Source organism: Fodinicurvata sp. EGI_FJ10296 (assembly GCF_040712075.1).
Classification (GTDB): Bacteria; Pseudomonadota; Alphaproteobacteria; order DSM-16000; family Inquilinaceae; genus JBFCVL01.
Genome location: NZ_JBFCVL010000007.1, coordinates 1 through 56,528, shown reverse-complemented (window position 1 = coordinate 56,528; position 56,528 = coordinate 1). Strand labels below are relative to the sequence as shown.

The following is a 56,528-nucleotide window of genomic DNA, read 5'->3' as shown; positions in this document are numbered from 1 at the left end:
CGATCTGGCCACGCAATCAGGGCCGATGCTGGTCATCGACGGAGAAATTCACCCTCGGTTCATTCCCGGCGGCACATCGCGCAAACGCCGCAACGGCGTCGGCGTCACGGACGATGGCGAAGTCGTATTCGCCATATCCGACGGCTTTGTGAATTTCTGGGATTTCGGGCGGCTATTCCGGGATCGGCTGGGGACCGACAATGCCCTGTTTCTGGACGGTTCGATGTCCAGTCTTTACGCTCCGGCCATGGGCCGCGAGGATCGGCGCCGGCCCATGGGCCCGATCATCGCTGCGTATGAGGGCGGCTGACCCCCGGCAGGTCTGTCAGTGCTTGCGCAACACCAACTGCTGCTGATCCCGGAACGCCCAGCACCCCGCCAGGATGATGGGAATGGAAGCCAGATCTGACCACAGTCCGGGATACATCAACAAGATGGCGCCGGCGCCCGTGACAAGGCGGCGCCACCAGCTAATGGGCCCTTTCCACCAGCCGGTCGTGGTGATGCCGAGCGCATAAACGCCGAGCCCGCCGGTAATGACGGCCAGGCCGATGTCGAGCGGTTCACCGATCAGCAGCAATTCCGGCCCATAAACGAAAAGGAATGGGACGATCACCTTCGCCAAACCGATCATGAACGATTCGACCGATGTCTCCAGCGGCTTCGATCCGGCGATCGCCGCTGCTGCGTAAGAAGCCAGCGCCACCGGCGGCGTGATCGCGGACACCAGCCCGTAATAGAAGATGAACAGATGCGCGGCGATCATCGGAACGCCCATCTGAACCAGGGCGGGGGCAACGAGAACGGCCAGCAAAAGATAGACACCGACTGTCGGCAAGCCCATGCCCAGAACGATCGAAGTAAGCGCCGTCAGGACCAACGCGACAAACAGGTATCCGCCGCTGGCGTCGACGATGAGCCCCGAAAGTTTGAGCCCCAGGCCGGTCAGGGTCAGGATTCCGATCACAATTCCCGCACAGGCGCAGGCAACCGCGACCGGCAGGATATTCACCGCCGCATCATGGCAGGTTTCGACCAGTTTCGACGGCGTAAGGCGGGTGTCTTTCGAGAACAGCGAGAGCGCAAACGCGATGGCGATCGCATAGAACCCCGCCCGATAAGGCGTATATCCGTCGATCAGGAAGTAAATCAGAATTGGAATGGGCAAGAGCATGTAGCCCTTGCTCGTCAGCAATTTCCAGAAATCCGGGATCTCGTCTGCGGAAACCGGCTGCACATTGTACTTGGCAGCGTCGAAGTGCACAGCCGCGAAGATCGCACCGAAGAACAGGAGTGCCGGTACGAGGGCGTGGGCGGTGATTTCGATATAGGGAATGCCGGTAAAACTGACCATCAGGAACGCGGCGGCGCCCATGATCGGCGGCATGATCTGACCGCCGGACGAAGCGGCGGCTTCAATGGCGGCGGCCGTCTGTGGCTTGTAGCCGGCCCTTTTCATCAAGGGGATGGTAAAGGTGCCGGTGCTGGCGACATTGGCCACGGCGCTGCCGTTGATGGAGCCGAACATGGCACTCGACAACACGGCAACATAGGCGGGGCCGCCCGCGTATTTGCCGGTCAGGGCATGGCCCAGACCGATGAAGATGTCGCCCATGCCCGTCTTCTGCAACAGGGCGCCGAACAGGACAAAGACGAAAATATAGGTGGCCGATGACCCGACGGGCGTGCCCAGCACGCCTTCGGTGGTCAGGAACAGGTGAGAAACGACCCGGGACACGGAGTAGCCGGTATGCCCGATGGATTCCGGCAGAAGATGACCGAGAAAGGCATAGGACAGCGCCGTCAGAGCAATGATGACCAAGGGCCATCCGATGACCATCCTGGTTGCAATCAGCACGGCGACGATCGTGATCGTGCCGAGAATGACCTGCCGGTCCGTGACCAGACCGGCGGTCATGATGATTTCATTGAAGTTCAGACCGATATAGAAACTCGGCAGCGTAATCGCGACGCCCAGGGCGAGAAACAATATAGACTTGAAAAGGCCCGCGCGGGAGGCGGCGAGCAGAAACAGAAATCCGCAGATTGCACTCAGATGGACGATTCGCTGCTGAAGGGCCGTGTAAGGACCGTAGTAGGCCGTATACAGGTGGAACAGCGCCATTCCGACGACCAGCACGCCCAGCGCGAACTTGAATGCAAGACCAATAGCGCCGGCCTTTTGGTCTGGCGCGTTGAGACCGTACATAGTCGTCATTGTGGCATTCCGCTATGAACAATGGAGTCAGGGCGCTCCCGACCGCCGCTGCCCGATCGTTCACGGGTCAGCGGCGGCGTGGATCGTCAGGTTTCGCCGGTCAGTCGAGGACGCCGACTTCCTGGTAGTATTGTTCGGCACCCGGCGCCAGGGCGATCGGAACATCGATCGCCGTTTCGGGGTTGATCATGTTCGCGGCAGGGTGAATGGCGCGCAGATCTTCGACATTCTCGAAGAGGGCCTTCGTCATGCCATAGATCATGTCCTGATCGGCGTTCTCGTTCGCAAACAGCACGTTCCAGATGTTCAGGGTGACCACTTCCGTGTCCTGCCCCTCATAAGTATTGGCTGGAATTGTGCCACGCGGATAGTAGGGATGGTCTTCGCCCACGGCCTCGATGGCCGCTTCATCAAGGTCAAGGATCACGATATCTGCCGTCGTCGACAAATCGATGATGGTGGGTGTTGGAAAGCCGGCCAGAACGACACTTGCGTCGAGATTTCTGTCCTTCATCGATTCGGTCGCTTCGGTGAAGTCCAGGTATTCGTACTGGATGTCGTCGGCGATGCCGTGTGCGTCGAAGACGATATCGGCCATTACCCGCGTCGCGCCACCCGGAGGTCCAACGGCGACACGCTTGCCGGCGAGATCGCTGACGGAGTCGATGCCTGAATCTTCACGAACGACGAGGTGAAAAGTGCTGGGATAGAGGGAGGCCAGAGCCTGCAGCGGATAGCTTTCGTTGAAGCCTTCCGTGCCCATCGTGGCAAAATAGACCGTGTTGGCATTGCCGATGCCCAGGGTCATCTCGCCATTACCAACGCGGCGGGAGTTTTCAATCGAAGCCCCCGTGACTTCGGCCGTGGCGCTCAGGCCCTCGATCTCGTCCGAGAAAATTTCCGCCATGCCGCCGCCGAGCGGATAGTAGACGCCCCCGGTGCTGCCGGTGCCAATGGTAATCCGATCCTGGGCTGATGCGACACTGCCGGTCAACGCGAATGCCGCGCCGATGCCTGCGATGACGATCGACTTTGAGATATCTGCGGTTCTCATAATGCGATGATCCCCCCTCGGGATATTTTTTGGAAATTGGAAACGGCTGGATTAGCCGAGAAATCGTTGTATACAGGCGCATCCGCAGAATGTAAAATATTAATAGCCAGTTGCCATTAACTGAAATTGAAAATTGACGATATGCCATCCACAACGAAACCAATGTGCGAACCGCCTCTGGTGAGCGATCGCAAGCCAGCCGCATCGATCCCGCAGGGCGGATGGGACTGCCATTGCCATCTCTTCGGACCGCTGACGGAATATCCTGCTGCGGAGAGCGCCACGCATACCGCCCCGACCGCAACCGTCGCCGATTATCGATCGCTGCTGGACCGGCTGGGCCTCGCGAAAGGCGTCGTGGTCACATCCACCGTCTATGGCACGGACAACCGTCTTCTGATCGAATCTCTACAGGCCGCCGGTGACTGGCTTCGCGGAGTGGCGGTTATCGACAACTCGGTTACCGACGCCGAGTTGGACATCATGCACCGGGCTGGCGTGCGCGCCTTTCGCATCAATCTGATCTATCGTTCACGCGGGGAACAGTTTCGTGGCGGCGTCGGGCACGAGGCGCTGCGGCCACTTGCCGAACGGACGGCGGCGCTGGGCTGGCATGCCCAGCTTTGGTGCGATTCCAGTGATCTTCCGGAATTGCGGGCAGAGCTGGGTGCATTGCCGCTTCCCTGCGTGATCGATCACTTTGGCCGGACGCCGACGAAACGCGGTATCGACGATCCGGGCTTCGAGACCTTGCGCGCGATGCTGGCCGAGGGGGAGGCCTACGCAAAAATTTCCGGCGCGTATCGGATTTCCGATGAATACCCCCGATATGGCGATGTGAAGCCTTTTGCGCAGGCCCTGATCTCAGCCGCTCCGGACAGATTGGTTTGGGGCACCGATTGGCCGCATCCGAATTGCAAATCGTCGATGCCCGACGACGCCGACCTTCTGGAAATACTGGCCGAGTGGTGCGACGGGGATCAGGCCCTGCTGCGCAAGATACTCGTTGAGACACCCCAGAAACTCTATGGGTGACGCAATCCGGTTGTCACCAGCCTGAGGTTATCCCGGCGCTCCTTTTTCGAGCCGTATCGACAGGAACAGTCATGACCGATGCCGTCCAATCCTTTGCGTTGACCGATTACACGCCGCGCCAACGCTATAAATTGTTGTCCAGTCTGGTGGTGCCCCGGCCGATCGCGCTTGTCGGGACGATCGGCCCGGACGGCACGAACAATGCCGCACCGTATTCCTTCTTCAATGTCGTGTCGGAAGATCCGCCGCTGGTCGTCCTGGGGCTACAGATCAGCCCCGCGGGTCAGCGCAAGGATACGGCTGTCAACATCGCCCGAACCGGCGAGTTCGTGATCAATCTGGTCGATGACGCCCTCGCGCAGGCCATGAATATCTGTGCGATCGATATGCCGCCGGACGAAAGCGAGATCGACGCTGCCGGTCTGACCCTGGCCCAAAGCGTGTCGATCGCCCCGAAGCGGATCGTGGAATCACCCGCGGCGCTTGAGTGTCGCGAGGTCAAGACTCTGAAATTCAGTGAGCGCCGGGACATCGTCATCGGTGAGGTGTCGCATATTCACGTCAGGGACAAGCTGATCGATCCGGAGACGCTGGGACTCGACCTCGATCACTACGATCCCCTGGGCCGCCTTTTCGCCGGCTTCTACTCGCGACAATCCGATCGTTTCGAGATGCCACGAATCAGTGTTGAAGAATGGAAATCGCGGACGTAGGGCGGCTGACCTATAGCCGTCCCAGCGCGGCTTCGACAGTCGGCTTCAGCATCAGGCCGTCGACCGTCTCGAACGCGATGTCCGATGTGCCGAGATAGGCCTGCTGGTTCTGCGCTGTCCAGTCGTTGGTTGCGATGCGATAGCTGGCCGAGGGATCGATGTCGATCTCGCGCGCATGAACGAAATCGCCGGTACGCTGATCAAGGTTTGACGCCCGGTGCTGGTTGGCCATCGTCATGATCGCCGCCAGTCGTTCGCCGGTGACCGTCGCGGTCCTGATCTCGCCGTCGAACCGAACGAAGGCGTCGAAGTCGTAACGGGTGACGTCACCGGCCGGAAGTCCCGTTCCGAAGGTCGTATGACCTAGGAATGCCACATCCGCTTCGACCGCCGAGCGGACGGCGTCAGTCGCGAACAGGATGCTTTCGGCCAGATCGCGCGGCCGTGAAAGCTCAGCGATCACCGCGCGGTCCTCGTCGGTCAGATGTTCGGCCAGTATCGCGCGGATCGTGGCGTCCAGATCTTCGTCCCGTGGGCGATCAGCCGTCATCGGCACTGTGTCGACGCTGAACTCCGGGCCGGACGACCTCCGCCGGATGCCCACCACCGTGACCGTATTGCCCCACGAGCCGCCGTGGAAATAGCGGGTGCCGTCACCCTCGTGATCCAGCATCAGATGGTCGTGCCCGCCGATGATCAGTGTTCCCGCGCTCAGATCCTGCAGGGTCGCGCGGTCGGCAACGACGCCGGCATGACTCAGGATCACGGGAACATCGACGCCGGCCATGGCGTCGCCAAGCGCGGCGCGGGCGAAATCGACCGGATCAAGCAGTCCGAGCGTGTCGCGAACGGCCTCGCGATAAACAAATGGGTTGGTGGCGGCGAGGCCAATGAACCCGAGACGCTGTCCGCCGATATCGAGTTGGGCCGTCGACGGGGCGAACAGGCGGCCCGTGCGGCGGTCGAGAATGTTGGAAACAACGACGGCCCCGGTGGCCTCGGCCCTTGCCACGAATGATGCCATGTCATCGATGATCGCCGTTTCGTGGTTGCCGAGATTGATGATCAAGGGCGCAATTCCGGTAAGTGCCTCGACGAATTGCCAGTCGGCGGCCGCTTCGGAGCGCAGGGCCGCCACATTGCCGCGTTCGAAAATGTCGCCATTGATCGTGATCGCCATCGGCGTGTCGGGGCTCTCCGCGCGAAGGTCGCGGATTGTCTGCAGAACCGCCGGCAGATTGCGATAGGGCGAATGCAGATCGGCCAGCGAGACAAGCAGAAAATCGGCCTGCGCCGTCGACGCCAGCAGCGGTGCGCCGATGCCGAAGGCAAGCGGCGAAACGGCGAGTCCCTGCAGCAGATGGCGGCGGGAGACTGAAAAAGTCACGGGGCAACGGCGCATGGCGATCGGGCCTTCCGGTGAGTAATCGAGACACCCGACGTCGGACGTGTCGGCATCTGGAATACTACCGGCATTTCCGGCGTCGTGAAGGGGCAACCTGCATCTGCCGCGGTGCTTTCGTCCTCCGATAGCCAACCGGTGGGTTCATTTCTGGCCGCCAAGGCAGTATCCTGATGACAGACTATCCTGAAAGCGCCGCGCAAGACGGCGGGGGAGTGGGGCGGTGCGGCATTTGCATTCAACGGGACTTTCGCTACTGAGCGGCTTTGCATTGCTGACGAGCCTGCCGGCCTATGCCGACGAAATCGGCGCGTCGGATATCGTGACCTTCCTGAGCGGCATGGGAAGCGACCCGTTCGCGCCGCCGCAAAACATGATGGTCTGGCGCGCCAACATCGCCGGTATCGAGCATACCGGCCACGCCGCTTACCTCGATTTGCCAGCCATGGCACCTGGTCTGCAAGGCGATGAGGCGCTGCCCCGGATAATACTGTCCATGGATCCGATGGGATGGGACAACCCGATGGGTGGATTCCTGGGCGGATTGGCGGGCGCGCTGACGCCTGGCGACCTGGCCGGTTTGCCCGATATCCTGTCGCTGTCGGAGTCGGCCATCGTGATCGCCGTGAACATGCCCGGCGAACTGACCCAAACTCGTCTGCCGGTCGTCATGGCCGAACCGCCGCCGCCGAACTCGGCGTTCGTGGCGTTCTACTCGCCGCTGAACACGCAGGAGCACTATGCCGGGCACGCCACCCAGGGCGAGGTGGTGATCACGAATGTCGACGGCGGCTTGCGCGGGCAGTTCGCCGCGCCGATGCGCTATGGCCTGTACGACGAGAACGACCGCGACATGTCCGGGCTCATTGCCGGCGAATTCTGCCAGGTCGGCATGGACGCCATGCAACGCGCCATCGAGGAGGGTCGTGATGTTGCATGGGGCTCGGTGCCCTGTCTGTATCAGGACGACACGCCGCTGCAGGTGATTGATAACCAGCCACGGCACGGCCGCGAGAACGTCCTTCCGGACCGGGCGACGCTTCACGTGGCTTTCTCGACGCCGGTCGCCCGTGCCGAAGTCGAGGAGCATCTGGAAGTCTTTACCCGCGATCCGGCTGGCGATCGCATGGTTGCCGATGGGACGATCGAGCGAACCGGGCGGCGGTCGTTCGAATTCATTCCGGATCCGGCGCTCGAAGTCGGAGCCATCTACGAGGCCCGGATCACCGGCGGCGATGAGGGTATCGAGAATCGGGCGGGGAACACGTTGGCAGCCGACTTCTGGTGGCGGTTCTCCACGCTGATCGACCTTGAAACCGCCGAGATGGAGGTGTCGTTCTATCAGACGATGCGTGATGCGCCGCTCGTGCGGACAAAACCGACGCTGAGCCGTGTCTTCCTGGATTGGCAGGAACGCCCCGATATCCACCCGGATTGGCAGCCTCTGAGCTTCCCGGCCACCATCCGTCCGTGGAATCAACGTGACGGCTGGATGTATCCGGCCGATTTCGACCGCGTATTTCGCATCGAACGCCCCGACCAGCACACGCCGATCGACCGGCGTATGGCGTTCAACACCAGCAATCTTTTCGACTGGCGGCCAACCCAGGCGCGTGGGGAGGTCGAGGTCGAAGTCGAACTTGAACCACACGATCCGTATCCCGATGATGATGCGCCGCCCATCATGGAGGACGACTTCCGCATTGCCATGTGGCCCTACGAGCCGCGGACCGTGTCAATGGCCTGGTATCTGTTGCCGGTCGGACCCTGGGCGGGGGGCGTACCGGCGGACGAACGCGTCGCCGCAGGGCAGACCGTCTGGCGGGCAAGCGAGTTCGCGACACAGACAATGCCGATCCTGGGGATGAATACCGTTGGCGGCAGCGTGCTGGAGACCAGCCGGGTCAGCGATGAGGGCGAGCCGATCGATACCATCGTGGACACACTCATGGCGCTGCAATGGGAGGTCATCGATCGGGGCGTTGCGGAGATACTGCTATTGCTCACGCCGCTGGACTGGCACCCGTACGGATCGTCGATTTCCGCTGCGGGGGCCGATGCGCAATGGTTTGAAGTCGAGGATCCCGGCGCCGAGGGCCTGCGGTGGCTGGGGTCTGTCATTCAGGCACCGATCAGTCCTGCTTTGAGCGACTCCTCGGCCCTGACGCACGAGATCGGCCACGGTTTCGGACTGGGCCACACGCCGGACACGGAATGCGGTGTGTCCGCCTGGCTGACACCGGGGGCCGAACCATCGGACATCGAAGGCTTTCGGATCTCGCTTGGCGGCAGGTTCGGATGGAACAAGTCATACCGGGATGGCAATGCCGAGCGTCCGGGCCGCCTGCATTCGCTGATGCATCCCTGTGCCCGCCCGACCGCAGAGACATTCATGCGCTATCACGACTATCATACGCTTCAATCGGTCCCGTACCTGCGCCGGTTCGCGTCCCTGGGCGGGACCCGCCAGGGCGGCTTCGGCGATGACCGAATCGACTATGCGACGCCGTCGCCGGATATGATCGTGGCCCGGATGCCGGAAACCGATGTCGGGACCTGGCTGCGTGTTATCGGCAGGCTTGATCCCGACGGCGGGGCGCGGATCGACACCGTCCGGCCCGTGCCGCGGGGGTATACGACGCCCGAGGGTGCGCTGACGGCGCTGCTGCGCGACGCCGAGGGTACGGTGGTAGAACGCGTATCCTTCGGCCCCATCGGCGATGTCGAGGGTGCCGAGCCCGCTGACCCGGCGACCTGGCCGCTGTTCACGGCAGTTCTTCCCGGTAACGCCGACGCCCGGCGCCTTGAAATCCGGCGCGGCGACGAACTTCTTGCTGCGCGCGACCGACGCGCTGCGCCACCTGAACTGACCGTCGAGGGTCTGCAACCGCAGGAGACGCTGGACGGACCGGCGCTCTTGACCTGGTCTGTGGCCAGCGACGCCGAGGCCACCTATACGGTGCTGTTCAGTCCCGACGGTCGGGCGCCATGGCGGTTCCTGGCCGTGGGTCGCGACCGGACGGAGCTGTCTCTCGATCCCGCCGATCTGACACCCGGACCGGCGCCGACACTGCGTATCATCGCTAATGACGGCTTTAACGAGACCCGCACCGATATCGAAATCGTCGTGGTTCGGGAACCGGAACCGTCATTGACGCGCCCTGTCTCGGGTACAACGGCAAGTGACATGGTGGAAGTGCAGGCGGTGTTCGACGTGGCGATGGATTCTGACAGTTTCATCGGCCGGTTTGATCTGCATGACGCCGATGGACAAGCCGTCGATGCAGGCGTCCGGTATGAACCGACCTTGCGGGCCGTCCTGCTGACACCCGAAGAACGTCTCGAACCGGATGCCGACTATACCGCGACGTTGCGCGCCGGGGTGGCCGACGCCTTCGGCAACCGCCTTGAGACCGACATATCGTGGGAATTCCGGACCGGGGCGGCGTTGCCTGTGCGGGAACATCATGACGTGTTCGAGACACTGCCCGGGGGTCCGCCGCCGACGCCGGGTCGTGGGCGATCCAGCGTCGAACCGCCGGACCCGGACCGCCGCCACGCGGATGCCACGTCCCGCCCCGCCGAAGTGCCTGAGCAGGGCGAGGGACCGTCGCCGCACGACGGCGTGCTCGTATTGGAAGGTCGGACACTTGCCTTTGTCGTCGACCAATGCCTGTTGGAGGCGGCAACGCTGGGGCTGACCGAAATCCGGGGTACGGGGACCGATCCGGACACCGGTGAAACGTTTCAGGTCACGGCGCAGCGGGTGGATATGAGCGGCGGTCTGATGGATTCAGTGACAGTGCGGCTAGGCGGCGATCAGCTCCAGGCGCTGCGAACCCGGTCCAACGGGCAGTGGCGAGACCGGGCAGGCGGCGAGGCGGGGCCGCTACTGGTGGCCGAAGACGGGCGCTTCGCGGCGGCCGGGCTGATGGCCGAACAAGGGCAGGTCGCGCAGGGGCAGGCCGGGACGCGGCCGTTTTCTCTGACGGCGCATTGTCAATAGCACTTGCGGCGCCATTCTATTCGGAAGTCGACGCTGTCTTGCGGTACGATTGTGCCGTTTCTCCATCGCGCACACTGTCTGGCGGAAAGGTCAGTGTCACTGTGGTGCCGGAGCCCGGTTCGCTGTCGATCGACAGGTCGACTCCCTGGGCCGTGGCGAAGGCGCGGGTTATCGGGATGCCGAGACCGGTGCCGGACTGGGGCTTCGAACGGCTGCTGGCGCGTCGGCTGAATGGTCGGGATGTGTCGGCAATCTCGTCCAGGGTCATGCCGACGCCTGTGTCGGAGATCGAAAGCGCAAGGCCGCCGTCGGCCGATCGCCGTGCCGAGACGTTGACCCGGCCATCGGCGCGGGTGAACTTAAGGGCATTGCCGACGAGGTTGAGCAGCATCTGGCGCAGCCGTCCTGCGTCAACATAGACCTCGAGATCCGGCGGGTGAGGGTCGGATGTCAGCGCTACGCCCGGCTCGCGCGGCAGCGGGTCGGCCATGCGCAGCCCTTCGTCGACGACGGATGCCAGCGGGACCCACTGCATGTCCAGGCTGATCTCGTTCGCCTCGATCCGGGACAGGTCCAGAATGTCGTTGATGACCGTCAGCAGGTGATAGCCGCTGCGATGAATGTCGGAAGCGTATTCCTGATAACGAACCGGTTGAAGCGGGCCGAAGACCTGCCGGCACATCACGTCCGAGAACCCGACGATGGCGTTGAGGGGCGTGCGGATTTCGTGGCTGATATTGGCGAGGAATCGCGTCTTCAGCATGTTGGCGCGTTCTGCCTCGCGAAGGGCATTGGATAGCGCGGTCTCGCGCTCGATCCGCTCCGTCAGATTGCGGATATGGGCCAGAATGACCGGTTCTCCACCGATTTCAAAAGGAGTGGCGCTGATCTCGACTGGCAGTTCGATCGCGTCGTCGCGCACGATCCGTGACCGGAAAATCCCGCCATCATCGACGGATCGTCCCTGCTGTCCGTCGGTAACGGGGCGAAGGAATCGTTCGCTGCCGATCATGGGGGCGGCCCGGCGGCCGCACAGCCGATCGAGCGGGCGATTGAACAGGCGGCCCGCACTTTCGTTGGCATCGCGGATGGTCCCGTCATGGGCGCCGATGATCAGAATACCGTCATAGGCATTGTCGAAAACCGAACGGAACCGGGCCTCGGAGTCCGCAAGCAACCGATGGCTGCCTGAGCGCTGCGCGTCGAGACGCAGGCGCTGGGCGGCGACGACGGCGATGAACACGGCCAGGAGCAGGGCCACTGTCCAGATGATCGGCGACACGACCGACGACGTGGGCCACCCTCCGACCGGCAGCGCCGCCGCCTGCCATGAGCCGGTCGGCAAATCGATTTCGGCGACGACGGGGTCGGCATCATGAATACCGGTAGGGCCGAAGAAGGGTTCTCCTTCGGCGCCAAGGGCGTTCGCGCCCCGCAATCCGACCTGAATCGGCATATCGCCGCCCAGGAGTTCGGCCTGCTCCAGGACGGCTTCGTAGTCGACCACGGCTGCGACGATCCCCCACAGGCGATCGATGGGCGGTTCGCCGACCTGGAGGAGGACCGGCGATCGGATGATCAGGCGTTCGCCGCCTTGAACGAGGTCGACCGGGCCCGCGACAACGGTGCTGAGGGTTTCCATGGCGCGCCGAACGGCGGCTTCCTGGTCGGGGATCGTTCGATAATCCAGGCCGAGCGCGTCCTCGTTGCCGGCAAGGGGGTGGACATGGGTGATCACCATGTCCTGGGCTGCCGCGATGTGGACGATCGCCGTCCGCTCGGACAGCAGGCCGTCAACGAAGTCGGCAAACGCCTCGCGCGAAATGTCCGGCGCTGTCCCGATTTCGACGACGAGGCCCCGAACCAGCGCAACATCGCGCCAGACAGCCCCCTCCAGTGCCGCCCGAACCCGGCCGAGCTGATCGAGCGTCGTCAGCGCGGCCTGATCGCGGGCGCGGTCGACGGCGGCACGATCGAGCAGGAAGCCGGTCAAAATCACAAAACCGATCGCGGCGATCGCGACCAGTAGCGTCGGCCTCCAATGCTTGTCGGCCGCACCGCGACGCTCGGTCATCGTGTCCCATCGTCCCCCGTCTGACCAATCACCGAAGCCTATGGTGCGCGCATTGTGTTAATATTGCCTAACGACCATACGATAGGTTCTCTTGTGACTTATGAGGGCGGCGGTGTCCGGCACACTGTGAAACTCTACGAATTGAATATCGGAAATGGGTAGATTGGGGTTCAGTCAAGGGCTGGCAAGCGGCCAGTCAAGTACGAGTGCGCTGAGTTGGTCGCGACGGGAAATCTCGGTTTTCTGAAGGACAGCTTCGCAGTGGCGACGGGCCGTATTGTGACTAATCCCCAATTCGGCGGCGATCGCGGCCGAAGATGCGCCCTGAAGAATCAGCTTGGCGACATCCCGCTGCCGGGCGGTCAGTCCGAATTTTCCGGCGAGAATCCCGGCCATCCGTGCTGTATCCATCTGCCTGAGCGCAAGGCGCAGTTCCGGCCCCCCTATTGGGCTGAGTTCGGGCAGTGGCAGTTGGAGGAAATCCCCGTCGTCCGGTTCATCCGCGGCGCTGACGATGCGGGCGGGGAGGAGCGACGCCGCAATCGCCTGGTCAAGTCGCTCCCGATGGCGGTTGCGCCGGTCGATGGCCTGAAATCCGCTTTCGAAACTCGGCAGTAGCAAACCGAGAACAATTTCGGTTTCACCGCTGACGAAGCCTGGCGCGTCGGGTTCCTGAAAGCCGAAGGCGAACATCGCCTCGCCAACCGACAGACGTGCCGTCATTCCGATAACCTGCGGCATGCCGGCGGGTTCGAAGGCATCGTTGAAATAGGCCGTCTTGACGATTTCCTGCCGCGCGGCGAGCTCGGTTTCGTGATAGACTCCAGTGCCGAAACTGCGGCGCCTTCGATTCATGGTATCGAGGTCGCGGTCATGACAGCGGATATTGCCGTCCCGGTCAACGCCGGCGAAGGTATGCGCCATATAGGCTTCGATTTGCGGCCCGGCGCGCCAGGGAACCATCCACGGCCGGCCGTCATCAAGCCATCCCGCGAAGGCGGCGTCGGCCCCGACGAGCTTTCCAATTTCAGCCAGCATATCGCGGATCGTGGCGGAGTCGAGTTGGACCGACAGAAAGCCGCGTTGGAGCGCCGTCAGACGGCGTAATAGATCCGAACCGATATCCATGAACGGATTATGCCAGAAGCATTATCTAGTGCAACTGCACCATGCGGGGCAATGGCTATCCGTTTAAAAGGACAGTATTGATCGTTCACGATGTTTCGGCTCCCTGTCTTCGAGCACGGTCGAACACATCCAGATTGAGGGCAAAATAAGGAGGAGTGCCGCCGATGCAGTTCGTCAGGATCGGATTGACGATCACCGCCGCCACGCTTGTCGCCACCGTGGCCGGCGCGCAAGAAGAACCTGCACGCCGGACGATGCTGGTCCTCGACGGATCGGGCAGTATGTGGGGCCAGATCGATGGTACGCCCAAGATATCCGTCGCGCGCGATGCGATCGGGCGCCTGTTGAACGACTGGTCACCCGGGAACGAGATCGGCTTGATGGCCTATGGCCACCGCAGCGAGGGGGACTGTTCGGACATCGAAACGCTGATCGAACCTGGTGACCTCGACGTGGACGCATTCGAGCAAGCGATGCAGTCGGTCAACCCGCGCGGCAAAACACCGATCGGCGCATCGGTCGAGGCCGCGGCCGACCGGTTGGCGGGGGTGGATGTCCCTTCCTCCGTTGTCGTGGTGACCGACGGACTGGAAAACTGTGGCGCCGATCTGTGCGCTCTGGGCGACCGGCTGGCTGAGAGCGGTACGGGCCTGACCGCCCATGTGATCGGGTTCGACATTGAGGATTCCGAAGGCCAGCTCGCCTGCCTGGCCGAAGCGACCGGGGGCCGTTACCTTAGCGCCGCGGATGCGGAAAGCCTGACCGGCGCCTTGCGGGATGTGAGCGCCCAACCGACGGCACCGTCGGAACCGCTTTTCGTCGACGAATTCGAACGCACCGAGCTGGGCGAAGACTGGACGGTAGATTTCCCGGAACCGTCGGGCTTTATCGTCGATACCGGCGCCCTTGTGACCATGACGGTCGAGCCGGGCGCGATGGGTGACGACCCGGAGAAAGCCAACATCTTTCGCTGGACCGGCGCCGAATTGCCCGAGGGCGACTGGGAGATCGCGGCCGATTTTACCGCGAGCATGGGCGAAGTGCAGACCCTGGGCGGTCGACGGGCGATTATCCAGGTTGGCCGCTATGAAGACGAGGCGAACCATATCTCGGTTCATGTCATTCGCCAGGGGAACTCGAACGACGATATGTGGCTTCGGCTGCGTTCCGTTGGCGGCGGCAACGCAACCGTCGAGGATGTCGAGATCGCCGGCGATGTGCGGGGCTATGATTTGGCCCGGATACTGCGGGACTTCGAGGAGAAGGGCGCCCGGCTCGTGCTGTCGAAACGCGGCCGTGACTATACCGGTCGGTTGGAAATGAATGGCTGGCGCATGCAGCCCGACGGACCGGAGGTGATCGAGACCCAGCCATTGCAGGTCTTGCGCACCATGGGCGATCCGGCGCTGTTCGCCGGGACCTTGGGTAGCGAACAGACGGTGGCCGAGTTCGATCGTGTCGAAATCCGCTCGCTGCCGTGAGGGGCATCGGTGCTCTGACCATGATGCCGGCATCCTAGATCACCGGCCGCCGTCGGTATGACGGTGGCGGCCGGCGTTACGCCCTGGGGCCTCTTCATTATCGTCGATTCGTCGGGATATTGAGCGCTTCGCCCATGACAGGCTCGCCCGCTCGGGCCACAGCGGCGTCTATCGAATCATCCGCGCGTTCGGCTCTATCTTTGGCCCGCCGGACCCGGTCTTATGTGAAAGCATCCGCCGGTCCTGAGGCTTTGCGCCGGGCGGGCGCTGGATCACAGGCCGATGGTGCGCCTCCACGCGATGACGAGCAGGGCAACGCCGAGCCCGATCGGAATTATCCAGAAAAAGCTTCCCTCTGTCCTGAGAAACGCCGTTTCCGGTACGTCCGGCAGGTAGTGGACGCGGACTTGCGTACCCGGCGGATAAGCCTTCACGATGCGTCGTGCCGTGAAACACGACCTGATCGTTTCCTCGCCCGGCGGCGGTGTCACTCGGGTGCCGACGTGGTGTTGACCGTTCACCGCGTAGTTGTACGTCACGACCGGCTGGCATCCGCCCTGCATCTCGCGAACGTGCCCGTCGATCACCGTGCCGGTGGTTTGGCGGGCGCGACGCAGAATTTTATGCCGACGTCGCTGCATGAAAACGCCAAACGCGATCAGCGCAGGCCCAACGATCAGCATGAAGGCCAGTGCGAAAGCGCTCGGCGGGTTCGTCATTGGCAATAGCTATAAACGAGGTCGCAGGTGCCGCCATGGCCGCGTTCGCAAAAGCCGCGCGCCTTGCCTTCGGCCTCGGGCAAACGCTCGTCGGCGCCGACGCCCCACCAATAGCCGCCCTCAGTCCGCTGCGCCAGCGCGTGGCATCGGTTCCGCGTCGGCTCCGAAACGATGCGGCAGTTCGTGGCGTCGCAAAAATCGAGCGCGGTGCGCCTGGCGTCGGCCTCTGAGGCGGCGCGCCCATGACCGAAGCGCCCCGCCATATCGAGTGCAAAGACCATCGCATCCAGTCTTGTCGATTCATCGCCGTGCCGACGCGTTCGCATATCGCTGCTTTCAGTCGTGACCGGAATGACAGCGATAGGCCCCAACTCGGCGCGCATGTGATCGATCCCGCCATAGAGATCGACGGTACGATCGACAAACTGCGCCTGAACCACGTAATTGGTTCCAGGTTTTAATTTGTCGGCCGGGGCGCGACGTTCGACCAATGGATGTCCGGTCTGCATGAATTCGCAACAGTCGGACTTGCGGAAAAAAACAGTGCGGTTCTGCCCATCCGAGGCAGTTTCGATGATCGCGTAGCGGATCTCGTCGATGCGGCAGTTTGAAAAGTCGCCGGGCAGGATCCGAATGCGGAAATCCTGCGGCACCGTACTGTCGCTGGCCGGCGCATCAATCACAGGGCTACACGGGTTCGGTCCGATCTGCGCTGACGCGGATGCCGCCATCAACGCCGCCAAAGCCAAAAGCGATGCACAAAAATGCCGAAAAACAGTGAAAGTCACGGTGCGCGCCTCCCCAGCGTCTGTTCCAGCGGCAAAAGGCTAACAATCACCCGGGCCGCCGGTCAACGGGGCCCGCACGGTCAACGTTCCGTGCGGCAACATTCTCCGGGGAAATGTTCTCGCGGCGTGTGTGGGGGCCGGACAGCGCTTCCTGCTTCCTGTTGTTTCGAAATACAGTTGCCGGGGATGAGGGAAAAATCGCGGGGATTGAAATGGGCGATCACGAGGGATTCCTGGCCGTACAAATGATCTGCGAATGTCGGCCCCCTTGGCCGGATCCGGGGCGGCCAAGGGGGGCGACGTCGGGTACTACATCACGGCACCAACCTGCCACGGGACGAATTCATGGTCGCCGAAGCCGAGCTGCTCGCTCTTGCTGGGTATGCCGGACGCCGTCTCGATGAACATTTTCAGGATCCGCCCGGCAACATCGTCGATGCTCTCGGTGCCGTCGACGATGGTGCCGCAATTGATGTCCATGTCCTCGGACATCCGGTCGTACATGGCCGTGTTCGTGGCGAGTTTCACCGACGGAACCGGTTTGTAGCCGGCGACCGACCCGCGCCCCGTCGTGAAGCAGACCAGATTGCATCCCCCGGCGATCTGGCCGGTGACCGATACCGGGTCATAGCCGGGTGTGTCCATCAGGACGAAGCCCGGCGTCGTGACCTGTTCGGCATAGCGATAGAAGCCGGTCAGGTTGGTGGTGCCGCCCTTGGCGGCCGCGCCGAGCGATTTTTCCAGAATGGTCGTCAATCCGCCGGCCTTGTTGCCGGGCGACGGATTGTTGTTCATCTGTCCGCCATGCTTTGCGCAGTAGTCCTCCCACCATTTTATGCGGGCGATCAGCCTTTCCGCAATCTCCGGGGATTCGGCGCGGCGGGTCAGCAGATGCTCCGCGCCGTAGATCTCCGGCGTTTCGCCGAGAACGCCGGTGCCGCCCTGGGCCACCAGCATGTCCACGGCGCGTCCCAGGGCCGGGTTGGCCGTGATCCCGGAATAGGCGTCGGAACCGCCACATTGCAGCGCCACGGTCAGTTTGCTGACCGGCACGGTCGTGCGGCTGACGTCATTGACCGCCGGCGCCATCGCCGCGACCTCTCGCACGCCGGCTTCCACGGTCAGGCGCGTGCCGCCCATGTCCTGGATGTTCATGGTCTTGAACAACGGGCCGCGTTCAATGCCATAGGCTTCGAGCAGGAAGTCGATGCGGTTGACCTCGCAGCCGAGGCCGACCATCAGAATGCCGCCGAAATTCGGATGCCGGGCATATCCCCACAACGTGCGCTGCAGATTGTCGTAACCTTCGCCGGTGTCGGCCATGCCACAACCGGTCCCGTGGGTCAGGGCCACGACGCCGTCGATGTTCGGGAAGTCGTTGAGAACGCCGGACCGCTCGACCTCCTGGGCAATGTAATTGGCAACCGTTGCCGAACAGTTCACCGAAGTCAGCAGGCCGATGTAGTTGCGGGTGCCAACTCGGCCATCCTTGCGGACATAGCCTTCGAAGGTCGCGCGTTCGGCCTCGGGCACCATCCGCGTCGGCCTCGCCTCCTGCCCGATGGCATAGTCCCGGTCGAACGCCGTCACTTCGACGTTATGAACATGCACATGGTCGCCGGGTTCGATGGATTCTGTGGCGAAGCCGATGATCTGCCCGAATTTGCGGATGGGATCACCCACGGCGATCGCGGTGGTCGCGATCTTGTGACCGGCGGGAACGACGGCCCGAGTCGTCACCTTGTCGTCCGCGACGGTGACGCCGGGCAGCATCTCGGTCCTTGCGACAATAACGTTGTCGTCGGGGTGGAGACGAATTGTCAGTCTGGCTTCAGTGTTCATGGCCTGGTGCTCTTCCTCGGGAATAGATGAATTCATTTTCTGGGCTCACGGGGTCTGGTTCGGCAGAGGCCGTGTCATGCTGATCTGATGGCTCTTCCGCTCGTCGTAGCCGCGTATGCCGATATCGTCCCACAATTCTGACCAATCATCCATGATGCGCTGCCATCCATCCGCGCCATAGGCTTCGTGAAGCTATGAGTGGCGGATTTTCCGAAAGAGCACGATGCCGATGGCAGCGGTTGCCAGAACGGCAACGACGAGGGCAATGGAGTTTGCGGCGATATCGGCGACCTGGGCGATGCGATCGGAAAACAGATATCCAAGGCCAACATAGAAAGTCACCCATATGGCCTCGCCGGCCATATCCCAGAAGGTGTAACGCCGCCAGCCGAGTTTGGCGGCGCCGGCGATCACGTTTACATAGGGGCCCAGGGGGCTGAACAGCCAGGTACTGAAGAAGACGCTGGCGCCGCCCCACCGGTCTATCGCCGATTTCGCCTTGGTCAGCATGGCTTGCCGGCGTGGTTCGCCGGAGAGACGGTCGACCAGGGCGCCGCCGCCGGTTCGACCGATCAGATATCCGGTCTGGTCGCCAATGACGGCACCACCATAGGCCGCCAGCAAAACCGAAGATGCGCCGAGATCGCCCGAGGCGATGAAGGCGCCGCCGGCCAGCATGATGAGCGAGCTGGGCATGGGAACGGCCAGGCACGAAAGAAAGGTCGCGGCCAGTATGATGATGATGCCATAGGTCGACACCTGATCGAGCAGGAGATCAGTCATCGCCGTCACTTCGGTAGGTCGCAATGGCTGTGTCGAGAGTATTGATGATCTCCTGAACGGTGGCTTCCCGTTCTTCCGCAATCTGCGCGATGGTTCGCCGACGCCCGACCGGGCGCTCCAGATCAAGGGCATCACCGAGAATCTCGGGCGGTACTTCCCAGGAATGCGCCACGTATCGAAGGGGCATCCAGCCTTCGATCGTTTGTTCCTGGTGTGCCGGGTCAGACCAATACAGCGTCACGACCGTCAGCCGGGCGGCCAGAAATACGACGACCGCAGTCGAGACCAGAAACGATACCAACAGCAGTTTGTGCCGGGACCAGAGTTTGCTGAATTGGGCTCTCATCGGATGGGCATCCTCCGGAGGGCATTGAGCGACGAACCGCTGTGCATGGAAGCAACTCTATCCGATTAATCCGTTTCGTTCCCAAGGATATGCAGGAATGAGCCAAAGGCGTGGCCGCGCTGCAGCCCCATGGCCGGCAGCGGGCGGCCGTCGGCGGTTTCGGCGTCGATCCAGGCGGAATCCGGGTCGTTCTCGGACCCTCGGATGGCGACATAGTGGAATTCATGCCCCAGCAGTCGTGTGTCGGCCGGCCCCAGCGCGCAGCCGGCACGCAGCGTCGTGCGGCGATACCCGAGATGCAGCTTGCGCGCGGCGAAGCTGGTCCTGAGCGGCAGCAGGCCGGTCATCGGCACGGTCCGGCCGTCTTCGGTTTCCAGGATTTCACCCATGACGATGTATCCACCGCATTCGCCGTAGACCGGATGCGCCAGCGCAAATCGCGCCAACCCGGACTTGAACCGGCTGGCAGCGGCCAGGGTATCGGCGTGGAGTTCGGGGTATCCGCCGGGCAGATAGACCGCGTCGGCTGTTTCCGGCGGCGGTTCATCGGCCAGCGGCGAGAAGAACGCGATTTCGGCCCCGGCCACCCGCCAGCCCATAAGCACATGGTCATAGCAAAAGGTAAACGCCGCATCGCGGGCGACGGCGATGCGCTGGCCGAGCGGTTTCAGCGCGCCCGTTACGGAGTGAGTTTGGGGGGCGGTGGTGCCGGCAACAGCGGGACGCGCGATTGCCTGAAGGCGATCGAGGTCGATCGACTTGCGTGTCAGCGCGCTCAGGGCCGCCAGTCGGTCGTCCAGGCTGTCGTCATCGCCGGCCTGAACAAGACCCAGATGCCGGCTGGGCAGGGCAACGGCCTGATCGCGGGGAATGGCACCCAGAACCGGAACGCCGGTCTCCTCGATCGGTCCGGCGACGAGGGCGCGATGGCGGTCGCTCGCGACATTGTTCACGATCACGCCCGCGATCTCGACATCGCCGCGATAGGCGGCAAACCCCTTCACCAGCGCTGCCGCCGAACGGGTCTGGCCCTTGGGGTCGATCACCAGCACCACCGGCCAGCCGGTCAGCGCGGCGATATCGGCGGTTGAGCCATGGCCGAGCTTGCCGGGCGCCGCGGCGCCGTCGAACAGCCCCATGACCCCCTCGCACAGGATCAGGTCGGTCTCGTTGCCGGCCGCTGCGATCTGTTCCGAAATCTGCGCCGCGTCCATCGCCCAGCCATCCAGGTTCAGCGCCGGGCGGCCGGTCACGGCCCGATGCAGCGACGGGTCGATGTAGTCGGGCCCCACCTTGGCCGACCCGACCCGAAGCCCGGCATCGCGCAACGCCGCCAGCAGGCCCAGTGTAACCGTGGTCTTGCCGGTACCCGATGACGGGGCGGCGATTATGAGTCCTCTGGCTGCCGTACCCGTCATGCCGGGTCGGCCATTTGCAGCGCGGCGACCCGCTGCATGTCGAGCCAATCCAGGCTCGGCCGCAGACGGACGATCGACCCGATGACGATGACGGCGGGCGGGCGCTGGCCGCAGGCGGCCAGCTGTTCCTCGGCCTCGGCCAGCGTGGTCACCAGTACCTTCTGGCGGTCGGTGGTGGCGTCGCTGATCACCGCGACGGGCATCGTGCCGGGCATGCCCCCGGCACTCAGTTCGCGGGCGATAACCGGAAACGTCCGCCAGGCCATGTAAAGCACAATGGGTGCATTGGCTGCCGCCAGCGCCCGCCAGTTCGGACCGCCGGAATCCGATTTGCCGGTGGCGAAAATGACCGCCTGGTTGTCGTCGCGATGGGTGGCCGGAATGCCGGCATAGGCCGGCGCGGCGATGCCGGCGGTAATGCCGGGCACGATCCGGAACCCGATGCCGGCTTCGGCCAGGGCCAGCGCTTCCTCGCCGCCGCGTCCGAAGACGAACGGATCGCCGCCTTTCAGACGCAGCACACGCATCCCGCGGCGGGCCAGATCGATCAGCCGCGCGGTGATTTCCGGTTGCCGGGGGGATGGTTTGCCGCCGCGCTTGCCCATATCGTAGATCTCGGCATGAGGGCGGGCGAGCGTCAATATGCGGCGGTCGACGAGGGCGTCATGGACGATGGCATCGGCATGGCGTAAACCCTCTACCGCGAGCAGCGTGAGCAATCCGGGATCGCCGGGACCCGCACCGGCAAGCCATACCGTGCCCGGATGGAACGGGGCACCAAGGTCGAGACCGGTGGCGCCGCCGGATACGCCGACACGACTGGGATCAGACGGGGGCATAGGCTGGGGCATGGGACAAGACTCGCAATTCGAAAAAGGACACGCGGCACCGCCGGTTTCTGAACCGGATGAGGACGCGGGGCAAGAGGCGGACGGCCGGACGTTGCGGCGCGGCTGGACGACCGGCGCCTGCGCCACGGCGGCAACCGCCGCGGCCTGTTCGGCATTGTTCGGTATGGGTTTCCCCGATCCGGTCACCATTCGACTGCCGGGCGGGAACGATGTCGATTTCGCGCTGTCCCAGACCGGTCAGGGAGCACACGGTGCATCTGCCGGCCAGGAGTGGGCGGAAGCCGCCGTGGTCAAGGATGCCGGCGACGATCCCGACGTCACCCATGGCGCCATGATCCGCTCGCGGGTGTTCAGGGGCGCACCGGGCACCGGCATCGTTTTTGCCGCCGGACCGGGCGTGGGCACGGTCACGCGCGAGGGGCTGCCCGTGCCTGTCGGTGAACCCGCGATCAACCCCGTGCCACGGCGCATGATGACCGAAGCCGCGACCGCAATGGCCGAGCGGGCGGGTGTCGCCGCCGATCTCGTGATCCGGATCGGCATCGATCACGGCGAGGAACTCGCCCGCAAGACCATGAACGGCCGGCTGGGCATTCTTGGCGGCCTGTCGGTGCTCGGGACGACCGGCATCGTCATTCCCTATTCCTGCGCGGCCTGGATCGCCTCGATCCATCGGGGGATCGACGTCGCCCGGGCGGCGGGGCTGGACCATGTGGCCGCCTCGACCGGCGATGTCTCGGAACGCGCCGTCGCCCGCCATTATGATCTGCCCGAGATCGCGCTGTTGGACATGGGCGATTTCGCCGGCGGTACGCTGAAATATCTGCGCCGCCACCCGGTCGCGCGCCTGACCATCGCCGGCGGCGTCGCCAAGCTCAGCAAGCTGGCCCAGGGCCGGCTGGATCTTCATTCCAAACGCCATGCCGTCGATTATGACTGGCTTTCGGCGCGGATGGCCGATCTTGGCGCCGACGACGACTTGATTGCGGCGATACGCACGGCGAATACCGCCAATCAGGCCGTCGCGATCGCGGCGGCGGCGGGAATGCCGCTTGGCGATACCATTGCCGATGGCGCAAGGCGAACGGCGCTCGACACGCTCGGCCCCGAATGCGGTATCGCGGTCGATGTACTGGTCGTCGACCGGGCGGGCACGATCGTGGGCAGGGCCGGGCGGTAGCAACGCTCTCGCGGAACCTGTGGACCCCGGACGGCGCTTCGCGCCTCCGGGGATGGGGCAGGGGGGCGCTGCGGTTCGGGTCGCGGTCATGGCAGGTCGAGCCCCCGGAACCGGCGGGCATGGCGGCCGTCGTAAAGCGCGCTGTTGCGGAAATCGGCGGCGGCGAGGGCGGGGCCGATCAGGATCAGAGCCGTCCGCCGGGTCGGCAGATCGTTGACCCTGGCCTCGATATCATCCAGCCGGCCCCGGATGACCATCTCGTCGGGCCACGACGCCCGGAACACCACCGCGACCGGACAATCGCCGCCGTAATGCGGAACCAGCCTTTCGACCACCTGATCAATCACATGGACCGACAGATGCACGGCCATGGTGGCGCCGGTGGCGGCAAAGGCCTCCAGCGTTTCGGCTTCGGGCATTTTCGAGGCGCGGCCCGATGTCCGGGTCAGAACGACGCTCTGCGCGACTTCCGGCACCGTCAGTTCGCGCCCCAACGCAGCGGCGGCGGCGGACACGGCCGGCACGCCGGGGGTGACGGTATAGGGGATGCCGCGTTCCTCCAACGCCCGGATCTGTTCGGCGACCGCGCTGTAGAATGCCAGGTCGCCGGAATGCAGGCGCGCGATGTCATGGCCTGCCGCGTGGGCGGCCTCGAATTCGGCGATGATCTCATCCAGCGTTAGCGGCGCGGTGTCGACCACGCGTGCGTCCTTTGGCGCGTGGGCGACCACCTCGGCCGGGATCAGCGATCCGGCATAGAGGCAGATCGGACAGCGGGCGATGATGTCACGGCCGCGCAGGGTCAGGAGGTCGGGCGCGCCCGGTCCGGCGCCGACGAAGTGAACGGTCATGCGGCTTTCCCCCGTTGTATTGCTGTAGCGCAGGTGGCCTTGTCGAATATCCGTCGCGGCATCAGCAGCCGGCTGCCCGGTCCGGCGCCCAGCAGGGCGGCGGCTTCGGCGACCGAGCCGACGCCGTAATGCTCGATACTGCGCGCGGATCGGGTGACCACGCGGTCGGCCATGACGATCAGTTGCTCCGGTGCAATCAGTGTCACCGGCAGGGCCAGCGCCTGCTCGACCGCCGCGCGGAGGTCGCGATGCTGCGCTCGGTCGACAGTGAACAGGCCCGAGAACCGGGCTTTGTCATTTGTCCGGGTGGCCTCGTCCCGGCACCCGCACAGAAGGTGGATCAGGCTGTCGATCGGACAGCCGCCGCCGGTGCCGAATCCGATCGCGATCATGACGGTTTCCTCGTGCACCAGAGCGTCACCGGGCGCAGCGCGGTCCAGCCGGTAAATCCGCCCAGCCGGTCGTCGCGCGCGACCTGCAGGCGGGTCAGCGTGCCGCCGAGGCGCGCGTGCGCGGCCAGAATCACGGCTTCGGATTCCACCGTCACGGCCGAGGCCACGAGGCGGCCGCCCGGTTTCACGGCCGCGAAATATCTGTCGACCATGCCGGCGCCGGTAATCCCGCCGCCCAGAAAAACGGCGTCGGGTGACGTCATGGAGAAGGCCGGAAAGTCGGCGGCATCGCAGCCTTCGATCGCCAGATCGGGCACGCCCATGGCCAGCGCATTGCGGCGGATGCGCTCGGCCCGCTCGGCGCGGCGTTCCACCGCGACAGTAAGGTTGGCCGCGTCCGCCAGCATCCACTCGATCCCGACAGCGCCGGATCCCGCGCCGATGTCCCACAGCGTCTCGCCCCGGCCGGGGGCGAGCAGTGCCAGGATGACGGCGCGGATCTCGCGTTTGCTGATCTGACCGTCATGCTCGAACATGGCATCGGGCCGCCCGGCGGCCGCTGCTATCGAATTTGCGGTTTCGTCGGCCCGGCAGTCGAGCGTGATCGTGTTCAGCGCGTCGACGGGACGGTTCAGGGCGGTATCGGCGGCCCAATCGGCCGCCGGCGCCGTGGTGCGGCGTTCGGTTGGTCCGCCCATGCATTCCAGCACGGTCAGCGGCGATGCGCCGAATCCCCGGTCGGCGAGCAGACGGCCCAGAGCCCCCGGCGTCGAGCCGTCCCAGCTGAGGATCACCAGCCGGGCGCGGTCGTGAAGGGCGGGGATCACCCGTTCCAGCGAGCGGCCGTGAACCGACAGGCAGCGGACCGATTGCAGCGGCCAGCCCATTCGGGCGGCGGCCAGGGCAAAGGACGAGGCGCCGGGAATGACGGTCATTTCATCCGGCGGCACATGGCGGGCGAGCGTGGCGCCGACGCCGTACCAGAATGGGTCGCCGCTGGCCAATACCGTGACCGGCGATGGCCGGGCGGCCAGAACGCGGCGGATGCCGTCGCTGAACGGCGATGGCCAGGCGATCCGCTCGCCGCCGATGCCGTCGGGGATCAGTGCCAGTTGCCGATCGCCGCCGAATATCGGTGCCGACGGGTCGGCGATCACGGCGCGGGCGCGGGGTGACAGGCCGTCCCAGCCATCTTCGCCGATACCGACGATTGTCAGCCATGGTGCCTGAACGCTGTCCTTTGCCTTGCCGTTCGGTGGCAGACCGGCCATATCGGGTGAGTTCATGATGAAACCCCCGGATCCGACGGTGCAAGGCGATGACGATTTTGATACTTGGCGGCACGACCGAGGCGACGGCGCTCGCCCAGCGGCTGGCGGGGCTTGGCGGCGTCAATGCGGTGCTGTCTCTCGCCGGGCGCACGGTCCGGCCGATCCAGTCGGGCCTGCCGACCCGGATCGGCGGGTTCGGCGGTGTCGAGGGACTGGCGGATTATCTGCGCACGGTCGGCGTCAAGGCGGTCATCGACGCCACCCATCCGTTCGCGGCCCAGATGTCGACCAACGCGGTCGAGGCCTGCGCCGCCGTCGAAGTGCCGCTGGCCCGGCTGTCGCGCCCGGCCTGGGTGCCCGTTCCCGGCGACCGCTGGGTCGTCGTACCGGATATCGATGCCGCCGCCCGGGCCCTCGGCCCCATGGGCGATCGAGTCTTCCTGACCACCGGGCGCCAGACGCTGCATGCCTTTGCCGCCATGCCGGACAAGACCTATCTTGCGCGCACCGTCGACCCGATTGCCGAACCGCCGAACCTGCCCCGGTTCGAGCATCTTCAGGCGCGCGGACCCTTTGCGGCCGAGGCCGAGCGCGATCTGATGACCCGCTATCGCATCGACGTGCTGGTAACCAAGAACAGCGGCGGCAAGGCTACGGCGGGCAAACTGTCCGCCGCCCGCGATCTCGGCCTGCCGGTGGTCATGGTCGACCGGCCGGTCTTGCCCCCGGCTCACGCGCTGGCCTCCGTCGATGAAGCCATAAGATGGTTGCATCCTTAGGGTCATGACGCGACGTCCGTGACGGTGCCGTCGTGCCATCGCGGCGTATAGGCGACCGCCGGGCCGGACGGCCGGTTCAGCACCCGCGTTGTCGAGGCGCCGATGATGATCACGGTGCGCATGTCGGCGTCCTCGGCGACGGCATGGGCGAGGTCGGTGATGCGGATGGTTTCGCCGTCGCGGCCGACGTCGCGGCCCAGAATGACCGGCGTGGTTCCGGCCTTGACCGCGCGCAGGCAGTCCAGCGCCGCGCCCAATTGCCAGGGCCGTGCCTTCGAGATCGGGTTATAGAGGGCGAGCGCGAAATCCCCCTCCGCCGCCAGCCGCAGGCGCCGGGTGATCAGGTCCCAGGGCTTCAGATTGTCCGACAGCGACATGACGCAGAAATCGTTGCCCAGCGGCGCGCCCGCGCGGGCCGCAAGCGCCTGGGCGGCAGTGATGCCCGGATGGACGCTGACCGGCACCTCGGACCAGCGGCCGGTGGTGTCGCCCTCGATGGCTTCGAAAATCGCGGCGGCCATGGCGAAGATGCCGGGATCGCCGCCGGAAACCACCGCCACCGCGCCGCCGTCAAGGGCGAGGTCGAGCGCGAACCGCGCCCGGTCGAGTTCCACGCGATTGTCCGAGGCGTGGCGGCGTTGCCCCTCGCGCTGCCCGGCCCGATCCAGATAGGGGATATAGCCGACCAGATCGGTCGCCCGGTCGAGGATCGCGCGGGTTTCCGGCGTCATCCAGTCATCGCGCCCCGGTCCCAGCCCGATTATGGCGACGGACCCGGTTTGTCCGGCCCCAGGTTGTTCAGCGTCGTCTGTCATCGCCGGTCCCCACGGCCATGGATCAGCACCATCGAGAAATAGGGCGCGCGGTCGACCGGCGCGTCGGCCAGCGGCATGGCGGTTTCCGTCTCCATGCTGGCGCGCTCGACATACCAGGCCCGGTCCAGACGGCCGAGTTTGCGCAGGACATCGACGATTTTCGGCAGGTTCTTGCCCACCTTCATGATCGCCAGCGCGTCGGCCTGTTCCACCGCGCGGGTCAGGTGTTCGGCCGGCAGCGTGCCGGGAATGATGCTCAGAATGTCGTCGCGCATGGTCAGCGGCCGGGACAGCAGGCTCGACGCCGCCGTGACCGAAGTGACGCCCGGCACGATGCTGGTGCGAAACCGGTCCTTCAGGCGCAGATAGACATGCATGAACGAGCCGTAGAAGAACGCATCGCCTTCGTTCAGCACCGTCACCGACCGTCCGGCCTGTAAATGAGCCTCGATATCGGCGGCGCACTGGTCGAAAAAGGTTTCGATCGCGTCGACGTATTCCTGCTCACCATGCGGACGCTCGTTCGTCACCGGATAGACCATCGGCAGGGTCTGGTGGTCGCCCGTGATGTGATCGGCCGCCGTGGCATAGGCATTGCCCGGCTTGCCCTTTTTGCAGAACCAGGCGACCACCGGGCTGGCCGTGATCGCGCGGACGGCCTTGACCGTCAGCAGTTCCGGATCGCCCGGCCCGGTGCCGACGCCGTACAGAATCCCCGTCTCGCCGGGCGCTGCGATCGGCAGATGGCGGCTGGAGATCGGGCGCCCCACCGTGCCGGTGCCGGACAGCGAGGGATTGGAAAGGGAAGGGGCAGTCAGGGTCGGGGTCATTCAGCGTCACTCGCCAGGGCATTAAGGGCCGAGGCCGTCATGGCGCTGCCGCCCTGCCGACCGGTTACTGTCAGATATTCCACGCCGAGGTCGCGATGATGCGCGATCAGGGCGTCCTTGCTCTCCGCCGCGCCGACGAAGCCGACGGGCAGTCCCAGGATCGCGGCGGGCTTTGGCGCGCCGGCGGCGATCATCTCCATCAGCCGGAACAGCGCCGTCGGCGCGTTGCCGATCGCCACGACCGCGCCGCCCAGACGCTCGCCCCACAGATCCATCGCCGCCGCTGTCCGGGTCGTGCCCAGTTGCTGCGCCAGTTCCGGCACGCCCGGATCATGCAGGGTGCAGATCACGTCGTTCCTTGCCGGAAGGCGGGAATGGGTGACGCCGTGGGCGACCATCTGGCTGTCGCACAGGATCGGCGCACCACCGCGCAGCGCCGCGCGGGCCGCCGCGCCAAGCCGGGCAGAGTGGCGGATGTGCCGGGCGACCTCCACCATGCCGCAGCCATGAATGATGCGCACGGCGACCGGCTTGATGTCGTCGGGCAGGGCGGAAAGATCGGCTTCGGCGCGGATCGTGGCAAAGGATTGCCGATAGATCGCCGCGCCGTCCTTCTCGTAATCGAAGGTCAGGGTCGGTTGCATGGGTTGGCGTCAGGCCCCGTTGATGTTGGTTTTGCTGGGCAGGGTTCGGTGTTCAAGACGGTGGGCGTCGGGTCCGGAGACGTGATAGGCGCCGTCGGCGGCGGTCAGCGTGATGCCGGCGGTTGCTGCCGGTCTGGCGCAGGCCTTGTCGCAGCCGGAAACATGGACCCGGCCTCCAGCGCTCAGATAGCCGGACAGCGGCCCGGCCAGCGCCAGGGCATCGGCGCGGGTATCGGTCGTGCCTTTGGGGCAGCCATTGCGGCCCCGACAGGCGTACAGGCCAAGGCGTGGGTCGTCCGGGGCCGTGATGGCGCCAGCGTCGGCCAATGCCCGCAAGGCCCGGTGATGCTCAAACGCCGCTGGCGCTCCGGGCAGCACGACCGTTCGATTGGCCAGAAGGGCCAGCGTGCCGTCGCCGCAGTCTCGCGCCAGGGTGGCGAGCGCGCGCAGCATGTCGCTGTCCAACGCACCGAAGGCAAAGCCGACGCCCAGGCCGATGTCGGCCAAGGGGCCGATGGTTGGAACGATGGTTGGGCCTCCGGTTGAGCCGCTACGAGATTCACGGACCTTTCGCGCATCCACGCCCCCACCCTGATCGTCCCCGACACCGATCGGGGACCCCGATCCGGATGTACCCGGTTCGTGTGTCAAGCCCGAGAGTTGCTGCGCGAGGTCCCGGGTCTGCAGCGCGTCACTTCGTGGCCGCGCTCCGCCCGGGACGATCAGGGTGTGGAGATCATTTTTCCTGCAATCGATACCAATTTGTGAACACGGTAAGGTTGAGCCGGGGGGTAGTGCGGAAGCGGGCATGTCGTCGGCCAGCGCCGCGAGGGCGGCGCGCAGTCCGGCCCGTCCGCTATCGGCGGGCATGGCGGTCAGGGCGCGGCTCAGAACGTCCAGCGCCGCCCGGGCTGCGATGTGGTCATCGGCTGGAAGCATGGCGACCGGCGTCGCGGTCGAGCGGGTTCCGTTGACCGACAAGCGCCATTGCCGCTGACAGCCGGTGCCGGCGGGGTCCAGACGCAGATCGGCGGAATGCTCGCAAAAGGCGAATCGGCCACCGCCATTGACGACGATCAGGGCTTTCTCCGGCAGTGTCTTGAAGTCGGGGGCCGGGGTGTCGGGCAGGGCGCGCAGCCCGTCATCCAGCGCGGTGGCGAGGGCGCGGACCGCCGCTTCGGCCGCAGGGTCGCGATCGCTGGGTGCGGCGGCCAGAACGACGCGCCGGGCTTCGGCCGCCGGTGACGACGCGGCCAGACCCATGGCGACCAGACTGTCGGCGAAATCAGCGGCGGCCGCCGGATCCAGACCGCGGATTTGCAAATTGGCGCGGCGCGTCAGATCCATCGCGCCACTGCCGGCGTTTGCGGCCTGATCGGCCAGCCAAAATGCCTGATCGGCGCTGAGGATACCGGCGGTCGGACGCACGCGGGTCAGCCAGCCATCGGCCGACTCCATCGGCCGATGAGCAGACGGACACCATCCCCGTCGCGAGGCCGGAGCGCCGCGAAAAGCCTGATCGGAATTGACACCGGAACGAAACGCCGGAGACGCCATCATTGTCACATCCTTCCACCGCCACACCCGACGGTCGGACAAAATGGGGGTGGATGGCAGGTCTCCTGGCTCTCGGATCATCGCCTTTCCCCCGACCTTCCCGGCCAATGGCCAGTGGTTCCGCGGGGTGAGGCTTCCCGACCACAGTTGCGGGGGCAGCCGCGGCATTGGAGCCATCATGCTCCGCACCGCATTCCCTATTCTCCCGGCCCGTCGGTCGCTCGGGCCAGGCACCATCCTGATGCCCGATCCTTGCAGGGACGGCCGTCATTTGCAAGGGAAAGCCCGGTGGTGCAGGGCTGGCTTGAGGTGATTCAGTCGGAATTGAACGACGCCCGCTTTGGCTATCGCCCCCTGCTTTCGAGAAGCTGCCGAAGATCGGGCAGGGTGGGGTCGTCGAAGATCAGTTCCTCATGCTCCGGGTCGGGGACCGGGTTGGGGGCGGCGAGAAATTCGGCCGATGGGGCTGGCGGGCTGGCGGTCGGCATGACCATGCGTTCCAGCGTCACATCGAACAATCCGGCCAGACAGAACAATTCGGCGGCGGACGCGGTCTCGTGCCCCAGTTCGAGGGCGGCGACGCGCTCCGGCGTTGAATTCAGCCAGATGGAGATCTTGCGCATCGACCAGCCACGCTTCTGGCGACAGCGGATCATGTTATAGGCGACGGCGCGGCGGATTTCGCGTTCGACCGGCGTGCCGCGCCATGGGCTCTCGGGCGCAAGAAGGAAATCGGCCGGTGTCGTCGTCAGGTGTGGTGCTGGCATTCGTGCCCCCGTTCTCGATGACTGCCCGCCGTTCCGACGCCATGGGGCGAGGGGACGGCAGGCAGCAATAATGGTCGGGGGGTTGAAAGGCCGACTCCAAGGCGGCTCCGCCTGCCTTTAGCGCCCGTTACCGGGGCGCCTGGACATACGCAGACGGCCCCCCGACCGGAGACATGACAAAGCACAAGCAAGATCAGTGTGGGTACACGATCCCCATTGCCTGTCAACCGTTCCACGGCCAGGGTTCAGGGCGCCAGACAGGCGGCGCCAACCTATGGAGTAGGGGCTTTCAAACCCCGGAACCGCATGCTGCGGTTCCGCCAAAAATGCTACCAAGCCGGGGTATTATTCGCCAATAAATTGTGGAACACGTAGTCAGACTCAGACTAAGCCCGAGAAGCTGTGCATTGCGGAGGTCACCCCTGCCTCATTCGTCGTTCAGGTCGGCCAGCATTGGGTCCTGCAATTTTTGCAGGTCGGCATCGGCCTGAGCAGCGATCTGCTCCTGCCGCCGCTCAGGCGTGGGCCGGGCAATATCGGCCAGGCAACAGGGATGAAAGTATTCCGTTGATGAGATATATATTTGGGGAGCGAGGGTGATTTGTCGTCATTTGAATGGGCATCAGGAAGGTCAATCCGATGGGCTTTGTGCCGACGGCGATAAAGGAGGAGGCTACACGCCCCTTGGCGGTAGTGCCATCCACCGACGACGCAGTCGCGATTCTCGGTCGATATCGGCAGTCTGCGCAGAATTTCGAAGCCGCGTTGGATCAGTATCGCAAACAGGTTATCAGCGTCGATCATCGGCTGAAGCTGGCGATCATGTCGATTCGCGAGATGCTGGAAACAGCGGGGCAGGCCAACGATAGGGACGTGTTGGTCTACCTCACCCATGACGCCATTCCGGGTGTCATCGACGGGCTGGATCGTCGTATTCTCGCCGCAAAGGCGTTAGCTGACCGGTATTCAGGTTATAAGGGCGATGTGTCATCGCCTCCGCAACGGCAAATCGCCGAAGCGGCGAAGCGCATTCGCAAAGAGGTGCGCAAGAATGGAAAGATGCTCGCCCGCCATCGGGGTCGCCTTACGGATTTGGTCTGGGATTTCGACCCTGAGTCGCGAGGGGGAGAAAGTTTTTACTATTCCGATGATCTCATTGCACTGTTAGCATCTAACACCACGAATTTTGTGCTTGGGATAAATCCTTAACCGGAAGATTAAAAAGAAAATTATCCAAAAACGAAGGTAGCGTATCTTCGTAGATACACTCATGAGAAAATACTAGCGTTCCATAGGCTTGAATAGAACCTAGTGCAAAAAGTAAAAGACAAGACGATCTGATTATAATTTTAAAATTTTTCCCCCATGAAATAATTGTATCTTTATGCCGGTTATTATTAATTAGTTTACTTAAAAATCCGTATTTGTAATTTTCCAAATGATTTTTGATGCCGAGTTCCACTACGAAGATAGTAATTATTGTCATCATGCCTAATAGAAAATAAATAAGCGATAAATTGTATGATAAAAATATTTCGAAATCAGGACTATTATGCGACATTATGTTAAATATTGATAAAGTTCCTGCGCTATTAAGTATTAATATATAGGAAGACCAATCATGTTCATCTCTCATGGTTGGAAAGCTCATAAAAATCTCCAGACGTTGATTAGCATATCGATATAACAAATAGAACATATACGATGTAATAGTCAATATTGGTAAATCATTAGAAGCTCTTTTTTAATGAATAGTTTTATAACTAATTCAATATTATAAAAATCGGTCCTTATGCAAAAAATTCAGTTTTCACTGTTTAGACGCGATTATATTTGACGGCCGCTCGCTGATTGAGTCTTGTCCAGGCGTTGACCGTCATATTGCCCGATGGCAAGCATCAGTATGTTAAAAAATTCGATCTGTCCGGCGGCCGCGATATGGTTTATCGATTTTCAACACCGGCGTCGAATTTCGGCTGATCTTCGACGAGATCTATTCGGATTCGACCGTGCATCCCGGTACAGTAGTTTTCGACAGGTTGGCCACGAATGGGCCGATTTTCGACACTGGTGATTGAATTTCGACATGCAGCTTAATCTGTCAAACGACCAAGGCTTTCAGGACGCGTCGATGCCGCCAGGTGCGCGTGTTGCGGGTTGGGCGGCGCTGGTGCACGGGCTGTCGCTTGCCGCACCTGTGCGGCGGCCGAGTTGTGTTTCCGAGAAGCACATTCGGGGCAGTCAACGGGAAGAGGGCGGTTGGCGGGTCTTCGACAAGCGCTATTGGCCCGGCACCGATTTCGCCGATCATCTGGTCTTCGCCCTTCGTCATGAGGGGCTCGACCTTCTCGTCCTCAAGCGGGCGTTTGAGGCGGTCTCGCCGACGGTCGTCGAGGAGATGGTCCGCGCAGCGCCGACGGGCGCGTCATCGCGCTGTATCTGGTTCCTTTACGAATGGCTGCTGGACCGTCGGTTGAACCTGCCTGATGCGCCGACCGCTTCCGCCATCGATCTGCTTGATCCCGAGTCATACTTTACAGCGGAGGGGGAGCTTTCGCGGCGGCATCGGGTTCGCAACAATCTGCTGGGAACGCCGGCCTTCTGTCCGGTCATCCGCCGGACCGAAACCCTGAACGCGTTTGTTGAGCGGAAGCTCGCGGACAAGGCCCGAGACACGATCGGGCGGACCGGCGGTCATCTGGTTTCGCGCGCCGCCAGCTTCATGCTGCTTGCCGACAGTCGCGCCAGCTTCGAGATCGAAGGGGAGCGGCCGCCACGCAACCGCATCGAGCGGTGGGGCCGGGCCATTCTTCAGGCCGGGAGCCATTCGCTTTCGGTGGACGAAATCACCCGTCTCCATCGCATTCTGATCGAGGACAGCCGCTTCGTTCAGGTTGGTATCCGGCCGGATGGTGTGTATCTGGGCGAGCGCGATCGCTTCGGCGACCCGCTGCCCGAATTCATTGGTGCGCGACCGGACGATCTCTGTTCGCTGCTTGATGGCCTCATCGCCGCGAATAACCGAATGGGAGGGGCGAGCCTTGATCCCGTCCTTCAGGCGGCGGTGACGGCCTTTGGCTTCGTCTACATTCACCCGCTTCAGGACGGGAACGGCCGTCTTCACCGCCTCCTGATCCATCACGTGCTTTCGGAGCGGAAGTTTTCGCCGCCGGGTATGGTGTTTCCCGTCTCGTCCGTCATGCTCGACCGGATCGACGACTATCGCGAGACACTGCGGGCGGACACGGGGCCGCTCATGCCGTTCATCCAATGGCGCCCGACGCCTGACCGCAATGTCGAAGTGCTCAACGACACCGCCGACTTCTACCGCTATGTCGACTTTTCGGCGGCGACCGAGTTTCTTTGTGGCTGTGTCGCCCATACCGTCGACCACGACCTCCCGCGTGAAATCGACTATCTTCGCCGCCATGACGAGGCGATGAGGCGGCTCATGGATACCGTCGAAATGCCGGATCGGCTGGCCGAAGACCTCATCATGTTCATCCGCCAGAATGGCGGTACGCTGTCAAAGCGCCGCCGCGAAGGCGTCTTCAAGACGCTTGAGGATGACGAGGTGGCCCGACTTCAAGAGGTCGTCCGAGAAGCCTTCGAGGGCTTTGAGGACAAGCCGCTGAAGGGCGCCAGCACCCGGTCCTAACTGGAATGATCGCAACCGCCGTATCTGTGGATGTGGTAGGGCTTGTGGGCGAGGCCGGGGCAGAATTCGTTGACCACATGAGCCAGTTTTTCGCTGACGGCCTTGGCGTCCTTGGTCGTGTCCTGCAGGCGGGCGCGGGCGGCTTCGACTTTCTCGCCCAGTTTGCGCAGGTCGAGGCCGACCGGCTTGTAGTTCTCGACCCGCATTTTACCGCCGACCATGACCGAGTGCACGGCGGTGCCGTCCTCGGTATGGACAAGCTGGTTCGTCGCGTCGTTCAGCGGCATCCAGTTGGGGTGGTCGAGGTCCAGGAACACGATATCGGCCTTATAGCCCTTGGCGATCCGGCCGATGATGTCCTGCATGCCCATGGTGCGGGCGCTGCCGATGGTGGCGGCGTCGAAGACCTCGTCCGTCGTCAGCCAGTCCTGCGTATCGGGGCTGCGGCTTTTCGAGACGAGCGAGGCCAGATGCGTCGCCTCGTGCATGTTCAGGTTGTCCGAGCAGTTCGCCCCGTCGGTGCCGATGCCCAGATTGACGCCGTGATTCAGCATCGAGCGGCAATCGGCTAATCCACTGCCCAGGCGCATGTTGCTGGCCGGGTTATGGGCGACCGACGCGCCGTGATCGCCCAGGCGTTTCATGTCGTCGTCGTCGAGCCAGACGCCGTGCGCGACGGTGAAATCCGGTCCGAGCAGGCCCAGTTCGTCGAGATAGGCGGTCTGGGTCTTGCCGTAGAGCCGGTGTCCGGCGATCACCTGAACCTTCGATTCCTGCACATGGCTGTGCAGGCCCAGCCCGAATTCACGCGCCAGCGCCCCGCAGTCGCGCAGGAACTGTTCCGAGCAGTGATGCGGAATGGTCGGGGCGATGGCGGGCCGGACCCAGTCGCGGTCGAAGCGCCAGTTCTTCACCGACTCGCGCATCACCGCCAGACAGGCCTCGGTCGGGCCGAGATTGAAGCGGTCGCAATAGCCGCGCAACTCTTTGGGTGTCGCCTCGATCAGGCCGGGAATGGCCTGGTAAAAGGAATACTCCGCCACCATCGGCGCCACGACCGCGCGCATGCCCGCGTCCTGATAGGCCGAGGCGCAGGCGTCCAGCCCCTCGACCGTCGGCAGCGGAAACTCCGCCGTCAGGTCATAGCAGGCCGTGCAGCCCTTCATCAGCATCTCGATCGCGCCGAGATAGGTGGACAGGTATTTGTCCTCCAGCAACCGGCCGCCGCTGGCCCAGGGGCCGGCGTTCAGCAGCAGTTCCAGCGTCCAGAGATCGCCCAACCCCTTGGCCAGCACGCCATGTCCGTGGGTATGCGCGTTGATCAGCCCCGGATGCATGAGCCGACGGTCGGCGTCGACCACTTCGGCATCGTCCGGAGCGGCCATGCCGGCCGGGCCGATTTCCGCGATCGTGTCATCGACGATCAGGATATCGGCGAACTCGGCGCTATGGCGGTGGGTGTCCAGCAGCCGGCCGCCCCGAATGATCTTTTTGGATTGGGTCATGGTTTCCTCCAGAATAAGCAACAGACGGGGCGACAGTCGGATCTATTGGGCTTCGGCCGATGCGGCCCAGGGGAAGGCGATCCGCTCGATCAGGGCGACGGCCTGGAACAGGACGATGCCCAGCACCGACAGGACGATCAGCGCCGCCCAGGCCAGCGGGACCTCGAAGAACGCGGTCGAGGTGACGATCAGATAGCCCAGACCGCGATCGGCATTGACGAATTCCGCAACGACGGCGCCGACGACCGACAGCGTGATTGCCGCTTTCAGGCCGGAGAAGATGAACGGCACGGCATAGGGCAGCCGGATGCGCATCAGTTCCTTCCACCGGCTCGCCCGGCAGGCGCGGCCCAGTTCGATCAGTTCCGCCGGTACCGATTGCAGACCGGCTGCGACCGACAGGACGAGCGGGAAGAACGCCACGAGGAAGGTGATGACGACACGCGGCATTTCGTTGGCGCCCATGATCACGACCAGGATCGGCGCCAGCGCGACCTTGGGGATCGACTGGGTCAGAACCAGGAACGGATAGATCGTGTTGGCCATGATCGGCGAAGACGTGATCGCCACCGCCAGCGGCAGGCTGACAATGATCGATGCGATAAATCCGAACAGGATCGTCCGCGAGGTGGCGATCGTATGTCCGAATATGACCCCGTAGGAGTCGACCATTTCGGCACCGATGGCGCTGGGAGGCGGCAGGATATAGCCTGGTATGTCGAAACCGTGAACCGCCGCCTCCCAGATGATGAGCAATATGATCATCGCCAGCAAAGGCATGCCGATGTCGATCATCCAGGGCGGCATGCCCTTTGGTTTAACGATCGCGATCGCCGAAGATGAGATTGCGGATTCGTCGGGTCGATCGTTGGAACTCATCATGCGACTCCATATCAAACGTGCGCGGGCGTGGCAGATCGACATCGATTACATCCGCCACCCGGCCGGGGCGCGGCGACATCACAAGCACCTGATCGGCCAGAAAGACGGCTTCGGAGATGGAATGGGTAACGAACAGGATCGTCTTCGGCTGGTCGTTCCAGATGCGCAGAAGTTCCAGCGTCAGTTCCTCGCGCGTCAGGGCATCGAGGGCGCCGAACGGCTCGTCCATCAGCAGGATGTCGGGGTTGTGGACGAGCGCCCGGCAGATGCCGGCGCGTTGCTGCATGCCGCCGGACAGCTCGCGCGGATGCTTGCCCTTGAAGTCCGTCAGCCCGACCATGTCGATCAGCCGGTGCGCCCGGTCAACCGCCTCGGGCGTGCAGACATTCATCATCCGCGACGGAAACAGCACATTGTCCAGGATCGTCGCCCACGGCAAAAGCGTGGGCGACTGGAACACGATCCCGGTATCCGATCGCGGCTCCACCACCGGCGTCTCGTCGATCCGGATCTGGCCGCTGGTCGGCATGGTCAGCCCGGCCACGAGCCGGAGCAGGGTGGACTTTCCGCATCCGGAGGCACCGACCAGGCAGACGAACCGATCGCGGCCGATCTCCAGCGAGATGTCTTCCAACGCGACGACGGCCGTGCCGTCGCGCGAGGAAAATGTCTTCGAGACTTGCTCGATGGTGATCATCAACGGCTCACTCTTCGGGCAGGAAGGACATGTCGAAGGCCTGGCGCGGATCCCAATCCATGTCCAGTTCCTCGGCTTCGGCGACGGCTTCCCATGTCGACATCAGCCGTTCCTCGTCGAGGGTGCCGACGCCGACTTCGTCCGTGTGGTCGTTGAAGACGAAGTCCAGCGTCGCCGTCAGCGAGCCCATGCAATCGTCCATCGCCACTTCGGGAATCCGTTCGATGTGCAGTTCGCACGCCTCTTCCGGGTTCTCGTGGGCCCAGTTCCAGGCGTCGTGCACGGCGGCGGTCATCCGCTCGACCAGATCCGGGTTTTCCTCGATCATCGAGTCCGACGTGATCAGGCCGGCGGCATAGATCGCAAAACCGGTCTCCACGAAGGGCAGAACGTTGATGGTCTCACCTTCGCCCTCGGCGGCCTTGTTCTGATAATAGTGGTGCATGGAATAGAAGGGAGCGGCATCGATGTTGCCGGCGATAAGTTGCGTCGCCATGGCGCCGCCGTCCATGTTCACCCAGCGGATGGTGTCGGGGTCGGTGCCGGACATTTCAGCGATGTGCGGGAAATAGACCCGGTGACTGTTGCCCGGGGTGATGCCGATCCGGCGCCCTTCCAGATCGGAAAAGTCGGTAATGCCCGAGCTTTCCAGAACGAACAGCGAATGAGGCGAGTGGGTGTAGAGGGTCGAGATGACCGTCGCCGGGACGTCCTGGCGCGCGCGTCCGGTCAGAACCGCACCGACATCGGCAATTCCGAAATCGGCGCTGCCCGAAGCGACCTTGGTCACGGTATCGCCCGAACCGTAACCGCGGATGACGGTGACGTCGATGCCGTGATCGGCGAAGATGCCTTTTTCCCAGGCGCCGTAATAGGCGGCGTGCTCGCCCGATGCGATCCAGTCGGTCTGGAACGTGACCTCGTCCATGTCGTCGGCATGGGCGGCGCCGATCGGTGCAAGGGCGGCCGCCAGCAAGGCGAAAGCGGATGTCTTGAGTCTCATGGTAGCCTCCATCTGTCAGTAGTTGTTGAAACTGTTATTGTTTTTCATTGATGCTGCTGCCATTGGCTTTCCGGAAAACGCCCCGGAAAGCCGTGGCGGCAGTCATTCTTCGAGGACAGCGACGGCCCGTATCGGGCTGCCCGTGCCGCCACGGATTTTCAATGGAAAGCCGATGAACCGGAAGCGGCCTTTGCCGACCAGCCGGTCCAGATTGACCAGCCCCTCGATATGAGTGAACCCGAGATCGCGGCAAACCTGATGAACGCGATAGTTGTTGCGCCCGGGCCGTCCGGGGCTGATCGCTTCCACGCCGAACGCCGTGATCTTCTTTTCGCCCAGCCAGGTGGCGCTTTCTTCGGTCAGGCCGCAGAAATCGGCGTAGAAGGCCGGCGATCCGGGCGTGACCTGGGCATTGAAGACGGTGCTCAGAAGAACGATGTCGCCGGCGCCGATTTTCTCGCCGCTGGCCCGTTCGGCCTTTTCCAGTTCCGCCACGGTGATGTCGCTCTTCAGCGGCAGATGCGAGAAGTCCAGGCAGATGGCGGAGGCATAGAACAACTCCAGCGGCATCTTTTCCACGGTCATGGCATCGGGATCGGCATCGAAATGCGCCGGCGCGTCGACATGGGTCCCGGCGTGATCGCCCATGGTCAGCATCATGGACGCAGACGTGAACGTCACATCCTCGGCCTGCTTGATTTCCGAATGAGTGCCCCACGGTGCGATCGCGACCGGCGAGTGGGTCGGAAAGGTCGGCATCCGGTGGTGAATTTCACGGGAAAGGTCGATCAATTGCGGCATGGGCGCACCAGATCCCTCTTGTGGTTTCCGCATGGACAACTTAGTTTTCAAATTGTCGGGCATGCATCCGTACTCTGTCAAGGGGGTATCGGTTCTCGCCCAGTGAAAAGCAAAGTATAACGGAATCGCGCAAAGATTGCGCAGAGGCTGCCTAATGTTTCATCAGCGGGTTGTTTAGGTCATATGAAATCAGTCGAGACTGCACTGGGTGTCTTGTCCTTGTTCAAGGATGCTGATGGTCCGCTTGGCGTCATGGATGTCTCCGCACGCATGGGTTTAGGCAAAGGTCATGCCTCACGGATACTCGCGGCGCTGAGATCGGCCGGCTATCTGCGCCAGGACCCGGTCAGCCGGAAATATCGTGTGGATCTGGAAGCCTTTGCGGTCGGCGAGCGGTATATCGCGGACAACCCGATGACGCGTCAGGCGCTGCCGGTGATGCGGACCTGTTCGACCGAGACCGGCCATTCAGTGTATCTGAGCGTTCGTCACGGGGGCCGATGCCGCCACATTCTGGCGTTCGAGGGGCCGCATTTCCAGGACACGCAGTGGCGTGTCGGTATTCCGTTGGCCCTGCATGCGACCGCGTCGGGCAAGTTGCTTCTCGCCATCGCGCCGGACGACGAACGCGCGGCGCTGCTCGACGGTGCCGACCTCGAACGGTTCACGCCGGACACCATCACCGATACGGGAGCGTTGCAAATCGAACTGGACGCTATTCGTGCGCGCGGATGGTCGAGCGCCCTTGGTGAAACCGTGGTCGGACTCGCGGCCTGCGCGGTGCCGGTTTATGGCGACAGGCAGGCGGTGCTCGCGGCGCTGGGCATCGTTGCCCCCGCGGATCTTCTGCCGGACGACGAATTGCGCAAATGCATCACCATCCTGCGTGACCGCGCCACGCGGCTGTCGTTCTCGATGGGCGCGAAGGCCTATCCGTACGGCGCGTGTTGACCAACGTGTTCTTCTGGTGCTAAGTGCCCGACTCGAAACTCGGTCAGGTGTAACAATAACTTGCGAGGCGGCGGGTGGTGAGGCGGATGTGGGAGATGTCGATCCACGCCTCCGCCGAGGCGACTGATTTCTCCCAGTCCTTTGTCAATCTGCGGCACCGGCCGTGCCAGGCGAAGTTGCGCTCGACGACCCATCGGCGGGGCAGCACCTCGCCCATCTTCGTCGTTACGCCGGATTGTCCGCCGCTATCCGCCTCGGATTTGCTGATCCACATGTGCAGCGCGTTCGTCGAACAACCGATCTTTGAGGAAACCGACCGAATTGCCGCCCAACGGCTCTCGTGCTGCTCGTGATTATCAAGGACCATGCGAACAGCCCGCTCCCGGAATTCCGGCGAATATGTCTTCGCTGATTTGCTCATAATGCTCCACCCTAATCATGAGTTGGAGCCTCCGGCAATTCCGGGACGGTTCAGACGCCTGCGAAAGTGAGGCGCCGGGGATCAACCGCCCACGCGGGTCGTGCGCAGGTAGGGACGGTGCGTAGTCCAGCCCTGGGGGAAGAGGGTCCTTGCCTCGTCATCGGGGATGGAGGGCGGGATGATGACCTCGCTGCCCGGGCGCCAGTCGGCGGGTGTGGCGATGCCGTGCCTGTCTCCGGCCTGCAGCGCGTCGATAACGCGCAGAATCTCGTCAAAGTTCCGGCCGACACTCATCGGGTATGTCATCGTCAGGCGCAGCTTCTTGTCGCTGTCGATAATGAACACGGACCGCACCGCTGCTGTTTGCGATTCCGCCGGGTGGATCATTTCGTAGAGCTTTGAGATTTCGAGATCGGGGTCGGCGACGATGGGGAAGCGCAGCGTCGTATTCTGGGTATCGTTAACGTCTTCGATCCATTTGAGATGTTCACCGACCGTGTCGGTGCTCAAGCCAATCGGTTTGACGCCGCGCTTGGCGAATTCGTCGGCAAGCTGCGCGGTTCGACCCATCTCGGTGGTGCAGACGGGTGTGAAGTCCGCCGGGTGACTGAAGAAGAAAGCCCAGTCATCTCCGATCCAGTCGTGGAACGAAATCGGGCCGGTTGTGGTGTCGGCGCTGAAATCGGGAACGATGTCCCCCAGAAGCAGTGTCATGAGTATATCCTTTCCATGCGTCTGACGAAATCATAGCCGGGGCGGCTTTGCCGCATCAGTGACAAGGTCACCGAACTTGCAAATAATCGATCTTTCGAATAGATATTTCTTCCGCGTCGGAAAATATGAAGTTGATGGCGTATTCCCAAAACGTGTTGCGGTCGCTTCAACGACCTACTTTCAAGGCCCCGGATCGGATCAATGTGGATGACGTGGTTCGCGTGCGTGGAGGGCCGGACTCTTGCCGACATCGCGGCAACCACGGCGAGCGTGTGGCGCCTATAACCCCAATCGAAGAGGGCATCGTTGCACCGATGCGCAGGGCCCAATGAACATTGGAGACTGGACCGAACGGTTTGAGGGAACAAAAGCATTGCCGCGTGCGGTTCGGGACCGGCTGCTTCAAGTCGCACAGGTAAGGCGCTACGGTGAAGGCCACGAAGTCTTCGGACCGGAGAACGTGCCCGATAGCTTGCTATTCCTTTTTGAAGGCACGATTCGTGTATCCCAGACATCCGATAACGGGCGGGATATCGTCCTCTACCGGGTCGACGCCGGCGAAAGTTGCGTTCTGACCACGGCGTGCATGCTGGCCGAGGAGGCTTATAACGCAGAGGGTATCGCCGAGACCCCTATTACGGTCGTGGCGCTGCCGCGAACGGCCTTTGACAGAATCGTAGGCGAAGAGCCTGCATTTAGGTCCTTCGTCTTTGCAGCCTATTCCCGCCGTTTGATCGATCTTCTTCGTGTGGTGGACGATGTTGCATTCGGGCGCATCGACGTGCGTCTTGCCGATCGTCTGCTGGCGCTGGCCGGCGGCGACAAGGAGATTCTGGCGACACACCAGAACATTGCCAGCGAACTCGGAACTGCGCGTGAAGTGATCTCGCGTGTTCTACACGACTTCCAGAAGCGCGGGATGATCTCACAATCCCGTAAACGGATCACGCTGATCGACAAGCCGGCCCTTCGAGCGCTGGCTAATAGCGACTGAACGTTTTCCGGAACTATCTCCGCTGGGTGACAATATCACTGAAGCCGCACCTTCAAACCTGTACGTCATGGTTAGCTTCTGAATCTGGAGGACGCCATGACAACCAACGTTGGAATCATCGATCGGATTCTGCGCGCAGTTTTTGGCGCAGGATTGCTGTATATTGCCTTTCTCAGCAGCCTGCCGCTGGTCGAAACGCCGTTCGCCACGTACGGCGCAGCGTTGATTGGCATCGTGCTGCTGGCGACATCGGCCCTGAAGATGTGTCCCCTTTATTCGATCCTCGGCATCAAGACCTGCCGTACGTGCTGAGATGGAGATGATTTTCGCCTCTTTCGCCTTTTTTAGCGCCGCTTTGCTATCGATTGTCGGTCGCTGCATCGGCCATCGCCTGTGTAATGCATCCGGCTCCGGCGCATGCGAACATTCGCGGCTGTCCGTCAGCTCGCCGGCGGCTTATTCAAAATGATGAATGATGATGGACGGGTGCGTGGGCACCAAATTGGCCAATCGTCCCGAAACTGAAGGAACGGATATGACACAACACCTCGTGAATATGGACGTTCAGCCGGACGTTCAGGCCTTTTTCGATACGGCGACAAACACCATAAGCTATATCGTAAAGGACCCAAGCTCTGACGCCTGCGCCATTGTCGATAGCGTCATGGACATCGACTACGCCGCCGGCCGGATTACTTACGATCACGCCAACGAGTTGATACGTCAGATCGAGACGCAGGGCCTGAACCTGGAGTGGATCATCGAGACCCATGTCCACGCCGACCATCTATCGGCCGCGCCCTACCTCCAGCAGAAGCTCGGAGGAAAGATCGGCATCGGATCAAAAATATTGGTGGTGCAGAACACCTTCGGCAAGATCTTCAACGAGGGAACCGAGTTCCAGCGGGATGGATCACAGTTCGACCGTCTTTTCGAGGACGGTGACACCTATACGGTGGGCAACATGCAAGCGTTCGCCATGCACACGCCCGGCCACACCCCAGCATGCATGGTGCACGTCATGGGCAATGCGGCCTTCGTCGGCGACACGCTCTTCATGCCGGATGGCGGTTCCGCGCGCGCGGACTTCCCAGGCGGCGATGCAGGTGCGCTCTACGATTCGATCCAGAAGGTGATGGCGCTGCCCGCCGCAATGCGGCTCTTCATGTGCCACGATTACGCCCCCAACGGCCGCGACATCGCCTGGGAGAGCACGGTAGGCGAAGAAAAGGCCAACAATATCCATGTCGGCGGCGGAAGGTCCAAGGAGGAGTTCATCAAGTTCCGCACCGAACGCGATGCGCAACTCGCCATGCCCAAACTCATCATCCCATCGCTCCAAATCAACATGCGGGCGGGTGAGGTGCCGACCGACAGGGACGGCATCCCGATGCTGAAAGTACCGGTCAACCGCCTCTAGCCCGCATATTCACATTCCAATTCGTCTGAGTCGCGCTGCGGCGATACAAATGCTCAAATTGCCAGTAAACGGCCTCTGATTGTCTGGGAGGAGATAGATGAATCTGAAAAGGATATCGCCCAAGGTGTCCGTCAGCCCGCAAATCTCGGCCGACGACATGCCATTGCTCGAGGCCGAAGGTTTCCGCGCGATCATTTGCAATCGCCCGGATGGTGAAGTGGCGGACCAGCCAAGCTTCGCGGACATCGAAGCGGCGGCGAAGGCCCATGGCATAGAGGCCCGCTATGTCCCGGTGCAAAGTGGCGTGGTCACGGACGACGACGTGAGCGCCTTCGGTGAGGAGCTTAGGAGCCTGCCACGCCCGCTCTTGGCCTATTGCCGCACGGGCACACGGTCCGTCACGCTTTGGTCGTTCCATGAGGCCAAAAAACGGCCGATTTCGGAAATTCTCGCCGCGACCAAGGCGGCAGGTTTCGACATAAACGGTGTTGCCCGACGGATCGCGAACGGAGGAAAAACACCCGCTGATACGGGCGACGCCAAGTTCGATGTCGTGATTGTCGGCGCCGGTGCCGGGGGTATCTCGGTTGCGGCCAGCCTGCAATCCCGCAAGCCGGATCTGTCGATCGCGGTGATTGATCCGGCGGACATCCACTACTATCAGCCCGGCTGGACAATGGTCGGTAGCGGGATCTTCGAGGCGCAGCAGACCGCCAAGACGATGGGATCGCTTATCCCCAAAGGCGTGAAATGGATCAAATCCGCCGTCGCGGCATTCGAGCCCGAAAACGATGCCGTAATTCTCGATGGATGTCGCGTGGTGAAATACGACCGTCTCGTCGTTTGCCCCGGACTGAAGCTTGATTGGAAGAAGGTCCAAGGTCTCGAGGAGACCCTTGGCCGCAACGGTGTAACATCGAACTACCGCTACGATCTTGCGCCCTACACCTGGCAACTGGTGCAGGAGATGAACAAAGGCCGGGCAGTCTTCACCCAGCCCTCCATGCCTATAAAATGCGCCGGCGCACCGCAAAAGGCGATGTACTTGTCTGGTGACGCCTGGGGCCGCAAAGGCGTGCTCAACAACATCGACATACAGTTCATGAGCGCCGGCGGTGTCTTGTTCGGTGTCAAGGACTACGTCCCTGCGCTGATGAAATACGTCGAGAAATACGATGCAACTTTGAACTTCTTCCACAATCTCGTTGCGGTCGATGGCCCGGCCAAAAAGGCGACCTTCAAGGTTGCCAATCCCGACACCGATCCGGCAGAAGTCACAGTCGATTTTGACATGATGCATGTCTGCCCGCCGCAGGTAGCGCCCGACTTCATTCGGGTCTCGCCGCTCGCCGATGCGGCGGGATGGGTCGATGTCGATCAGGCTACCTTGCGCCACAAGCGTTTCGAAAACATCTGGTCACTGGGCGACGTAATGAACGCCCCCAATGCCAAGACAGCCGCTGCGGCGCGGAAGCAGGCGCCCACTGTGGCCGAAAACATCGCGGCCGACATTGCCGGTCGATCGGCCGTGGCTCAATATGACGGGTACGGGTCCTGTCCGTTGACAGTCGAGCGTGGCAAGGTGGTCCTGGCCGAATTCGGCTATGGCGGTGCGCTGAAGCCCTCGTTCCCAGCCTGGATTCTGGACGGAACAAAACCAACCCGCGCAGCGTGGTTCCTGAAGGAAAAGATGCTTCCGCCAATCTATTGGCGGGCCATGTTGAAGGGCAAGGAATGGCTGGCAAAGCCCGAACAGGTAAAGGCCACGGCAAAGTGAGAGCTTGCTGCCGTCACCGGAGGCAGCCCGCGCCGCCTATAGCTGCCAGAATTTGTTCCGCCCTCGATTGCGGCCGCGATCGCCGTAGAGCATCCTGCCGATACTCCCGGCGAGCGGTTTAAGTCCATGAGATCGTAGGTTCCGTCCAGGCTGGCAACCGGAGGGAATCACAGGCTACTGAAACCGCTCAACTCCTTTCGAGTTGGCCTTTAAAAGAAGTTCTGAATCAATACATCTAATATCATAATATGTTCGTTACCAGAGTGATGGCATAGGTCGTGTCGCCACGAAAACCTTCACCGGCCCACTCTGGCCGAACATCACGACACTGATGCCCGGGCAGCGCGGATGGCCCGTGTCAGTTGTCTTTCATCCACGCCGGCGCCAACACGGATCACGACGTCGCGCACGACAACTTCAAGATCGGATTTGCCGCATGCCGCGGCCTTGGCAGGATCAGCCCGGTAATGACAGAAGGGGGTCCGCGTCGCGCTTACCGTCGTTTCGGTTACGACGATTTCGAATTCCTCAAAGAGCCAATGCGCGAGATCCCGCAACCGCCAGCGCACCACCCCGTGTACCGCCGGAATCGGACCTTCTTCCAAACGGGCAGCCAGCGCCTGGCGCTGAAGTTTCGGGACCTTGCCCGGCGCCTTGCGATCGATGAGACCGGCAGGACCCTCGGCATTGAAACGCAGAACCCGGTCACGAACCACTTGAAGTGTGACACCGCCGGCCGTTGCCGCCGCCCGCCGTTTGCCACCATCGTAAATCAAAGCCAGCGCCAACAGACGCCGCGTCTGGTTCGTATCACTCGACGTCCGCGTGAGACTACGAAGTTCTGGCCCATCATAGTCCCCACGCAGCGGAACAGGTGCCGCCATGACAAACCTCCTGCTGTTTGTCACGATGAATCACAAACTGACCGCTATGGGAATCCGCATAGTGAGCTTCATTCAACGCGAGTTGGTATTGGAGATTGGCGTACGAAGTGCTTGTTTTTGTTCGGCTGTTCAATGGGCTATGAATGGTTGATGCGGCAGAAAGGAATAACAATATCGTCGATCGGCAATCAAGGTTCGTATATCGGGCGCTTTCCGCGCCGCTCGCGTGAATTCGGCCAAGCACCCTTGGCAGGGCAGTGGATGGTGGCGTAAGCCTTGGGCGGATATATTGATCGGGGATGGCCGCTTTTGGCGCGGAACACACACAACTTTGCGGATGGCGGCGGCGCGCCCGCCCATGGCGGGAACCTGGCCGAGGCGGCGGCGCTGGTGGCCGATCCGTCGGCGCCGTGGGTCGATCTGTCGACCGGCATCAATCCCTTCGCCTATCCGGTGCCGGAGATTTCGGAGCGTTCCTGGACCGCGTTGCCGCAGGGCGATGCGTTGGGCCGGTTGCTGGCTGCGGCGCGCGCGGCCTATGGCGTTGCGCCCGCCGCCGGCGTTGTGGCCGCACCGGGGACCCAGGCGCTGATCCAGATCCTCCCGTCCATTGTCGAGCCCGGTCGGCGCGTCGCCATTGTGATTCCGACCTATGCCGAGCATGCGGCAGCTTGGACCGATTGGGGGCACGAGGTTGTGCCGGTCGCCGACCCGGCCGACGCAGACGCGTCGGAGGCGGATGTGCTGGTCGTGGTCAACCCCAACAACCCCGATGGCCGAACCTGGGCGGGTCCCGATCTCGTCTCCGCCACCGAGGCGATGCGCCAGCGGGGCGGTCTGCTGGTCATCGACGAGGCGTTCATGGATCTGACGCCAGACCGGTCAGCGGCGGCGCTGGCCGACACGCCGGGCGTTGCGATCCTGCGCTCGTTCGGCAAATTCTATGGTTTGGCCGGGGTCCGGCTCGGGTTCCTGCTGGGGAACGCGGCTCTGGCGGCAGCGGTCGCTCGGCGCATGGGGCCGTGGGCGGTTTCCGGCCCGGCGCTGGCCGTCGGCGAAACCGCGCTTGACGACCGTCAATGGGCGGTGGCGGCGCGCGAGACGGTGGCCGGGGCACGTCGGCGCCTCGACCGGATCTTAGAGGGCGCCGGTATCGCCGTGGTTGGCGGTACCGATCTCTATCGGCTTGTCGACGTGCCGTCGGCGGCGGATTTGCATATCCGTCTGGCCCGTCACGGCTTGTGGACGCGGCGGTTCGACGATCAGCCGAACTGGCTGCGCTTTGGGCTGTGTCCGGACGGCGAGGCCGAGGAGCGGCTGCGCCGGGCGCTCGGCGATGGGGCGATGTGATGCTGATCGCCGATCCGCTGTCGATCCTGCTCGTCTCCATTGCGGCGCTGGCGCTCGACGCCTGGCTGGGCGAGCCGGATTGGCTGTGGTCGCGGGTCCGGCATCCGGTCGTCGTCATCGGCCAGGCCGTCGGCTGGCTGGAGGAGCAGTGGAACAGGGCCGGGGACTCGCCCTCGCGCCGCCGGATGATGGGCGTCCTGACCGTCGCGCTGATCGTTCTCGGCGGCGGGCTGCTGGCGGCCGGTCTGCACCGGCTGCTGGCGTTGATCCCCTTTGGCCTCGGCATCGTGGGCGAGATCGTTGTCGTGGCCATTCTGCTGGCCGGGCGCAGTCTGCACGAACATGTGGCGGCGGTGCGGCGCGCGCTGGATGGGGGAGGGCTGGCCGCCGGGCGGGCGGCAGTAGCACTGATCGTCGGCCGGTCGCCGGACACGCTGGACGAGGCCGGCGTCGGCCGGGCGGCCATCGAATCCAATGCCGAAAACTATGCAGACGGCGTCATTGCACCGCTGTTCTGGTTCCTGGTGCTGGGGCTGCCGGGCATTGTCGGGTACAAGACCGTCAACACGCTGGACAGCATGATCGGCCATCGCTCGCCCCGCTATCGCGACTTCGGCTGGGCGGCGGCGCGGCTGGACGACGTCGCGAACTGGCCGCCCGCGCGGCTGACGGCGCTGCTGTTCGTGGCAGCGGCGGCGATCGTGCCCCGGACCTCGCCGGTCCAGGCGATCCGGGCCTGCCTGCGCGACGCTGGCCGCCACACCTCGGTCAATGCCGGCTGGCCGGAAGCCGCCATGGCGGGCGCTCTCGATCTGGCGCTCGCCGGACCGCGAACCTATGGCACCGAAGCGGTCGCCGGGGCGTGGATGAACGCGGATGGCCGACGCGATGCCGGCGCGCGCGATATTGCGCGTTCGCTACGGCTGACGGTGGTCGCCAGCCTTCTCGTCTGGACCCTTCTGATCGTCGCCGGCGTCTTGATGTTCTGAGCACCCGGTCCAATTGCTGTCTGGCAGACAGGGGTGAGGATGTGACGATGGTCAAGCGACGGCTGGTTCTGACGGGGATGGCGGGACTGGCGATCACGGCCTGCACTCCATCTGTGTGGGGGCAGGACGCGTGGGGGCAGGACGCGTGGGGGCAGGACGCGTGGGGGCAGGACGCGTGGGGGCAGGACGGGGGCACCGACAGCCCCGGCACCGATGCCGCCCGTCCGAGCCGCGAACGTATCGACGCCATGCTGTCACGCGCCCCCGATCTGGGGCCGGTCCACACCATCATCGCCGCCCACAACGGCACCATTGTCGCCGAACGGCATTATGCCGGGCCGAGTCCGGACGCGCCGGCCAATATCAAATCGCTGTCAAAGACGTTGCTTTCGGCGCTGGTCGGCATCGCCATCGATCGCGGCGTCATCGCCGGACCCGACCAGCCGATCGTCGACCTGCTGGGCGACCGCGTGCCGTCGGACGCCGATCCGGCCATCCGGCGGGTGACCGTCGATCATCTGCTGTCGATGCGCGCGGGGCTGGAGCGGACATCCGGCTCGAATTATGGCCGCTGGGTGACCAGCAGCGACTGGGTGCGCTTTGCGCTGTCGCGGCCGTTCGTGGCCGAGCCGGGGACGGCGCTGCAATATTCCACCGGGACCTGGCATATCCTGTCGGAAATTCTGACCCGGCAGTCGGGTCGCACCACGCATGAACTGGCGCGCGACTGGCTGGGCGAACCGCTGGGCGTCACCATACCGCCCTGGCCGCGCGACCCACGCGGGATCTATTTCGGCGGCAACGACATGCTAATTTCACCGCGCGGGCTGCTGCGCTTTGGCGAGATGTATAGAAACGGCGGCGTCGTGGATGGCCGGCAGGTGGTCAGCCGCGACTGGATCGAAACATCCTGGCGCCCGCGCGCGGTATCGCCGTTCTCCAACCATGCCTATGGTTTTGGCTGGTTCATGACCGAACTGGGCGGCCATATCGTCTATTATGGCCGCGGTTATGGCGGGCAGCTTCTTCACGTCGTGCCCGACCTGGACCTGACCGTCGTCATCACCTCCGACCCGACCCCGCCGTCGGCGGGCGGTCAGTATGTCCGCGCCCTTCACCGGCTGGTGGAATCCGGGTTGATCGAAGCCTGAAGCCCTATCCCGTGGCGGCTCAGGAAGCCGGCAATGCGGTCGCGGACCTCGGCATGATGGCCCAGCAGCAGATGACCGCCGGTGTCGAACGCGGTCAATTCGGCGCCATCGACGCCGTCGGCGGTGAACCGGGCGGTCGAGAACGGCGTGATGCGGTCGTCACGGGCGTGGACGATCAGCGTTGGCGCCGTGATGCCCGCCCGTGGATCGGTCGCAGCCGGATCGATTGCCGCGCCCTCGTTGCGCAGCCCGTCGAACCGCTTTGTCACCGGCAGAAACAGGCGGATCATCGCGTCGAGGAAATCCTGCTCCATCGCCGTCATGTCGGCGCGCAATTCCGGCCTTGCATCGAACAGCGGCGACAGGCTGCCCGGCGCCACCCGCAGCATCGCCCAATAGGGAAAGTCGGAGCCGAACAAGGCGTTATAGAGCCAGAGCGGCACGGGCAGGTCCTGTTCTTCGGCGGTCAACGGGGCATAGGGCGCAAGCGAAAGCAGGATCAGCGCCGCTGTCCGCTCCGGGTGGCGGGTGGCGAATTGTAGAGCCGGAGGGACGCCGCCGGACATGGCGAGAATCGCCACCCGCTCGACGCCGAGCACATCCAGAAGATCGGCAAAAGCGTCGGCCTGAGCAGCCGTGGAGGGATTTTCCGGCAGGGGCGACCCCGGATAGCCGAAGCGCGACGGGGCGATCCAGGCGACGCCGTCGGGCAGAAACGCCTCGGCCAGAAGCCGGCCCTGATCGTAGCCGCCACCGGCACCGTGGATCGACAGGACCGGCGTTCCTGTCCCCGTTCCCGGCCCGGCGCCGCCGCGCACAAAACGAACCGGACCGTGGCGGGTTTCGGCGCCCTCAGCCTCGGCCGCCATACGCGCGCGAATGTCCTGCATATCCTTCAGGAACATCGCATAAGCGCCCGCCGCGCCCAGGGCGACGACCGTGGCGGCAACAGCGGCGATCAGGCGAAAGCGCATCGAATCCATCCCCGGCTGAGCCACATCGCGAAACCTCGTTGAAACTTTACACCTTGCTTTGCAGGGCAGAAAGCCGCGCGCGCAGACCGGTGGTGACCGCATCGTGGATGAATGCCGGGAAGTCAGCAGGAAGGCTGCGTTCCATATGCGCTATTGCACCATCAGTCTGCGCCCGAACGTCTTCGATCGCCTCACGCACCAGCGCTCTCGGCAAGCCCGCGCGGTCACCTGACTGGAGGAAGTGCCGGGCGTGGATCTGGTCGATGCGATAGTGGTTGTTGTCCCCGACGGACATTGCCAGCTTCATCTGCTTTGGTTCGATCTGGCGTGCGTGAAGGCTCGGCTGCGCGCTGAGGACATCATAGAAGGGTGTGAGCGAGAAGCTTCCGCCGGGGCGTAGAAAGATGCTGAAGTTCTTGGCATGGCCGTCTGTCGCGCCGATCAGCCAGAAAAGGATCTGTGCTTTCAGCACAAGCTTCTGGTCTTCCGCCGGCGTGTCGCTGCCCTTGAGCAATTGCAGGATATCGACCAATCCCGGTCCGCGATCACTTTGATATTTGCGGGACGGCGGGACTGACAACGCCTGGCAGCAATCTTCCTGCGGCAGGCGGAGAAGTCGGCCATCCCGGGTCCAGCGCCGGTCAAACCGCTCGACGACCAATGCCGTCGTCTCCCCGAATGTGCGGATCTCGGCATTGTTGACCGGCATGCCGAAGGCGGCGAGTATTCTGAGGCAGTAGTATTCGTTCTCGACGCTGTTGGAGAGGTCGATCCCGTTTGGCAACTGGCCGATCTGCGGCTTGAAGAGATGCGTCGTGGGCGTTGTTCCGTGCGGCTTGAGCCATTGGTTCCCGTGGCGGAGGAGGGCGGTTTTCTCCTGCGCGCCGGCAACCGAAATGCGGAACGAGTCGTCGCGATTCAAGCCAAGCGGGGTCTGAGCAAGGTTCCGCAGAAGCCGGTCGAGCGCCGCGTCGTCGACCGGCTCTCCTTCGATTGCGGTGCTGTCGGCTGTCTCGATTCCGTCCGCGATGAATTGCAGCGCCCCGACACAGTCGCGGCCGATCGCGGCCAGCAGGCTATAGGCGTCCGTGCCGTCGGCGCCGACCCGTTCGGATACGCGGCGGCGCAACGGTTCGGAGTCCGGCAGCAGGTTTTCGAACACGGCTGCGACCGGTTCACCGCGGTAAGCGTCCTCGCGGAGCGGCAGTGAGAGTGAGACGGGAAAGGCTTGCTCCCACGCGAGCCAGCTTTCGTCATAGCGAAAATGGATCGCGCCGCTGGGTTCCTTGTTCAGGTGGCCGACGAGCCGGTTGTTCAGATGCACGCTCAGCGGGGCGTATCGGCGCCGACGGGCCATCAGAACAGCGCCTCGATGTCGGCGGACTCGCCCCGGGTGCGGGGCGCGATCCGGAATTCCAGGTCGAGTGCCGCCAGCACGGTAAGGATGGTGTCGATGCGTGCGGCCGGATTGCCGGTTTCCATGAGCGAAATCGTTTCCTGGCGCAGGCCGGCCTTGTCGCCGAGCTGCGTCTGGCTCCACCCCCGCCGCTTGCGGGCGCGGCGGATCACGTTGCCGATCTGCTTTGGTGTGCGGCCCAATTCCGTCATGATCAAACTATGGGCTGAACCCGATAAATAGTCAATATCGTGATTAGCCCATAAAATTCAAATATGCGCTGTTGCCGATGAGAAATGCGACGGCCTCATGTATTCAGCCATTCGGCACATCCATTCCGGGGCAGGTTGCGTATAGCGTTTGGGTGCACTCGATCATTGGAGCATGCCATGCGCAAACATTTCGCTGCCCTGGTTCTGGTTTGCGGGCTCTCGCTGCCTGCTTATGCACACGCCGATGAGGTTGCCATAGCCTCGGTGATCACGGGTCAGATCGCCGCGTTTCAGGCCGACGATTTCGACGCCGCCTTCGAATTCGCCAGCCCGATGATCAAACGCCAATTCGGCACCCCGCAACGGTTCGGCCGGATGGTGCAAAGCGGCTATCCGATGGTGTATCGTCCGGCAGAGGTCACGATGCTCGACCAGCACATGACGCCGCATGGCATCGCGCAGCATGTCATGGTTCGCGACGCCGAGGGGGAATTGCATTTCTTGGGTTATCTGATGATCGAGACCGATGCCGGCTGGCAGATCAACGCTGTCTATCCATTGCCGGGCCGTGAATCCGGCGCGTGATCCGACAAAAGGGGCATCATCCATGCATTTCGCTCCGGGTGCCGAAGCGTGCCCCTTGCCATTCGACCCGTTCAAGGCGTGCACGGTGCCGCGTCCGATCGGTTGGCTTTCCACCGTATCGGGGGCGGGTCAGCACAATCTTGCCCCCTATAGCCAATGGCAGAACCTGACATACGATCCGCCGATGGTGATGCTGGCGGCCAACCAGTCGGTTCTGGGCGGGCGCAAGGACAGCGTGCGCAACATCGAGGAGACCGGCTGGTTCGTCTGGAACATGGCCACCTGGGACCTGCGCGAGGCGGTGAACATCTCGGCCATGGCGCTGCCGCATGGCGTGGATGAGTTCGAGCGCGCCGGCCTCGACACCCTGCCATCGGTTGATGCCCCTTGCCTGCGGGTGGCGCAGTCGCCTTGTCATTTCGAATGCAAATACGTCACCACCCTGCGCCTTCCCGGCAAGACCGATGTCGGCACCACCGACCTGATCGTCGGCGAGGTCGTGCGCATTCATGTGAACGATGACGCCCTGACGCCCGAGGGCAAGCTCGACGTCCTGAAAATCCGCCCCATCGCCCGGCTGGGCTATTACGACTATACGGTCATCGACAACATATTCGAGATGCGCATCCCGGAGTCCACCGAGGCCGAAGCCGCCGGGCTGGAAGGGCGGCGGCGCGGGGGCTGACTGCAGGAATGACCATGCGTGGTTACTCCGCAGCTTTCAGTGAATAGCTCGTGCTGCGGCCGCCGCCCGAATCGCGGACGAGAATGCCGCGGTCGATCAGGCCTGTGATATCGCGCAGCGCCGTGTCGGGCGAACATTTCGAGAGCTTCGCCCATTTCGACGTTGTCAGCTTGCCCTCGAAGCCGTCGAGCAACCGGTTGATCATGGCGCGCTGGCGGTCGGTGAGGGGGTGGTCCCTGATGGCCTCCCAGACCCGCGCCTTGCGCAGTACGGTGGAAAGCGTGTGCTCTGCACCGTCGATGGCGCGGTCGAGGCATGCCAGAAACCACTCGAACCACGCGGTAATGTCGAGGCCGCCCTTCTGCGTGGCTTCGAGGATGTCGTAATAGGCTTTGCGCTCCCCCCGGATTTGCGCCGACATGCTGTAGAATCGCTGCGGGCTTTGCTCGGCGCGGGCCAGCACCAGATCGGCGATGGCGCGCGCGATCCGCCCATTGCCGTCGTCGAAAGGGTGGATGGTCACGAACCAGAGATGCGCCAGCCCCGCCTTGAGCACCGGATCGAGCGGATCATTCGCGTCGAACCATTTCAGGAAAACGGACATCTCGTCATCAAGGCGGGGGGCTGCGGGCGCCTGAAAATGGATGCGTTCCCTGCCGATCGGCCCGGAAATCACCTGCATCGGGCCGGTGGCGTCAGTGCGCCACGCGCCGACAGCGATTTTGGTCATGCCGCTTCGCCCGGTGGGAAAGAGCGAGGCGTGCCACGCGAACAGCCGCTCGCGCGTCAGCGGGTCGGCGAATTTCTGGGTGGCGTCGAGCATCATCTCGACCACACCCTCGACATCGCGGTCGGCGGGTGTCAGCGGGCCGATGTCGAGACCGAGCCGCCGCGCGATCGAGGACCGGACCTGATCGCGGTCGAGGATGTCCCCCTCGATTTCGCTGGATTTGAGCACGTCTTCGGTCAGCGTGGAAAGCACCGCCTCGGCCCGCAGCGGAAACCCCAGAGCCTCCATCCGCCCGATCAGGCGGCCTTGGCGGTGGCGTACGGCAGCGAGCCGCTGGGTGATCCGCCCTTCGTTCCACCGGAATTCCGGCCAGTCGCTGAGTTCGTGTATATAGGTTGGCAATCTCCGCACTCCTTGCGGAGATTATGCCCGATATTCACCGCAAGCGGCAAGATTAATCTCCGCAAATTGTGCGGCGATTAGCGGCGCTATTCTCCGCATCAAGCGCCCGGCCATCTGCCGTCCGGTGTACAAAGGTTCTGACACTCCCAGATTCCCGGACGCTGACTCCCAATTGTCAGGGTGCGGAGTCTCAGGTGTGCGACCGGTTCATTGGGCAGCGAGGACCCGGCATCAAAGAAAGATCACCGGCACGCCATAGGCGCGCGCCACGCGCACGGCCTGACCCGTGCCGCCTGAGGCCCGGCCATCGGCCGTCCAGCAGATCAGGAATGCTGACGGGGTTTCGAGGTCGGGGCCGAGAACGATGCAGACATTGCGGGCATGGATAGCGCGAGACGCCGCGTTGCAGTTTCGCCAGCCCGGATGATGGCGGGCGGCAATCTCCATCGCGCGGCCCATGTCCGGCGGCACCGCGCCGTCGATGCAGCCGTTGAACCCGGCCCAGGGCAGATAAATCTCTTTCGCCGCACCGGCGCCGGACTCGAACGCCCGGTCGGCCCCGTCCGCGCCGCCGGAGCGCAAGACAAAGCCCTGATCGCGCAAAGACTCCGCGATCCGGCGCATGTGGTCCTGCACAGCCGACGGCGTCTTGCGCGCGCCCACGCCCGAATAAACCCGCTGCATTGAAAACCCGCCTAGATAAGGGGCGGCCCGCGCCGCTCGTGAATGAGGGTGCGGACCGCCCGATGTCACAGTCGGGGAGGTCGAAAAGCCGGACTTAAACGGCCCCATTGGCCTTTGGTGGCGAACCACTTGGACATACGCCAACGGCTCCCCGACCGCGAACACGGCAAATCATTACCATGATCCCGCGCCGACGGTCAGGATTCCAGCATCAAGTTACGGCGATGCCATCCGTTAAGCCGGGAGCTTCGACCCTCCCAGGGGCGACGGCTGCCACCCCCACCGTGCATGCTATCGAAAGGACTCTGTCGGTACAACAGGTTGTTTTTTGATTTAGAAATGCTTTTAAAAGGCGTGTTAGGAGGAGGGTAGGGCCCGCCTAGAATGCGGATTCGTGAGGGCGTGTGCAGGTAACATTGTCACCATAGACAAATGCTTGGAGGGTGCGCCAAAGATAGCTGATACGGTATAGTCGGGCGCGAAATTACCCTAGTTTGTTCGGTCCTCTCCGATCTGCGATTTCCAAATCTTGACGTTGCCTCAAATCATAGATATTTTAGGCGGTGTTATCCGGAGCATCACCGGGCAGAATAATTGCGCCGGAGTGACGCGAAGCGGACTGACCTGAGCCCCGTCTTCCCTCCAGCAATTTGGAGAGTCCCGGGTCTCTTTTCTGGCCCTATGCCGCCTGATTTTCCAGCCTGATTTTCACCGCGAAC

At 63.2% G+C, this 56,528-nt stretch carries 50 protein-coding genes, 2 pseudogenes and 1 riboswitch (1 of these 53 running past the window's edge); of the genes and pseudogenes, 19 read left to right on the top strand and 33 right to left on the bottom strand.

Annotated elements, in window-relative coordinates; translation table 11 throughout:
• A protein-coding gene (locus ABZ728_RS16095; protein ID WP_366657259.1) for a phosphodiester glycosidase family protein crosses the window boundary here: on the top strand, nt 1-310 show its 3' end. The gene continues 431 nt to the left of window position 1, outside the view; 310 of the gene's 741 nt are visible here — the last part of the coding sequence; its start codon lies off the left edge, out of view; it ends in the stop codon at nt 308-310.
• A gap of 15 nt (nt 311-325) precedes the next feature.
• Here the strand turns inward: ABZ728_RS16095 and ABZ728_RS16090 are convergent, their stop codons facing one another.
• The gene (locus tag ABZ728_RS16090) at nt 326-2,218 is read right to left on the bottom strand and encodes a TRAP transporter permease (protein WP_366657258.1); all 1,893 of its coding nucleotides are present in this window, start codon (nt 2,216-2,218) and stop codon (nt 326-328) included.
• Nucleotides 2,219-2,318: 100 nt separating this feature from the next.
• Nucleotides 2,319-3,272, bottom strand: coding sequence for a TAXI family TRAP transporter solute-binding subunit (locus tag ABZ728_RS16085; RefSeq protein ID WP_366657257.1), 954 nt, complete (start codon nt 3,270-3,272; stop codon nt 2,319-2,321).
• A gap of 180 nt (nt 3,273-3,452) precedes the next feature.
• Here ABZ728_RS16085 and ABZ728_RS16080 point away from each other — a divergent pair, with 180 nt between their 5' ends.
• Complete coding sequence (locus ABZ728_RS16080; RefSeq protein WP_366657256.1) at nt 3,453-4,307, top strand: amidohydrolase family protein; 855 nt, start codon at nt 3,453-3,455, stop codon at nt 4,305-4,307.
• A gap of 71 nt (nt 4,308-4,378) precedes the next feature.
• Nucleotides 4,379-5,020 carry a flavin reductase family protein gene (locus ABZ728_RS16075; protein WP_366657255.1) on the top strand — a complete coding sequence of 214 codons (642 nt, stop codon included), beginning with the start codon at nt 4,379-4,381 and terminating at the stop codon, nt 5,018-5,020.
• A 10-nt stretch (nt 5,021-5,030) separates the two neighbouring features.
• Here ABZ728_RS16075 and ABZ728_RS16070 read toward each other — a convergent pair whose 3' ends face one another.
• Nucleotides 5,031-6,422 carry a 5'-nucleotidase C-terminal domain-containing protein gene (locus tag ABZ728_RS16070; RefSeq protein WP_366657254.1) on the bottom strand — a complete coding sequence of 464 codons (1,392 nt, stop codon included), beginning with the start codon at nt 6,420-6,422 and terminating at the stop codon, nt 5,031-5,033.
• Between the two features lie 223 nt (nt 6,423-6,645).
• On the opposite strand from ABZ728_RS16070, the gene ABZ728_RS16065 reads away from it, so the two are divergent.
• A complete protein-coding gene (locus ABZ728_RS16065) occupies nt 6,646-10,428 on the top strand; it encodes an Ig-like domain-containing protein (protein ID WP_366657253.1) in 3,783 nt (1,260 codons plus the stop codon).
• A gap of 16 nt (nt 10,429-10,444) precedes the next feature.
• On the opposite strand, the gene ABZ728_RS16060 is transcribed toward ABZ728_RS16065, so the two are convergent.
• The gene (locus ABZ728_RS16060; RefSeq protein ID WP_366657252.1) at nt 10,445-12,502 is read right to left on the bottom strand and encodes an ATP-binding protein; all 2,058 of its coding nucleotides are present in this window, start codon (nt 12,500-12,502) and stop codon (nt 10,445-10,447) included.
• Nucleotides 12,503-12,676: 174 nt separating this feature from the next.
• Nucleotides 12,677-13,630 (bottom strand): helix-turn-helix transcriptional regulator, encoded by a 954-nt coding sequence (locus ABZ728_RS16055; protein WP_366657251.1) that lies wholly within the window; start codon nt 13,628-13,630, stop codon nt 12,677-12,679.
• Between the two features lie 164 nt (nt 13,631-13,794).
• Here ABZ728_RS16055 and ABZ728_RS16050 point away from each other — a divergent pair, with 164 nt between their 5' ends.
• Nucleotides 13,795-15,111 carry a VWA domain-containing protein gene (locus tag ABZ728_RS16050; RefSeq protein ID WP_366657250.1) on the top strand — a complete coding sequence of 439 codons (1,317 nt, stop codon included), beginning with the start codon at nt 13,795-13,797 and terminating at the stop codon, nt 15,109-15,111.
• Nucleotides 15,112-15,383: 272 nt separating this feature from the next.
• Here ABZ728_RS16050 and ABZ728_RS16045 read toward each other — a convergent pair whose 3' ends face one another.
• From ABZ728_RS16045 to cobA, 7 genes are all read right to left on the bottom strand, one after another.
• Nucleotides 15,384-15,830, bottom strand: coding sequence for a DUF3592 domain-containing protein (locus tag ABZ728_RS16045; RefSeq protein WP_366657249.1), 447 nt, complete (start codon nt 15,828-15,830; stop codon nt 15,384-15,386).
• Nucleotides 15,827-16,561, bottom strand: a complete 735-nt coding sequence (locus ABZ728_RS16040) for a DUF4189 domain-containing protein (protein ID WP_366657248.1) — start codon at nt 16,559-16,561, stop codon at nt 15,827-15,829. The genes ABZ728_RS16045 and ABZ728_RS16040 overlap by 4 nt, the downstream gene beginning before the upstream one ends.
• Before the next feature lie 366 nt (nt 16,562-16,927).
• Nucleotides 16,928-18,496, bottom strand: coding sequence for an altronate dehydratase family protein (locus ABZ728_RS16035; protein WP_366657247.1), 1,569 nt, complete (start codon nt 18,494-18,496; stop codon nt 16,928-16,930).
• A 156-nt stretch (nt 18,497-18,652) separates the two neighbouring features.
• Entirely contained in the window at nt 18,653-19,243 is a 591-nt protein-coding gene (locus tag ABZ728_RS16030; protein ID WP_366657246.1) for a DedA family protein, read from the bottom strand.
• Complete coding sequence (locus ABZ728_RS16025) at nt 19,236-19,589, bottom strand: hypothetical protein (RefSeq protein ID WP_366657245.1); 354 nt, start codon at nt 19,587-19,589, stop codon at nt 19,236-19,238. Before ABZ728_RS16025 ends, ABZ728_RS16030 begins: the two co-directional genes overlap by 8 nt.
• Nucleotides 19,590-19,654: 65 nt before the next feature.
• Entirely contained in the window at nt 19,655-21,007 is a 1,353-nt protein-coding gene (locus ABZ728_RS16020; protein WP_366657244.1) for a cobyrinate a,c-diamide synthase, read from the bottom strand.
• Nucleotides 21,004-21,858 carry a uroporphyrinogen-III C-methyltransferase gene (gene cobA, locus ABZ728_RS16015; protein WP_366657243.1) on the bottom strand — a complete coding sequence of 285 codons (855 nt, stop codon included), beginning with the start codon at nt 21,856-21,858 and terminating at the stop codon, nt 21,004-21,006. The genes ABZ728_RS16020 and cobA overlap by 4 nt, the downstream gene beginning before the upstream one ends.
• On the opposite strand from cobA, the gene ABZ728_RS16010 reads away from it, so the two are divergent.
• Entirely contained in the window at nt 21,857-23,038 is a 1,182-nt protein-coding gene (locus tag ABZ728_RS16010; protein ID WP_366657242.1) for a cobalt-precorrin-5B (C(1))-methyltransferase, read from the top strand. The genes cobA and ABZ728_RS16010 overlap by 2 nt on opposite strands.
• A gap of 86 nt (nt 23,039-23,124) precedes the next feature.
• On the opposite strand, the gene cobM is transcribed toward ABZ728_RS16010, so the two are convergent.
• Genes cobM through cbiE form a run of 3 tightly spaced genes read right to left on the bottom strand, consistent with a single transcriptional unit; the run spans nt 23,125 to nt 25,567 of the window.
• Entirely contained in the window at nt 23,125-23,889 is a 765-nt protein-coding gene (gene cobM / locus ABZ728_RS16005; RefSeq protein WP_366657241.1) for a precorrin-4 C(11)-methyltransferase, read from the bottom strand.
• Nucleotides 23,886-24,281: a cobalamin biosynthesis protein gene (locus ABZ728_RS16000; protein ID WP_366657240.1), complete on the bottom strand. Its 396-nt coding sequence runs from the start codon at nt 24,279-24,281 to the stop codon at nt 23,886-23,888. The genes cobM and ABZ728_RS16000 overlap by 4 nt, the downstream gene beginning before the upstream one ends.
• The gene (gene cbiE, locus ABZ728_RS15995; protein ID WP_366657239.1) at nt 24,278-25,567 is read right to left on the bottom strand and encodes a precorrin-6y C5,15-methyltransferase (decarboxylating) subunit CbiE; all 1,290 of its coding nucleotides are present in this window, start codon (nt 25,565-25,567) and stop codon (nt 24,278-24,280) included. The genes ABZ728_RS16000 and cbiE overlap by 4 nt, the downstream gene beginning before the upstream one ends.
• A gap of 32 nt (nt 25,568-25,599) precedes the next feature.
• Between cbiE and ABZ728_RS15990 the strand changes: the two genes are divergently transcribed.
• On the top strand, nt 25,600-26,331 hold the full coding sequence (locus ABZ728_RS15990) for a cobalt-precorrin-6A reductase (RefSeq protein ID WP_366657238.1): 732 nt from the start codon (nt 25,600-25,602) through the stop codon (nt 26,329-26,331).
• Between the two features lie 2 nt (nt 26,332-26,333).
• Here ABZ728_RS15990 and cobJ read toward each other — a convergent pair whose 3' ends face one another.
• From cobJ to ABZ728_RS15965, 5 genes are all read right to left on the bottom strand, one after another.
• Nucleotides 26,334-27,146 (bottom strand): precorrin-3B C(17)-methyltransferase, encoded by an 813-nt coding sequence (gene cobJ, locus ABZ728_RS15985; RefSeq protein ID WP_366657237.1) that lies wholly within the window; start codon nt 27,144-27,146, stop codon nt 26,334-26,336.
• Nucleotides 27,143-27,976, bottom strand: a complete 834-nt coding sequence (locus ABZ728_RS15980) for a precorrin-2 C(20)-methyltransferase (RefSeq protein WP_366657236.1) — start codon at nt 27,974-27,976, stop codon at nt 27,143-27,145. The genes cobJ and ABZ728_RS15980 overlap by 4 nt, the downstream gene beginning before the upstream one ends.
• Nucleotides 27,973-28,620, bottom strand: coding sequence for a precorrin-8X methylmutase (locus ABZ728_RS15975; protein ID WP_366657235.1), 648 nt, complete (start codon nt 28,618-28,620; stop codon nt 27,973-27,975). Before ABZ728_RS15975 ends, ABZ728_RS15980 begins: the two co-directional genes overlap by 4 nt.
• A gap of 9 nt (nt 28,621-28,629) precedes the next feature.
• Complete coding sequence (locus ABZ728_RS15970; RefSeq protein WP_366657234.1) at nt 28,630-30,180, bottom strand: hypothetical protein; 1,551 nt, start codon at nt 30,178-30,180, stop codon at nt 28,630-28,632.
• A 34-nt stretch (nt 30,181-30,214) separates the two neighbouring features.
• Nucleotides 30,215-30,430: riboswitch (cobalamin riboswitch) on the bottom strand.
• Between the two features lie 91 nt (nt 30,431-30,521).
• On the bottom strand, nt 30,522-30,944 hold the full coding sequence (locus ABZ728_RS15965; protein ID WP_366657233.1) for a hypothetical protein: 423 nt from the start codon (nt 30,942-30,944) through the stop codon (nt 30,522-30,524).
• Between the two features lie 639 nt (nt 30,945-31,583).
• On the opposite strand from ABZ728_RS15965, the gene ABZ728_RS15960 reads away from it, so the two are divergent.
• Both ABZ728_RS15960 and ABZ728_RS15955 read left to right on the top strand, forming a co-directional pair.
• Entirely contained in the window at nt 31,584-32,153 is a 570-nt protein-coding gene (locus ABZ728_RS15960) for a hypothetical protein (RefSeq protein ID WP_366657232.1), read from the top strand.
• A 922-nt stretch (nt 32,154-33,075) separates the two neighbouring features.
• Nucleotides 33,076-34,602, top strand: a complete 1,527-nt coding sequence (locus tag ABZ728_RS15955; protein WP_366657231.1) for a Fic family protein — start codon at nt 33,076-33,078, stop codon at nt 34,600-34,602.
• On the opposite strand, the gene ABZ728_RS15950 is transcribed toward ABZ728_RS15955, so the two are convergent.
• The 5 genes from ABZ728_RS15950 to ABZ728_RS15930 form a co-directional block, all read right to left on the bottom strand.
• Nucleotides 34,599-36,107: an amidohydrolase gene (locus ABZ728_RS15950; protein ID WP_366657230.1), complete on the bottom strand. Its 1,509-nt coding sequence runs from the start codon at nt 36,105-36,107 to the stop codon at nt 34,599-34,601. The genes ABZ728_RS15955 and ABZ728_RS15950 overlap by 4 nt on opposite strands.
• A 42-nt stretch (nt 36,108-36,149) precedes the next feature.
• Nucleotides 36,150-36,986 carry an ABC transporter permease gene (locus ABZ728_RS15945; RefSeq protein ID WP_366657229.1) on the bottom strand — a complete coding sequence of 279 codons (837 nt, stop codon included), beginning with the start codon at nt 36,984-36,986 and terminating at the stop codon, nt 36,150-36,152.
• Nucleotides 36,925-37,686 carry an ABC transporter ATP-binding protein gene (locus ABZ728_RS15940; RefSeq protein WP_366657228.1) on the bottom strand — a complete coding sequence of 254 codons (762 nt, stop codon included), beginning with the start codon at nt 37,684-37,686 and terminating at the stop codon, nt 36,925-36,927. The genes ABZ728_RS15945 and ABZ728_RS15940 overlap by 62 nt, the downstream gene beginning before the upstream one ends.
• 7 nt (nt 37,687-37,693) lie before the next feature.
• Nucleotides 37,694-38,689 (bottom strand): ABC transporter substrate-binding protein, encoded by a 996-nt coding sequence (locus tag ABZ728_RS15935; RefSeq protein ID WP_366657227.1) that lies wholly within the window; start codon nt 38,687-38,689, stop codon nt 37,694-37,696.
• Nucleotides 38,690-38,791: 102 nt separating this feature from the next.
• On the bottom strand, nt 38,792-39,490 hold the full coding sequence (locus ABZ728_RS15930) for a cyclase family protein (RefSeq protein ID WP_366657226.1): 699 nt from the start codon (nt 39,488-39,490) through the stop codon (nt 38,792-38,794).
• Nucleotides 39,491-39,673: 183 nt separating this feature from the next.
• Here ABZ728_RS15930 and ABZ728_RS15925 point away from each other — a divergent pair, with 183 nt between their 5' ends.
• Nucleotides 39,674-40,441 (top strand): IclR family transcriptional regulator, encoded by a 768-nt coding sequence (locus ABZ728_RS15925; RefSeq protein ID WP_366657225.1) that lies wholly within the window; start codon nt 39,674-39,676, stop codon nt 40,439-40,441.
• A 43-nt stretch (nt 40,442-40,484) separates the two neighbouring features.
• On the opposite strand, the pseudogene ABZ728_RS15920 reads toward ABZ728_RS15925, so the two are convergent.
• Nucleotides 40,485-40,652: pseudogene (locus tag ABZ728_RS15920) on the bottom strand (transposase); the annotation flags it as partial.
• Nucleotides 40,653-40,943: 291 nt separating this feature from the next.
• Nucleotides 40,944-41,576 (bottom strand): peroxiredoxin, encoded by a 633-nt coding sequence (locus ABZ728_RS15915; protein ID WP_366657224.1) that lies wholly within the window; start codon nt 41,574-41,576, stop codon nt 40,944-40,946.
• Nucleotides 41,577-41,904: 328 nt separating this feature from the next.
• On the opposite strand from ABZ728_RS15915, the gene ABZ728_RS15910 reads away from it, so the two are divergent.
• The 4 genes from ABZ728_RS15910 to ABZ728_RS15895 all read left to right on the top strand — a co-directional run bounded on the left by ABZ728_RS15910 (nt 41,905) and on the right by ABZ728_RS15895 (nt 45,767).
• Entirely contained in the window at nt 41,905-42,570 is a 666-nt protein-coding gene (locus tag ABZ728_RS15910; protein WP_366657223.1) for a Crp/Fnr family transcriptional regulator, read from the top strand.
• Between the two features lie 96 nt (nt 42,571-42,666).
• Entirely contained in the window at nt 42,667-42,882 is a 216-nt protein-coding gene (locus ABZ728_RS15905; RefSeq protein WP_366657222.1) for a DUF2892 domain-containing protein, read from the top strand.
• Nucleotides 42,883-43,105: 223 nt separating this feature from the next.
• Nucleotides 43,106-43,990, top strand: coding sequence for an MBL fold metallo-hydrolase (locus ABZ728_RS15900; RefSeq protein ID WP_366657221.1), 885 nt, complete (start codon nt 43,106-43,108; stop codon nt 43,988-43,990).
• A gap of 97 nt (nt 43,991-44,087) precedes the next feature.
• Nucleotides 44,088-45,767 (top strand): TIGR01244 family sulfur transferase, encoded by a 1,680-nt coding sequence (locus ABZ728_RS15895; protein WP_366657220.1) that lies wholly within the window; start codon nt 44,088-44,090, stop codon nt 45,765-45,767.
• A 320-nt stretch (nt 45,768-46,087) separates the two neighbouring features.
• Here ABZ728_RS15895 and ABZ728_RS15890 read toward each other — a convergent pair.
• Nucleotides 46,088-46,564 (bottom strand): annotated as a pseudogene (locus ABZ728_RS15890) (helix-turn-helix domain-containing protein); the annotation flags it as partial.
• A gap of 396 nt (nt 46,565-46,960) precedes the next feature.
• Between ABZ728_RS15890 and cobD the strand changes: the two are divergent.
• Genes cobD through ABZ728_RS15875 form a run of 3 tightly spaced genes read left to right on the top strand, consistent with a single transcriptional unit; the run spans nt 46,961 to nt 50,141 of the window.
• Nucleotides 46,961-48,001 carry a threonine-phosphate decarboxylase CobD gene (gene cobD, locus ABZ728_RS15885; protein WP_366657219.1) on the top strand — a complete coding sequence of 347 codons (1,041 nt, stop codon included), beginning with the start codon at nt 46,961-46,963 and terminating at the stop codon, nt 47,999-48,001.
• Entirely contained in the window at nt 48,001-48,990 is a 990-nt protein-coding gene (gene cbiB, locus ABZ728_RS15880) for an adenosylcobinamide-phosphate synthase CbiB (protein WP_366657218.1), read from the top strand. The genes cobD and cbiB overlap by 1 nt, the downstream gene beginning before the upstream one ends.
• 47 nt (nt 48,991-49,037) lie before the next feature.
• Nucleotides 49,038-50,141 carry a serine hydrolase gene (locus ABZ728_RS15875; RefSeq protein ID WP_366657217.1) on the top strand — a complete coding sequence of 368 codons (1,104 nt, stop codon included), beginning with the start codon at nt 49,038-49,040 and terminating at the stop codon, nt 50,139-50,141.
• Here ABZ728_RS15875 and ABZ728_RS15870 read toward each other — a convergent pair.
• The 3 genes from ABZ728_RS15870 to ABZ728_RS15860 are packed head-to-tail and all read right to left on the bottom strand — an operon-like array spanning nt 50,105 to nt 52,723.
• Complete coding sequence (locus ABZ728_RS15870; RefSeq protein ID WP_366657216.1) at nt 50,105-51,115, bottom strand: alpha/beta hydrolase; 1,011 nt, start codon at nt 51,113-51,115, stop codon at nt 50,105-50,107. The two genes, ABZ728_RS15875 and ABZ728_RS15870, sit on opposite strands and share 37 nt — an antisense overlap.
• Nucleotides 51,116-51,161: 46 nt before the next feature.
• Nucleotides 51,162-52,472: a type II toxin-antitoxin system HipA family toxin gene (locus ABZ728_RS15865; protein ID WP_366657215.1), complete on the bottom strand. Its 1,311-nt coding sequence runs from the start codon at nt 52,470-52,472 to the stop codon at nt 51,162-51,164.
• On the bottom strand, nt 52,472-52,723 hold the full coding sequence (locus ABZ728_RS15860) for a helix-turn-helix domain-containing protein (RefSeq protein ID WP_366657214.1): 252 nt from the start codon (nt 52,721-52,723) through the stop codon (nt 52,472-52,474). The genes ABZ728_RS15865 and ABZ728_RS15860 overlap by 1 nt, the downstream gene beginning before the upstream one ends.
• Nucleotides 52,724-52,900: 177 nt before the next feature.
• Between ABZ728_RS15860 and ABZ728_RS15855 the strand changes: the two genes are divergently transcribed.
• A complete protein-coding gene (locus ABZ728_RS15855) occupies nt 52,901-53,308 on the top strand; it encodes a DUF4864 domain-containing protein (RefSeq protein WP_366657213.1) in 408 nt (135 codons plus the stop codon).
• A 22-nt stretch (nt 53,309-53,330) separates the two neighbouring features.
• The gene (locus tag ABZ728_RS15850) at nt 53,331-53,993 is read left to right on the top strand and encodes a flavin reductase family protein (RefSeq protein ID WP_366657212.1); all 663 of its coding nucleotides are present in this window, start codon (nt 53,331-53,333) and stop codon (nt 53,991-53,993) included.
• Nucleotides 53,994-54,015: 22 nt separating this feature from the next.
• Here the strand turns inward: ABZ728_RS15850 and ABZ728_RS15845 are convergent, their stop codons facing one another.
• Together ABZ728_RS15845 and ABZ728_RS15840 are read right to left on the bottom strand one after the other, a co-directional pair.
• On the bottom strand, nt 54,016-55,125 hold the full coding sequence (locus ABZ728_RS15845) for a Fic family protein (protein ID WP_366657211.1): 1,110 nt from the start codon (nt 55,123-55,125) through the stop codon (nt 54,016-54,018).
• Between the two features lie 231 nt (nt 55,126-55,356).
• Entirely contained in the window at nt 55,357-55,809 is a 453-nt protein-coding gene (locus ABZ728_RS15840; protein WP_366657210.1) for a hypothetical protein, read from the bottom strand.
• Between the last annotated feature and the right edge of the window lie 719 nt (nt 55,810-56,528).

Excerpts from the sequence above, each read along its gene's own strand:
- ABZ728_RS15965 (WP_366657233.1), bottom strand. The coding sequence starts at position 30,944 with ATGCCAGCACCACACCTGACGACGACACCGGCCGATTTCCTTCTTGCG.
- ABZ728_RS15990 (WP_366657238.1), top strand. The coding sequence starts at position 25,600 with ATGACGATTTTGATACTTGGCGGCACGACCGAGGCGACGGCGCTCGCC.
- ABZ728_RS16025 (WP_366657245.1), bottom strand. The coding sequence starts at position 19,589 with ATGAGAGCCCAATTCAGCAAACTCTGGTCCCGGCACAAACTGCTGTTG.
- cbiE (WP_366657239.1), bottom strand. The coding sequence starts at position 25,567 with ATGAACTCACCCGATATGGCCGGTCTGCCACCGAACGGCAAGGCAAAG.
- ABZ728_RS16050 (WP_366657250.1), top strand. The coding sequence starts at position 13,795 with ATGCAGTTCGTCAGGATCGGATTGACGATCACCGCCGCCACGCTTGTC.
- ABZ728_RS15915 (WP_366657224.1), bottom strand. The coding sequence starts at position 41,576 with ATGACACTGCTTCTGGGGGACATCGTTCCCGATTTCAGCGCCGACACC.
- ABZ728_RS15975 (WP_366657235.1), bottom strand. The coding sequence starts at position 28,620 with ATGCAACCGACCCTGACCTTCGATTACGAGAAGGACGGCGCGGCGATC.
- ABZ728_RS15905 (WP_366657222.1), top strand. The coding sequence starts at position 42,667 with ATGACAACCAACGTTGGAATCATCGATCGGATTCTGCGCGCAGTTTTT.
- ABZ728_RS16020 (WP_366657244.1), bottom strand. The coding sequence starts at position 21,007 with ATGACGGGTACGGCAGCCAGAGGACTCATAATCGCCGCCCCGTCATCG.
- ABZ728_RS15860 (WP_366657214.1), bottom strand. The coding sequence starts at position 52,723 with ATGACGGAATTGGGCCGCACACCAAAGCAGATCGGCAACGTGATCCGC.
- ABZ728_RS15930 (WP_366657226.1), bottom strand. The coding sequence starts at position 39,490 with ATGCCGCAATTGATCGACCTTTCCCGTGAAATTCACCACCGGATGCCG.
- ABZ728_RS15940 (WP_366657228.1), bottom strand. The coding sequence starts at position 37,686 with ATGATCACCATCGAGCAAGTCTCGAAGACATTTTCCTCGCGCGACGGC.
- ABZ728_RS15850 (WP_366657212.1), top strand. The coding sequence starts at position 53,331 with ATGCATTTCGCTCCGGGTGCCGAAGCGTGCCCCTTGCCATTCGACCCG.
- cobM (WP_366657241.1), bottom strand. The coding sequence starts at position 23,889 with ATGACCGTTCACTTCGTCGGCGCCGGACCGGGCGCGCCCGACCTCCTG.
- ABZ728_RS15840 (WP_366657210.1), bottom strand. The coding sequence starts at position 55,809 with ATGCAGCGGGTTTATTCGGGCGTGGGCGCGCGCAAGACGCCGTCGGCT.
- ABZ728_RS15935 (WP_366657227.1), bottom strand. The coding sequence starts at position 38,689 with ATGAGACTCAAGACATCCGCTTTCGCCTTGCTGGCGGCCGCCCTTGCA.
- ABZ728_RS15950 (WP_366657230.1), bottom strand. The coding sequence starts at position 36,107 with ATGACCCAATCCAAAAAGATCATTCGGGGCGGCCGGCTGCTGGACACC.
- ABZ728_RS15955 (WP_366657231.1), top strand. The coding sequence starts at position 33,076 with ATGCCGCCAGGTGCGCGTGTTGCGGGTTGGGCGGCGCTGGTGCACGGG.
- ABZ728_RS15875 (WP_366657217.1), top strand. The coding sequence starts at position 49,038 with ATGGTCAAGCGACGGCTGGTTCTGACGGGGATGGCGGGACTGGCGATC.
- ABZ728_RS16030 (WP_366657246.1), bottom strand. The coding sequence starts at position 19,243 with ATGACTGATCTCCTGCTCGATCAGGTGTCGACCTATGGCATCATCATC.
- cbiB (WP_366657218.1), top strand. The coding sequence starts at position 48,001 with ATGCTGATCGCCGATCCGCTGTCGATCCTGCTCGTCTCCATTGCGGCG.
- ABZ728_RS16075 (WP_366657255.1), top strand. The coding sequence starts at position 4,379 with ATGACCGATGCCGTCCAATCCTTTGCGTTGACCGATTACACGCCGCGC.
- ABZ728_RS16070 (WP_366657254.1), bottom strand. The coding sequence starts at position 6,422 with ATGCGCCGTTGCCCCGTGACTTTTTCAGTCTCCCGCCGCCATCTGCTG.
- ABZ728_RS15895 (WP_366657220.1), top strand. The coding sequence starts at position 44,088 with ATGAATCTGAAAAGGATATCGCCCAAGGTGTCCGTCAGCCCGCAAATC.
- ABZ728_RS15900 (WP_366657221.1), top strand. The coding sequence starts at position 43,106 with ATGACACAACACCTCGTGAATATGGACGTTCAGCCGGACGTTCAGGCC.
- ABZ728_RS16000 (WP_366657240.1), bottom strand. The coding sequence starts at position 24,281 with ATGATCGCGATCGGATTCGGCACCGGCGGCGGCTGTCCGATCGACAGC.
- cobJ (WP_366657237.1), bottom strand. The coding sequence starts at position 27,146 with ATGACAGACGACGCTGAACAACCTGGGGCCGGACAAACCGGGTCCGTC.
- ABZ728_RS15855 (WP_366657213.1), top strand. The coding sequence starts at position 52,901 with ATGCGCAAACATTTCGCTGCCCTGGTTCTGGTTTGCGGGCTCTCGCTG.
- ABZ728_RS15870 (WP_366657216.1), bottom strand. The coding sequence starts at position 51,115 with ATGCGCTTTCGCCTGATCGCCGCTGTTGCCGCCACGGTCGTCGCCCTG.
- ABZ728_RS16055 (WP_366657251.1), bottom strand. The coding sequence starts at position 13,630 with ATGGATATCGGTTCGGATCTATTACGCCGTCTGACGGCGCTCCAACGC.
- ABZ728_RS15970 (WP_366657234.1), bottom strand. The coding sequence starts at position 30,180 with ATGATGGCGTCTCCGGCGTTTCGTTCCGGTGTCAATTCCGATCAGGCT.
- ABZ728_RS15980 (WP_366657236.1), bottom strand. The coding sequence starts at position 27,976 with ATGACCCCGACCCTGACTGCCCCTTCCCTTTCCAATCCCTCGCTGTCC.
- ABZ728_RS16035 (WP_366657247.1), bottom strand. The coding sequence starts at position 18,496 with ATGAATTCATCTATTCCCGAGGAAGAGCACCAGGCCATGAACACTGAA.
- ABZ728_RS16090 (WP_366657258.1), bottom strand. The coding sequence starts at position 2,218 with ATGACGACTATGTACGGTCTCAACGCGCCAGACCAAAAGGCCGGCGCT.
- ABZ728_RS16045 (WP_366657249.1), bottom strand. The coding sequence starts at position 15,830 with ATGACGAACCCGCCGAGCGCTTTCGCACTGGCCTTCATGCTGATCGTT.
- ABZ728_RS15960 (WP_366657232.1), top strand. The coding sequence starts at position 31,584 with ATGGGCTTTGTGCCGACGGCGATAAAGGAGGAGGCTACACGCCCCTTG.
- ABZ728_RS16060 (WP_366657252.1), bottom strand. The coding sequence starts at position 12,502 with ATGACCGAGCGTCGCGGTGCGGCCGACAAGCATTGGAGGCCGACGCTA.
- ABZ728_RS16085 (WP_366657257.1), bottom strand. The coding sequence starts at position 3,272 with ATGAGAACCGCAGATATCTCAAAGTCGATCGTCATCGCAGGCATCGGC.
- cobA (WP_366657243.1), bottom strand. The coding sequence starts at position 21,858 with ATGCCCCAGCCTATGCCCCCGTCTGATCCCAGTCGTGTCGGCGTATCC.
- ABZ728_RS15865 (WP_366657215.1), bottom strand. The coding sequence starts at position 52,472 with ATGGCCCGTCGGCGCCGATACGCCCCGCTGAGCGTGCATCTGAACAAC.
- ABZ728_RS16040 (WP_366657248.1), bottom strand. The coding sequence starts at position 16,561 with ATGGCGGCATCCGCGTCAGCGCAGATCGGACCGAACCCGTGTAGCCCT.
- ABZ728_RS15945 (WP_366657229.1), bottom strand. The coding sequence starts at position 36,986 with ATGAGTTCCAACGATCGACCCGACGAATCCGCAATCTCATCTTCGGCG.
- ABZ728_RS15910 (WP_366657223.1), top strand. The coding sequence starts at position 41,905 with ATGAACATTGGAGACTGGACCGAACGGTTTGAGGGAACAAAAGCATTG.
- ABZ728_RS16010 (WP_366657242.1), top strand. The coding sequence starts at position 21,857 with ATGGGACAAGACTCGCAATTCGAAAAAGGACACGCGGCACCGCCGGTT.
- ABZ728_RS15925 (WP_366657225.1), top strand. The coding sequence starts at position 39,674 with ATGAAATCAGTCGAGACTGCACTGGGTGTCTTGTCCTTGTTCAAGGAT.